General features: G+C 69.8%; 41 protein-coding genes and 2 pseudogenes (1 of these 43 running past the window's edge). 16 read left to right on the forward strand and 27 right to left on the reverse strand.

All coding sequences use genetic code 11. From position 1 onward, the window contains the following. On the reverse strand, positions 1-8,814 hold an 8,814-nt coding region (locus tag PV679_RS24020; RefSeq protein WP_416069785.1), incomplete at its 3' end, for a type I polyketide synthase. Positions 8,815-9,108: 294 nt separating this feature from the next. Between PV679_RS24020 and PV679_RS24025 the strand changes: the two genes are divergently transcribed. From PV679_RS24025 to PV679_RS24040, 4 genes are all read left to right on the forward strand, one after another. Next, positions 9,109-9,441 carry a YybH family protein gene (locus PV679_RS24025; protein WP_416069786.1) on the forward strand — a complete coding sequence of 111 codons (333 nt, stop codon included), beginning with the start codon at positions 9,109-9,111 and terminating at the stop codon, positions 9,439-9,441. 297 nt (positions 9,442-9,738) lie between these two features. Further along, entirely contained in the window at positions 9,739-10,158 is a 420-nt protein-coding gene (locus tag PV679_RS24030) for a nuclear transport factor 2 family protein (RefSeq protein ID WP_319682453.1), read from the forward strand. 384 nt (positions 10,159-10,542) lie between these two features. After that, positions 10,543-11,970: a rifampin monooxygenase gene (gene rox / locus PV679_RS24035; protein WP_319682454.1), complete on the forward strand. Its 1,428-nt coding sequence runs from the start codon at positions 10,543-10,545 to the stop codon at positions 11,968-11,970. Positions 11,971-12,099: 129 nt separating this feature from the next. Continuing rightward, positions 12,100-12,447: a DUF1330 domain-containing protein gene (locus PV679_RS24040; protein WP_319682455.1), complete on the forward strand. Its 348-nt coding sequence runs from the start codon at positions 12,100-12,102 to the stop codon at positions 12,445-12,447. A gap of 239 nt (positions 12,448-12,686) precedes the next feature. Here the strand turns inward: PV679_RS24040 and PV679_RS24045 are convergent, their stop codons facing one another. Further along, positions 12,687-13,235 (reverse strand): flavin reductase family protein, encoded by a 549-nt coding sequence (locus PV679_RS24045; RefSeq protein ID WP_416069789.1) that lies wholly within the window; start codon positions 13,233-13,235, stop codon positions 12,687-12,689. A 192-nt stretch (positions 13,236-13,427) separates the two neighbouring features. Between PV679_RS24045 and PV679_RS24050 the strand changes: the two genes are divergently transcribed. Beyond that, the gene (locus PV679_RS24050; RefSeq protein WP_319682457.1) at positions 13,428-15,035 is read left to right on the forward strand and encodes an aspartate aminotransferase family protein; all 1,608 of its coding nucleotides are present in this window, start codon (positions 13,428-13,430) and stop codon (positions 15,033-15,035) included. A gap of 147 nt (positions 15,036-15,182) precedes the next feature. Then, positions 15,183-17,390: a BTAD domain-containing putative transcriptional regulator gene (locus tag PV679_RS24055; protein WP_319682458.1), complete on the forward strand. Its 2,208-nt coding sequence runs from the start codon at positions 15,183-15,185 to the stop codon at positions 17,388-17,390. Positions 17,391-17,472: 82 nt separating this feature from the next. Here the strand turns inward: PV679_RS24055 and PV679_RS24060 are convergent, their stop codons facing one another. The 4 genes from PV679_RS24060 to PV679_RS24075 form a co-directional block, all read right to left on the reverse strand. Beyond that, entirely contained in the window at positions 17,473-18,087 is a 615-nt protein-coding gene (locus tag PV679_RS24060; protein ID WP_319682459.1) for a hypothetical protein, read from the reverse strand. Positions 18,088-18,132: 45 nt separating this feature from the next. Next, the gene (locus PV679_RS24065; RefSeq protein WP_319682460.1) at positions 18,133-20,550 is read right to left on the reverse strand and encodes a BTAD domain-containing putative transcriptional regulator; all 2,418 of its coding nucleotides are present in this window, start codon (positions 20,548-20,550) and stop codon (positions 18,133-18,135) included. Positions 20,551-20,886: 336 nt separating this feature from the next. Continuing rightward, positions 20,887-21,654 (reverse strand): thioesterase II family protein, encoded by a 768-nt coding sequence (locus PV679_RS24070; protein WP_319682461.1) that lies wholly within the window; start codon positions 21,652-21,654, stop codon positions 20,887-20,889. A gap of 28 nt (positions 21,655-21,682) precedes the next feature. Further along, positions 21,683-22,294 carry an NAD(P)H-dependent oxidoreductase gene (locus tag PV679_RS24075; RefSeq protein WP_319682462.1) on the reverse strand — a complete coding sequence of 204 codons (612 nt, stop codon included), beginning with the start codon at positions 22,292-22,294 and terminating at the stop codon, positions 21,683-21,685. Positions 22,295-22,465: 171 nt separating this feature from the next. Here PV679_RS24075 and PV679_RS24080 point away from each other — a divergent pair, with 171 nt between their 5' ends. Beyond that, positions 22,466-25,732, forward strand: coding sequence for a BTAD domain-containing putative transcriptional regulator (locus PV679_RS24080; RefSeq protein ID WP_319682463.1), 3,267 nt, complete (start codon positions 22,466-22,468; stop codon positions 25,730-25,732). A 126-nt stretch (positions 25,733-25,858) separates the two neighbouring features. Further along, positions 25,859-26,704 (forward strand): NAD(P)H-binding protein, encoded by an 846-nt coding sequence (locus tag PV679_RS24085; protein WP_319682464.1) that lies wholly within the window; start codon positions 25,859-25,861, stop codon positions 26,702-26,704. Positions 26,705-26,718: 14 nt separating this feature from the next. Here the strand turns inward: PV679_RS24085 and PV679_RS24090 are convergent, their stop codons facing one another. The 5 genes and pseudogenes from PV679_RS24090 to PV679_RS24110 all read right to left on the reverse strand — a co-directional run bounded on the left by PV679_RS24090 (position 26,719) and on the right by PV679_RS24110 (position 31,026). Further along, positions 26,719-27,558, reverse strand: a complete 840-nt coding sequence (locus PV679_RS24090; RefSeq protein WP_319682465.1) for an alpha/beta hydrolase — start codon at positions 27,556-27,558, stop codon at positions 26,719-26,721. Between the two features lie 58 nt (positions 27,559-27,616). After that, a complete protein-coding gene (locus PV679_RS24095; protein ID WP_319682466.1) occupies positions 27,617-28,939 on the reverse strand; it encodes an FAD-binding monooxygenase in 1,323 nt (440 codons plus the stop codon). A gap of 179 nt (positions 28,940-29,118) precedes the next feature. Beyond that, a complete protein-coding gene (panD, locus tag PV679_RS24100; protein ID WP_319682467.1) occupies positions 29,119-29,559 on the reverse strand; it encodes an aspartate 1-decarboxylase in 441 nt (146 codons plus the stop codon). 226 nt (positions 29,560-29,785) lie between these two features. Next, positions 29,786-30,176, reverse strand: a pseudogene (locus PV679_RS24105) (site-specific integrase); the annotation flags it as partial. A gap of 64 nt (positions 30,177-30,240) precedes the next feature. Then, the gene (locus PV679_RS24110; RefSeq protein ID WP_319682468.1) at positions 30,241-31,026 is read right to left on the reverse strand and encodes an SDR family oxidoreductase; all 786 of its coding nucleotides are present in this window, start codon (positions 31,024-31,026) and stop codon (positions 30,241-30,243) included. 169 nt (positions 31,027-31,195) lie between these two features. On the opposite strand from PV679_RS24110, the gene PV679_RS24115 reads away from it, so the two are divergent. Beyond that, complete coding sequence (locus PV679_RS24115) at positions 31,196-32,182, forward strand: helix-turn-helix domain-containing protein (protein WP_319682469.1); 987 nt, start codon at positions 31,196-31,198, stop codon at positions 32,180-32,182. A 116-nt stretch (positions 32,183-32,298) separates the two neighbouring features. On the opposite strand, the gene PV679_RS24120 is transcribed toward PV679_RS24115, so the two are convergent. Next, on the reverse strand, positions 32,299-32,670 hold the full coding sequence (locus tag PV679_RS24120) for a helix-turn-helix domain-containing protein (protein ID WP_319682470.1): 372 nt from the start codon (positions 32,668-32,670) through the stop codon (positions 32,299-32,301). A gap of 94 nt (positions 32,671-32,764) precedes the next feature. On the opposite strand from PV679_RS24120, the gene PV679_RS24125 reads away from it, so the two are divergent. After that, entirely contained in the window at positions 32,765-33,604 is an 840-nt protein-coding gene (locus tag PV679_RS24125; protein WP_319682471.1) for an SDR family oxidoreductase, read from the forward strand. A gap of 303 nt (positions 33,605-33,907) precedes the next feature. Here the strand turns inward: PV679_RS24125 and PV679_RS24130 are convergent, their stop codons facing one another. Then, positions 33,908-34,855: a hypothetical protein gene (locus PV679_RS24130; RefSeq protein WP_319682472.1), complete on the reverse strand. Its 948-nt coding sequence runs from the start codon at positions 34,853-34,855 to the stop codon at positions 33,908-33,910. Between the two features lie 69 nt (positions 34,856-34,924). Between PV679_RS24130 and PV679_RS24135 the strand changes: the two are divergent. Both PV679_RS24135 and zwf read left to right on the forward strand, forming a co-directional pair. Continuing rightward, positions 34,925-35,173 (forward strand): annotated as a pseudogene (locus tag PV679_RS24135) (cytosine deaminase); the annotation flags it as partial. A 377-nt stretch (positions 35,174-35,550) separates the two neighbouring features. Beyond that, positions 35,551-36,990 (forward strand): glucose-6-phosphate dehydrogenase, encoded by a 1,440-nt coding sequence (gene zwf, locus PV679_RS24140; protein ID WP_319682473.1) that lies wholly within the window; start codon positions 35,551-35,553, stop codon positions 36,988-36,990. Between the two features lie 99 nt (positions 36,991-37,089). Here zwf and PV679_RS24145 read toward each other — a convergent pair whose 3' ends face one another. Both PV679_RS24145 and PV679_RS24150 read right to left on the reverse strand, forming a co-directional pair. Beyond that, positions 37,090-37,749 (reverse strand): response regulator transcription factor, encoded by a 660-nt coding sequence (locus tag PV679_RS24145; protein ID WP_319682474.1) that lies wholly within the window; start codon positions 37,747-37,749, stop codon positions 37,090-37,092. Between the two features lie 2 nt (positions 37,750-37,751). Beyond that, entirely contained in the window at positions 37,752-38,699 is a 948-nt protein-coding gene (locus tag PV679_RS24150) for a HAMP domain-containing sensor histidine kinase (protein ID WP_319682475.1), read from the reverse strand. A 263-nt stretch (positions 38,700-38,962) separates the two neighbouring features. Here PV679_RS24150 and PV679_RS24155 point away from each other — a divergent pair, with 263 nt between their 5' ends. After that, entirely contained in the window at positions 38,963-39,244 is a 282-nt protein-coding gene (locus PV679_RS24155) for a DUF3040 domain-containing protein (protein WP_319682476.1), read from the forward strand. A gap of 43 nt (positions 39,245-39,287) precedes the next feature. Here the strand turns inward: PV679_RS24155 and PV679_RS24160 are convergent, their stop codons facing one another. Further along, on the reverse strand, positions 39,288-40,472 hold the full coding sequence (locus PV679_RS24160; RefSeq protein ID WP_319682477.1) for a PP2C family protein-serine/threonine phosphatase: 1,185 nt from the start codon (positions 40,470-40,472) through the stop codon (positions 39,288-39,290). A 203-nt stretch (positions 40,473-40,675) separates the two neighbouring features. Between PV679_RS24160 and PV679_RS24165 the strand changes: the two genes are divergently transcribed. Beyond that, on the forward strand, positions 40,676-41,260 hold the full coding sequence (locus tag PV679_RS24165; protein WP_319682478.1) for a TetR family transcriptional regulator: 585 nt from the start codon (positions 40,676-40,678) through the stop codon (positions 41,258-41,260). Here PV679_RS24165 and PV679_RS24170 read toward each other — a convergent pair. The 11 genes from PV679_RS24170 to PV679_RS24220 form a co-directional block, all read right to left on the reverse strand. After that, positions 41,254-41,391 carry a hypothetical protein gene (locus PV679_RS24170; RefSeq protein WP_319682479.1) on the reverse strand — a complete coding sequence of 46 codons (138 nt, stop codon included), beginning with the start codon at positions 41,389-41,391 and terminating at the stop codon, positions 41,254-41,256. The genes PV679_RS24165 and PV679_RS24170 overlap by 7 nt on opposite strands. Before the next feature lie 10 nt (positions 41,392-41,401). Further along, entirely contained in the window at positions 41,402-42,094 is a 693-nt protein-coding gene (locus tag PV679_RS24175; protein ID WP_319682480.1) for a TetR family transcriptional regulator, read from the reverse strand. Positions 42,095-42,322: 228 nt separating this feature from the next. Next, complete coding sequence (locus PV679_RS24180; RefSeq protein ID WP_319682481.1) at positions 42,323-43,507, reverse strand: multicopper oxidase domain-containing protein; 1,185 nt, start codon at positions 43,505-43,507, stop codon at positions 42,323-42,325. A 148-nt stretch (positions 43,508-43,655) separates the two neighbouring features. Further along, complete coding sequence (locus PV679_RS24185; RefSeq protein ID WP_319682482.1) at positions 43,656-44,621, reverse strand: hypothetical protein; 966 nt, start codon at positions 44,619-44,621, stop codon at positions 43,656-43,658. 181 nt (positions 44,622-44,802) lie between these two features. Further along, positions 44,803-48,117 (reverse strand): S8 family peptidase, encoded by a 3,315-nt coding sequence (locus PV679_RS24190; protein ID WP_319682483.1) that lies wholly within the window; start codon positions 48,115-48,117, stop codon positions 44,803-44,805. A 530-nt stretch (positions 48,118-48,647) separates the two neighbouring features. Then, on the reverse strand, positions 48,648-49,019 hold the full coding sequence (locus PV679_RS24195) for an SH3 domain-containing protein (protein ID WP_319682484.1): 372 nt from the start codon (positions 49,017-49,019) through the stop codon (positions 48,648-48,650). A 248-nt stretch (positions 49,020-49,267) separates the two neighbouring features. Further along, positions 49,268-49,816, reverse strand: a complete 549-nt coding sequence (locus tag PV679_RS24200) for a DoxX family protein (protein WP_319682485.1) — start codon at positions 49,814-49,816, stop codon at positions 49,268-49,270. A 156-nt stretch (positions 49,817-49,972) separates the two neighbouring features. Continuing rightward, positions 49,973-51,979, reverse strand: a complete 2,007-nt coding sequence (locus PV679_RS24205; protein ID WP_319682486.1) for an ABC transporter ATP-binding protein — start codon at positions 51,977-51,979, stop codon at positions 49,973-49,975. 49 nt (positions 51,980-52,028) lie between these two features. After that, a complete protein-coding gene (locus tag PV679_RS24210; protein WP_319682487.1) occupies positions 52,029-52,931 on the reverse strand; it encodes an ABC transporter permease in 903 nt (300 codons plus the stop codon). Continuing rightward, positions 52,928-53,878 carry an ABC transporter permease gene (locus PV679_RS24215; RefSeq protein ID WP_319682488.1) on the reverse strand — a complete coding sequence of 317 codons (951 nt, stop codon included), beginning with the start codon at positions 53,876-53,878 and terminating at the stop codon, positions 52,928-52,930. Before PV679_RS24215 ends, PV679_RS24210 begins: the two co-directional genes overlap by 4 nt. After that, positions 53,875-55,725: a peptide ABC transporter substrate-binding protein gene (locus PV679_RS24220; RefSeq protein WP_319682489.1), complete on the reverse strand. Its 1,851-nt coding sequence runs from the start codon at positions 55,723-55,725 to the stop codon at positions 53,875-53,877. Before PV679_RS24220 ends, PV679_RS24215 begins: the two co-directional genes overlap by 4 nt. 270 nt (positions 55,726-55,995) lie before the next feature. On the opposite strand from PV679_RS24220, the gene PV679_RS24225 reads away from it, so the two are divergent. Together PV679_RS24225 and PV679_RS24230 are read left to right on the forward strand one after the other, a co-directional pair. Beyond that, positions 55,996-57,141, forward strand: coding sequence for an ROK family transcriptional regulator (locus PV679_RS24225; RefSeq protein ID WP_319682490.1), 1,146 nt, complete (start codon positions 55,996-55,998; stop codon positions 57,139-57,141). A gap of 48 nt (positions 57,142-57,189) precedes the next feature. Beyond that, positions 57,190-57,671: the start of a M81 family metallopeptidase gene (locus tag PV679_RS24230; protein WP_319682491.1), read on the forward strand. The gene runs 1,096 nt beyond the window's last position; only the first 482 of its 1,578 coding nucleotides appear in the window; its start codon is at positions 57,190-57,192; the stop codon falls past the right edge of the window.

Below are 57,671 nucleotides of genomic sequence, written 5' to 3' on the forward strand. Positions count from 1 at the left end.
GTTCGCCGCCAGATGCAACGCGACCAGCGACGACGAACACGCCGTGTCCACCGTCACCGCCGGCCCCTCGAACCCGTACGTGTAGGACAACCGGCCGGACACAACGCTGGAGAGATTGCCTGCCAGCAGGAAGCCCTCGTACTCCTCGGGGCTCGCGGACAGCCGGGACGCGTAGTCGTCGTACATGGCGCCGGTGAACACACCGGTCCGCGAGCCGCGCAGCGCCGCCGGGTCGAGACCGGCACTCTCCAGTGTCTCCCACGCGGTCTCCAGCAGCAGGCGCTGCTGCGGATCGATCGCGGTGGCCTCACGGGGCGGGATACCGAAGAACTCGCGGTCGAACAGGTCGGCTTCATGGAGGAATCCGCCGTGCCGTACATAGGACGTACCGGTCCGGTCGGGATCCGGGTCGTACAGCGCGTCCAGGTCCCAGCCCCGGTTCACCGGGAACTCACTGACGGCGTCCGTACCTTCCAGCACCAGCCGCCACAGATCCTCCGGCGACGCCACTCCGCCCGGATAACGGCACGCCATCCCGACGATCGCGATCGGCTCGTCGGCGGCGACGGCGGTGCGCGTGGTGGGCACGGCAGCGGCGGGCCGGACGTCCGAGACCCGGGAGAAGATGTAGTCGGCCAGTGCCTGCGCCGACGGATGGTCGAAGACGACCGTGGCGGGCAGCCGCAGTGCGGTGGTGGTGTTCAGGCGGTTGCGCAGTTCCACTCCGGCGAGCGAGTCGAACCCGATGTCCTTGAAGGCACGTCGTGGGTCGAGCGCCGAGGCGTCGGCGTGGCCGAGGACGGCCGCCACGGTGCCACGGACCAGTTCCAGTACGGCCTCGCGGCGACGGTCTTCGGAGAGCGCGGCGATCCGCTGGGTCCAGCCGGGGCCGCCGTCCGCCGCGGTGCGCGCGGCGGCACGGCGCGGCTGGGGTCTGCCGAGCCCTCGCAGCAGAGCCGGCGGCTCGTCGGTGAGAGCGCGCAGGGCGGCCGTGTCGAGCTCCAGCGGGACGCGCAGCGCGGCCCCTTCGGTGAGCGCCAGGTCGAAGAGCGCGAGTCCTCGCTCCGGCGTGAGGGGCCTGATGCCCGTACGGCTCCAGCGGCTGAGGTCGGCCTCGCCGAGTGTGCCGCCCATGCCGTGGCTGCCGTCCCACAGTCCCCAGGCGAGCGAGACGGCGGCGAGTCCCAGTGCCTGGCGATGGGCGGCCAGGGCGTCGAGATAGGCGTTGCCCGCGGCGTAGTTGGCCTGTCCGGCCGTGCCGAGCAGACCCGAGACGGAGGAGAACAGCACAAAGGCGGTGAGGTCCATGTCGCGGGTCAGCTCATGCAGATGCCAGGCCGCGTCCACCTTGGGCCGCAGTACGGCGTCCAGCCGCTCAGGCGTCAGCGTCTCGACCGTGGCATCGTCGAGCACACCGGCCGTATGCACCACGGCCGTCAGCGGATCCTCCGGCGAGAAACGGCCCAACAGCTCCGCCAGCGCCGCACGATCCGTCACATCACACGCCACCACCGAGACCTCGGCACCCAACGCCGCCAACTCCGCCGACAGTTCCTCCGCACCCGGCGCGTCCGGACCGCGACGGCTCACCAGCAACAACCGCCGGACGCCGCTCGACACCACGAGATGCCGGGCGAGCAGAGCGCCGAGTCCACCCGTACCACCGGTGATCAGTACGGTGCCCGCCGGATCGAAGGCGGGCGCGGTGTCCGCGTCGCTCCGGTTCGCGCGCGCCAGCCGTGGCGCGCTCATCTGATCGCCGCGCACGGCGAGTTGCGGCTCGCCGGTGGCCAGGGCGACGGGCAGCAGTGTCTCCGCCTCCGTACGGTCCACGTCCACCAGGACCAGGCGGCCCGGGTGCTCCGACTGTGCCGCGCGGACCAGGCCCCAGACGGGAGCGCTCGCCGGCGTGGTGACGCTCTCTCCGGGCGCCACCGCGACGGCGCCACGCGTGACCAGCAGCAGTTGTGTGTCGTCGTACCGTTCGTCGGCGAGGAACCACTGGATCAGCCGCAGCGCGCCCGCCGCCGTCTCACGGGCGGCGGCAGGCTCGTCCGTTCCGGGCCTGGAGGTGTGGAACTGGTCGACCCGTACGAGGACGGCATCGGGACGGGCCGCCTCGTCCGCCTCGTCCACGCCCGGCAGTTCACCGTGGAGCGCCTCCGCGATCCGGAGTGCGCGCGGCGCCGCGGCGGGTGCGGTGACGGGCGTCCACTCCACGCCGTAGAGGCCCTCGGCACGGTTCGCGGCGGGAGCGAGCTGATCGCGTGCGACGGGTCGCAGGACCAGGGACTCGACGGCGACCACCGGACGGCCCGCGGCGTCGGCGGCGGTCAGCGAGAAGGTGTCGGGACCGGTCGGAGAGATACGCACCCGCAGCGTGGTGGCTCCGGTGGCGTGCAGGACGGTGTCGGTCCAGGAGAACGGCAGCCGGATCGAGCCGGCGGCCGCGCCGCCCGCCACGTCGGCGGCATGCAGCACCAGCGGATGGAGGACCGCGTCGAGCAGCGCCGGGTGGATGCCGAAGTGCGCGGCGTCCGACCGGTGTTCCTCAGGAAGGGACACCTCGGCGCACAGGTCGTCTCCGACGCGCCAGACGGCGGTGAGCCCCTGGAAGGCCGGGCCGTACTGGTAGCCGAGCTCCGCGAGCCGGCCGTAGACCCCGTCGAGCGGTCGCGCCACGGCGCCCTCGGGCGGCCAGGCGCGCGGGTCCTCGGCGACCGGCGCTCCCGCGCGGCCCAGGACACCTGAGGCGTGGCGGGTCCAGGGCCGGCGGTCGTCGGCGGCGCCGTCGCCGCGGGAGTGGATGCCGAAGGTCCGCGCGCCGGAGGCGTCAGGCGCGTCCACGGCGACCTGGACACGGACCGCGCCGTGCTCGGGCAGCGTCAGCGGTGTCTCCAGCGTGAGCTCCTCCACCCGCTCCGCGCCGAGGTGTCCGCCCGCGGTCAGCGCGAGTTCGAGGAAGGCGGTGCCGGGCACCAGGACCGTGCCGTCGATGGCGTGGTCGGCCAGCCAGGGATGGCTGCCGATGCCGAGCCGGCCCGTGAGGACGAGATCCTCCCGGCCCGCCAGCTCCACCGCGGTGGACAGCAGCGGATGGCCGGCGGGGTCGAGGCCGAGACCACGGGCGTCGGTGACGGTGTCGTTCGCGAGCCAGTAGTGCTCGCGCTGGAAGGCGTAGGTCGGCAGGTCGACGCGGTGCGCACCCGGGAAGAACGAGGCCGCGTCGAGTGGCGCGCCGTACGCGAGGGCCCTCGCGAGTCCCGCGGTCAGTGTCTCCGTCTCGGGCCGGCCGGCCCGCAGGAGTGGCACGGCGGCCGGGTCTCCGGCGAGAGAGTCGCGCACCATCGGTGTCAGTACGGCGTCGGGGCCCACTTCCACGAACACACTGACGCCCTGACGCTCCAGCGCGCGGGCCGCGTCCAGGAAGCGGACGGTGCCGCGTATCTGTCCGGCCCAGTAGTCGGGCGAGGTGAGGTCGGCGGTCTCACTGAGCGCGCCGGTGACGGTGGAGACGATCGGAATGGCGGGAGCGTGGAAGGTGAGGCCGCGCGCGAGCGCACGGAACTCGTCCAGGACATCGTCCATGTGCGGTGAGTGGAAGGCGTGGCTGACCTGGAGCCGGCGGGTCCTGCGGCCGCGCGAGCGCCAGCGCTCCGCGACCCGCTCGGCGGCGTCCTCGTCGCCTGAGATCACCAGCGAGGTCGGGCCGTTGACGGCGGCGACGGAGAGCAGGCCGGAGTGTTCCATGAGATCGGCGGCGAGCTCGGACTCCTCGGCCTCGATCGCGATCATGGCGCCACCGGCGCGTGCCGACTCCATCAGCCGTCCCCGGGCCGCGACAAGGAGCGCGGCGTCGTCGAGCGAGAGCACACCCGACACATGGGCGGCGGTCAGCTCACCGATCGAGTGTCCGGCGAGCAGTGCGGGAACGAGTCCGTGGTGTGCCAGCAGCCGGAACAGCGCCGTTTCCACGGCGAACAGCGCCGGCTGAGTGTAGGCGGTCCGGTGCAGCAGCGCTCCGGCCGCGCTGTCCGCCGGAGCGAACATCACGTCCCGCAACGGCCGTTCGAGGTGTGCGTCCAGCGCCGAGCAGACCTCGTCCAGTGCGGCGGCGAACACCGGCGACGACTCGTGGAGTTCCCGGCCCATTCCGGCGCGCTGTGCGCCCTGCCCGGTGAACAGGAACGCGGTACGGCCGGCGCCCGAGGCGCTTCCGGTCACGAGCTGCGGTACGTCCGTGCCCGTCGCCAGGGCGTCGAGTCCGGCCAGGAATGTCTCGGCCGTGGTGCCGAGGATCACGGCCCGCTGATCGAGGACGGTGCGGGTGGTGGCGAGGGACAGACCGATGTCCGCCGGGTGGGCGCCGGTGTCGGTGAGGTGTTTCCGCAGCCGGACGGCCTGGGCGCGCAGTGCGGTGTCGTCCTGCGCGGTGATCAGCCAGGGTGCCGGGACCGTCGGGCCGGGACGCTCCGGGGCCGCCGGCCGGTGTTCCTCGTCCAGTGGCTGGTGTTCGATGATGACATGGGCGTTGGTGCCGCTGATCCCGAAGGAGGAGACGGCGGCGCGGCGCGGCCGGTCCACCTCGGGCCAGTCGGTCCGCTCGGTGAGCAGCTCCACCGCGCCCGACTCCCAGTCCACATGCGGCGACGGCTCATCCACATGCAGTGTCCTGGGCAGCACGCCATGCCGCATCGCCTGCACCATCTTGATCACACCACCCACGCCGGCGGCGGCCTGCGCATGACCGATATTCGACTTCAACGAGCCCAGCAGCAGCGGACGTTCACGCTCCTGGCCGTAGGTGGCGATGAGCGACTCGGCCTCGATGGGATCGCCGAGACGGGTGCCGGTGCCGTGTGCCTCGACCGCGTCGACCTCGGCCGGGCCGAGGCCCGCGTCGGCCAGGGCCTGGCGGATGACACGCTGCTGGGAGGGGCCGCTGGGCGCGGTGAGTCCATTGCTCGCCCCGTCCTGGTTGACGGCGGATCCCCGGATCACCGCGAGCACCGGATGGCCGTTCTTCCGGGCGTCCGAAAGCCGCTCCACCAGCAGCAGGCCGACGCCCTCCGCCCATGAGGTGCCGTCCGCTCCCGCCGCGAAGGACTTCGAGCGTCCGTCGGCCGCGAGGCCGCGCTGCCGGGAGAACTCCACGAACATGCCGGGCGCCGACATCACGGTGGCGCCGCCGGCGAGGGCCAGTGTGGTCTCTCCGGAGCGCAGCGACCGTACCGCGAGATGCAGTGCCGTCAACGACGACGAGCAGGCCGTGTCCACGGTCACCGCGGGCCCGACGAGTCCGAGCTGATAGGCGATGCGGCCGGACATCACACTCGGCGTGGTGCCGGTCAGCACATAGCCCTCGACGCTGTCGGGTGCGTCGTGCATACGCGGTCCGTAGTCGAGCGCCGTGGCTCCGACGAACACACCGGTGCGGCTGCCCCGGAGTGTGTCGGCGTCCAGCCCGGCCCGCTCCACGGCCTCCCACGCGGTCTCCAGCAGCAGTCTCTGCTGCGGATCCATGGCCAGCGCCTCGCGCGGAGAGATACCGAAGAGGCTGTTGTCGAATTGGGCGGCTTCGTGCAGGAACCCGCCCTCACGGACGGAACTCCTGCCGCTGCTCGAAGGATCGCGGTCGAACAGCTCCTCGTCCCAGCCCCGGTCGGTGGGAAAGCCCGAGATCGCGTCGGTGCCGTCGGCGACCAGCTTCCACAGATCCTCGGGCGAGGCGACTCCGCCCGGGTAGCGGCAGGCCATGCCCACAATGGCGATGGGTTCACCGGTGGCTTCGGCGCGGCGCTGATCGTCGTCCGCCGTCTCGTCCGGCCCGGCCGCCAGTGTGCGCAGATGGTCGATGAGCGCGGTGGGCGTGGGCCGGTCGAAGAGGAGTCCGCTCGGCAGCCGCAGACCGGTGGCGGTGGACAGCGCGTTGCGCAGCTCCACCGACATCAGCGAGTCGAAGCCCAAGTCCTTGAAGCTGGTGTGGAGTTCGACACGGCGTTCGTCGGCGTACTCCAGTACGGAGGCGATGTGCGCGGTGACGAGTCCGGCGAGATCGGCCGTGGTCCCGGCCGGGGCCACAGGCGCGGCGGCCCGGGTCTTCACCGCGGTCGTGCTCGCGGAGAGCGTCGCGGCGCGGGCCGTGCCGGCGATCCAGTACGGCTCACGCTGGAAGGCATAGGTGGGCAGCGGGACCCGGCGGGCCTCCTGGCCCGCGTACACGGCGGCCCAGTCCACCCGGGCGCCGCGGACGAAGACCGCGGCGAGGGCCGTGAGCAGGCTTCGGGGCTCGGGACGGCCGGAGCGCAGTGTGGCCACCGATGCCGTGGCGTCCGCGTCGCGCACACACTCGGCGGCCATCGCCGAGCAGACGGCGTCGGAGCCGAGCTCCAGGAAGGTCGTGACGCCGGCGGCCTCCAGCGCGCGTACGGCGTCCAGGAAGCGCACCGGGCGGCGCACCTGCTCCACCCAGTACTCGGGCGAGGACCACTGTCCGGCACCGACCGGCTCCCCGGTGACGGTGGAGATGGCCGGCAGGCTCGGCTCGTGGAAGGTGAGTCCCTCGACGACCTGGCGGAAGTCGTCCAGCATGGGATCCATCAGCGGTGAGTGAAAGGCGTGCGAGACGGTCAGTCCGCGGATGCTTCTGCCTTGCGCGCACAGGAGCCTGGTGATCCGGTCGACGGCGTCCTCGTCTCCCGAGACGACCGTCGACAGAGGTCCGTTGACCGCGGCGATCGCGGCCCCGGGCTCGTCCGCGAGGAGCGGCAGCACCTCGTCCTCGCTGGCTCGCACGGCGGCCATGACACCACCGGCCGGAAGTGCCTGCATCAGCCGGCCCCGGGCCGCGACCAGGCGCGAGGCGTCCGCGAGCGAGAGCACTCCGGCGACATGGGCGGCGGCGATCTCTCCGATGGAGTGGCCGACCACATACGCGGGCTCAACGCCCCAGGAGGCGACGAGGCGGTACAGGGCCACCTCCACCGCGAAGAGCGCGGGCTGCGTGAAGCCCGTCTCGTCGAGGCCGTCGCCGGACGCGATGACCTCGGTCAGCGGGCGGCCGAGCAGCGGGTCGAGATGAGCGCACACCTCGTCGAAGGCCTGGGCGAACACCGGGAAGGTACGGTGCAGTTCCTGGCCCATGCCGATGCGCTGCGCGCCCTGGCCCGTGAAGAGCAGGGCCGGTCCTCCGGGCCGCGCCGTACCGGTGACGGCGCCGGGAGCCGGTGTGCCCTGGGCCACCGCGGCGAGCCCGTCCAGAAGCGCGGCACGACTGTCCGCGAGGACGACCGCGCGGTCGTCGAAGACGGTGCGGTGCGCCGCGAGGGACAGGCCCACATCCGCCGGGTCGAGCGTGCCGTCGGCGGCGACGGCGGTGCGCAGCCGCTCGGCCTGGCCGCGCAGCGCGGCGGTGCCGCGGCCGGAGACCACCCACGGGGTGAGTACGGGCGTGTTGGCGGGCCTCGGACGGGCAGCCGGCTCATGGACCGGGTAACCGGCCAGCACGACATGCGCGTTGGTACCGCCCATACCGAAGGAGGACACACCGGCCAGCAGCGGCCCGTCGGGCTCCGGCCACTCGGACAGCTCGCTCTGCACCGCGAGGCCGAGCCGGGCCAGCGGGATGTCCGGACTGGCCGTCTCGAAGTTGAGGCTCGCCGGGAGCCGGCGGTGGCTCAGCGCCAGCAGCGCCTTGAGCAGGCCGACCAGGCCGGCGGCGCCTTCGAGATGACCGACGTTGGTCTTCGCCGAGCCGACTCGCAGTGGCCGGTCGGAGGTACGGCCGGCGCCGAGGACCGCGCCGAGCGCCGCGGCCTCGATCGGGTCGCCGACCGGCGTGCCCGTGCCGTGCAGCTCCACGTACTGGACCGCCGTGGGGTCGACACCGGCCTTCTCGTACGCCTCGCGCAGCACTCTCTCCTGGGACGCGCGGCCCGGGACGGTCAGACCGGGAGTATCGCCGTCGTTGTTGACCGCACTGCCACGGATCACACCATAGATGTGGTCGCCGTCCTCGACCGCGCGGGCGAGCGGCTTGAGGATGACGGCGCCGCCGCCCTCACCGCGGACGAATCCATTGGCACGGGCGTCGAAGGTGTAGGCCGTGCCGTCCGGCGACAGGCCGCCGAACCGCTCCTCGGTGACCGCGGCCTCGGCCAGGATATTGAGATTGACGCCGGCGACGACGGCCGCCTCGGACTCACCGGAGCGCAGTGACTCGCAGGCGAGATGCACGGCGACGAGTGAGGAGGACTGGGCCGAGTCGACGGTCAGGCTGGGGCCTCGCAGACCCAGGTGGTACGACACGCGGTTCGCGATGACACCGCGATTGACACCGGCCATGGTGTGCTGGGTGATCGCCTGGACACCGTGCTGGTAGAGCAGCGCGGCGTAGTCGTCGCGCAGTGTGCCGACGAAGACGGCGGTACGGCTGCCGCGCAGTGTGGCCGGCACGATACCGGCGTCCTCCAGGGCCTCCCAGGCCAGTTCCAGTACAAGCCTCTGCTGTGGGTCCATGGTGACGGCCTCGCGTGGCGAGATGCCGAAGAAGGCGGCGTCGAAGGTGTCCACGCGGTCCAGGAATCCGGCCCGGCGCATCCCGGGTCCGCTCTCCTCGGCGGCGGTGTCCCCGGTCGCGGTCTCCCAGCGGCCCTCGGGCACGGCCGTAATGGCGCTCGTTCCGGTACGGAGCAGTTCCCAGAAGTCGGCAGGGCTCTCCGCGCCGGGAAGACGACAGGAGAGTCCGACGACCGCGACGGCCTCGTTGTCTCCCCCATGTGCCACGGGTGTCTCAAGGTGGTGCTGATTCGTCATCGCGCTCGACTACCCTTCCGGCTGAATTAACCGACAACCCAAAGCATTGAGGCAAACCTGAGACATGATCGTAGGCATTCGCTCTCTCCGGAAACTCAACGCACGGCCTTGATCGGGTAATTCGGAGCCGCAGCGGCGGGAGAGCACCGCATTACCCGGCGATGCCCGGGATGTTGCGCGGGATGGAATAGCGTCCCGGTACGTGGAACTCAGCCACCTCACCTCCTGAAGGGCAGGCCGACTCTCGCCATGTCTCAACTCACGGATAACTTGGAAAAGCGCACGGAGCTTTACGTGGAGGCGTTCAACGCCGGCGACTTCGACGCCGTCGACAGCTTCTACACCGAAGAGGCCGTCGCGGTCTGGGAGCCGGGCACGCCGCTGACGGGTCAGGCCCGCAAGGACTACCAGCGGGAGTTTCTGGCCCGGAAGCCGAGGATGACCGCCGTGCCACGGCAGTCCTTCGTCACCGGCGACACCGCGCTGCTGATCGTCGACTGGGTCATCGAGACCGTCGACGAGGACGGCTCGCCCGAGCGCCTGGAAGGCGTCGGCGTCGATGTGCTGCGCCTGGGCGAGGACACCGTCTGGCGCTACGCCGTCGACGACCCGTACGGCCAGGGCTAAAGGACTGTCCCGTAGGCCCTGTCTGACACATCCCGCCTGGCCTGCGACGCCTGGCACGCACGCTCACCGCGTTGTCGGAGTCATCCGAGTACGTCCAGTGCACGGATGATCCTCCGCCTCGGGACCGCACGCACCAGACGCCGCGGGCCCCGCCCTCCGGGCGGACGGCGCCATGTGTCAGACACGTCCTAGCCGCGCCGCGGCGGCTCCGCGCGGCGGCGCTCGGCCACCACAAGCACCAGTCGGTACGGCACAGCAAACCTATTCGGCCATCACAGAGAGGCGGGCCGGTTCATCATGGCCTTCACCGTCGATTTCGACCCCGAGAACCCTGATCTCACCAACGACACCGACACCCAGAACGAGATCTTCATCCAGGTCTTCAACTCGGGTGACGGCGAGCTGTTCAACCGTCTGTACCTCGACGACTCCATCTCGAACTTCTCCGGCGAGCCGCTCACCGGCGCGGCGCGCCTGGCCTTCTTCAAGGACTTCCTGGCCTCGAAGCCAAGCCTGAAGGCCAAGGTGACCCACTCGTACATCGCGGGTGATGTGGCGCTGATCGGCGTCGACTACAGCATAGAGACCACCGGCCCGGACGGTGCGCCCCTCCTTCTGGAAGGCAATTGCACGGACGTGCTGCGGCGTATCGAGGACGGCCGCTGGCTGATGGCGATCGACCGTCCGGTGGCTGCCACAGGTCTGGTGGCCGAGTAACGGAACGCACCGCACCACGCGGCGAGAGAACCCTCCGGATTCATTCCGGAGGGTTCTCTGTCATGGTCGGGTAATTCTTCGGTCAGCGGCGCCGCGCCACGGTGAGAGCGGCTCGCTTACCGCCGTGTGACTTTCCGCCGTGGTGCGGATTTCCGCCGTCGGCCACACGAATCATCGCCGCTCACCTAAGGGCTGTCCGCTCGGCCCCCAGTCGCCTGTAAGGGCTGTCCGTCCACGGCGGACGACAAAAGCAAAGGCAAGGAGGTCATCCGCTCCTTGCCACTCTCAACGTATAGCGCACCGGGAGGCTTGTGGCAAGCCCCGGGTCCTGCCGCAGAATCACCAGCCGAAGCCGGAATCTGTGGAAATCGATGGGGGTTTGTGATGATCGATGTGATCGTTGTCGGCGGTGGACCGACCGGGTTGATGCTGGCCGGCGAGTTGCGGCTGCACGGCGTGCACGTGGTCGTGCTGGAGAAGTTGACCGAGCCGACCGGGCAGTCCCGTGGGCGCGGTCTGCACGTGCGCAGCGTCGAGATGATGGACCAGCGTGGCCTGCTGGACCGGTTCCTCGCGGTCAGCGAGAAGTTCCAGGCCGCCGGTCTCTTCGGCGTCATCGCCAAGCCGTGGCCGAACCGGCTGGACACCGCGCACCCGTTCGGCCTCGCGACTGCGCAGTCGGTCACCGAGCGGCTGCTGACCGAGCGCGCCGTCGAACTCGGTGCCGAGATCCGGCGCGGCCGCGAAGTGGTCGGGCTGAGCCAGGACGAGGACGGCGTGAGTGTCGAGTTGGCCGACGGCACGCGGCTGCGCTCGCGTTATCTCGTCGGCTGCGACGGTGGCCGCGGTGTGGTGCGCAAGCTGCTCGGCGTCGCTTTCCCCGGTGAGCCCGCGAAGATCGAGACGCTGCTGGGTGATGTGGAGGTGACCGAGCGACCGGCGACGCTGGCCGCAGTGACGGCCGAAATCCGCAAGACCCACGTACGGTTCGGCGCCGACGCCCTGGGTGACGGGGTGTACCGCATTATCGTGCCCGCCGAAGGTGTTGCCGAGGACCGTGCGACTGGGCCGACCCTTGAGGAGTTCAAGCAGCGGCTGCGAGCGTTCGCCGGCACCGACTTCGGTGCCCACTCACCGCGCTGGCTGTCCCGGGTCGGCGACGCCGGCCGACAGGCCGAGCGCTACCGCGTCGGCCGGGTGCTGCTGGCCGGTGACGCGGCGCACATCCACCCGCCGGCCGGCGGGCAGGGGCTCAACCTCGGCGTGCAGGACGCGTTCAACCTCGGCTGGAAACTGGCCGCCGAGGTCAACGGCTGGGCGCCGGAGGGCCTGCTGGACAGCTACCACACCGAACGGCACCCGGTGGGCGCGAGCGTGTTGGCCAACGCCCGCGCGCTGGTCGCGCTGCTGAAGGCCGATCCGGGTGCGGAGGCGTTGCGGGAGCTGTTCTCGAAGCTGTTGGACTTCGAGGAGGTGAACCGGTACGTGACCGAGATGATCACCGCGGTCGGGGTCCGCTACGACTTCGGCGAGGGCCACGAGCTGCTCGGCCGGCGGATGCGGGACATGGAGCTGAAGCAGGGTCGCCTCTACGCGCTGATGCACAGCGGCCGCGGCCTGCTGCTCGACCAGACCGGCCGGCTCTCGGTGGCGGGCTGGGCGGATCGGATCGACCACGTCGTCGACGTCAGCGAGGAACTGGACGCGCCCGCGGCGCTGCTGCGGCCGGACGGCCACGTGGCGTGGATCGGCGAAGATCAGCAGGAACTGCTCAGCCGGCTTCCCACGTGGTTCGGCGCTGCCGTCGTCTGACGTTGTGGACAGCCCTGAGGAGGCAGGTCCGCGCCGCGAGCCGGGACGCTTACCTGTCAGGTCATCGACCCCGGCGCGGCCGCCTGCCACGATCGCCGGTGACGGAGCCCGACCGACCGGAAGGACACCATGCCCGCCTACGCCATAGCGAACCTGCGAAACGCCGCGCCGCACCCGGAGATCGCCGAGTACATCGAGCGCATCACCGCCACCTTCGAGCCGTACGGCGGCCGCTTCCTCGTGCACGCCACACGGCACGAGGTGAAGGAGGGCACCTGGCCCGGGAATGTCGTGATCATCGGCTTCCCCGGGATCGCCGAGGCGCGGGGCTGGTGGGACTCTCCCGCGTACCAGGAGATCGCACCGCTACGCTCGCGGCACATCGACGGCGACATCATCCTGCTCGAAGGCGTTCCCGAGGGCTACGACGCGACCTCCACCGCGAAGGCGATGCGCGAGGCCCTGTCTGCCGAGTAGTCCTCAGGCTCGGGCCGTACTCAGCAGCACCAGGTCCTTGGCCAACTCGCCGCCGCACTCGCCCGTGTGCGGCCTTCACGGCCGCGGCGAGCTCGTCGTCCGCGACTCACACCCGATGGCGGTCCCGCCCGTAGCCCGGCCTCCGGGCCCAGCGGCGCACGGGCGGGTACGCATGGGCGCGGAGGCCAGGCGCCTCCTCCGCCGCTCCTCCTGCCCCATATCGGAGCGGCGCCGGTCGTTCAGTGGACCGACAGTTCCGGACGGCCGAACGCGCCGTTGACGAAAAGCAGACTGCGGCCGTCACCGCCTCGGCCGGCCTCCAGCACCGTCCCGATGAAGATGGTGTGGTCGCCGAACGAGTGCGCCGCGGTCAGCTCGCATTCCAGCCAGGCCAGTGAGCCTGCCAGCAGCGGCGCCCCGGTGTGCTCACCCGGCCGCCATTCGACGTCGTCGAATTGCGCGGCCCCCAAGGTCCGGTTCTTGTCGGCGAAATGCCGTGCGAGAGGCTCCTGTTCGACGCCGAGAATATTCACGGCGAACCGGCCGGCGGAGGTGAGCGCCTGATGCATCACCGCGCCGTGCCCCACACTGCACAGCACCGAGGGCGGTTCGAGCGACAGAGAGCTGAAGGCATTCGCCGTCATGGCGTGCAGATGCTCCCGGCCCACGGTGATCACCGTGACGCCGGTCGCGAAACGGGACATCACTTCCCTCAGCCGGCCGGGGCCCACCCGGCGCGGCGCGGAGTGGGAAGCTGTGGGGTCGAGTTCAGCGGACGCGGAATTCATGCCACCTTCTCCGAATTCGTTGGGGCACGCTCGGCCCGTTCCGGTTCGAAACACGGGCCGGCGTTCATCAACGTACCGGCGGCCCACCGACGGGCCTCCACCGTCGGGTAACCGTGACCACTTCCCGCTCCACCGCCGGCGGCGTGACTCCGCAGTGACTGAGGGTTTACCTCACGGGCGCACTCTGTGGCCATGGACCACACAGACTCCGTATCCCTTGAGCCAGAGTCCGCCGAGCCGGAACTCGCCGAGCCGTATCTCCGCGAGGTGCTGGGCACCGCGGGGCTCGCCGTCGAATATGTCCGTGCGGAGAACAACACACTCTTCCGACTCGGCGAGGACGGCGCCGAGATACCGGTGGTGGATTACGCCGGCGGTTACGGCTCCGTCCTGCTCGGTCACAACCATCCCGCGATCATCGGCCGTGCGACCGAACTGCTGGCCGCCGGGACTCCCGTACACGCGCAGTTCTCCCGGCATCCCTATGCCAACCGTCTCGCGGCGGAACTCAATCGGATCATTCACCGGGAACTGCGCACCGACGAGGCGTACTTCGCCATCTTCGCCAATACCGGAGCGGAAGCCGTGGAAGCCGCCGTCAAACACGCCGAACTGGACCGGGTCATGCGACTGGCCGCGCTCCGGGAGGAACTCGCCACGCGTCTGGAGCGGGCCCGGGAAGCGGTGGCGGACGGTACGGCGGTTGTCGCGGCCGGAGCGTACACCCGCCTGGGCATCACGTCCGGCGGCGGTTTCGATCCGCTCGCGGCGGAGCTGACGCGCCGTAACACCGAACAGCTCTCGCGGCCACCGTTGTTCCTCTCGCTGGAGGGCGGCTTCCACGGAAAGCTGGCGGCGAGCGTGCAGTTGACGCACAACGAGGCATACCGCGCACCGTTCAAGTCACTCGCGGCGCAGGCCAGATTCGTACCCCGGGAGCGTCCCGAGGCGCTCAAGGAGATCTACGCCGAGGAACGGCGCGTGGTATGGGACGTGTCCGTCTCCGACGGCCGGGTGGAGGTGGCGGAACGCGAGTTCCCGGCGTTCTGCGCCTTCCTGGTGGAGCCGATCCAGGGCGAGGGCGGGATCCATGTCCTGTCGGCCGAATTCGCGGCGGAGATCCAGCGGTTCTGCGAGACGATCGACTGCCCGCTGGTCATCGACGAGATCCAGAGCGGCATGGGCCGGACCGGGACTCTCCTGGCGAGCTCGCGACTCGGGCTGCGTGGCGACTACTACACGCTGGCCAAGACGCTCGGCGGAGGGATCGCCAAGACATCGGTGATGCTGGTGCGCCGGGCGCGGTACCGCAAGGAGTTCGAGATCGTCCACAGCTCGACCTTCGCCAAGGACAGCTTCTCCTGCCACATCGCGCTCAAGGTCCTTGAACTGCTGGAGGCGGACGGCGGCGCGGCCTATCGGCGGGCCGTGGAGCGCGGAGAGGCCCTGCGTGCCGCGCTGACCTCGGTGCGCGAGGACTTTCCCGAGGTGGTCAAGGAGATCCGGGGCAAGGGCCTGATGCTCGGCATGGAGTTCCACGATCAGTCGGGATCCTCCTCACCGATCCTGCGGGACGCGGCGGGCGGCGGCCTCTTCGGCTATGTCCTCGCCGGGCATCTGCTGCGCCGGCACAACATCCGTACGTTTCCGACCGCGAGTGCCCTGAACACTCTTCGGTTCGAACCGTCCCTCCAGGTCTCCGACGCGCAGATCGCGCAACTCGTGGACGGGCTCCGGGACATCTGCGGGATCTTGAGGGACCATGCCGGTGAACGTCTCACGGGCGCACCCGTCCGCTGAGCGGGCGCCGCGTGCCTCGCCCCCGCACGCCGACGCCCACATGTCCGATCTGACCGGTCCAACCGGTCTTTGACACAGGTGATCAAGGGTTTGTAGCGTGCGGGGCTTCAAGCGGGGAGATCCATGCAATTTCGGCTCTTAGGTCCATTGGAAGTCGAGACCGACTCCGGGCTGGTGGCACTCGGCGGGACCAGGCAGCGGGCGGCACTCGCCTTTCTGCTGCTGCACGCCAACCGGGTCGTGCCCACCAGCCAGTTGCTCGACGCGCTGTGGCCCACGGACCGCGCGCCCATGACCGCGCGGAAGATCCTGCAGAACGCGGTCTGGCGGCTGCGCCGCGCACTCGCTCACGCCGCGGATCCCGAGGATGCTCCGGAGCTGGTGACGCGTGCTCCCGGCTATATGGTCCGGGTCCGGCCCGACCAGGTCGATCTGCTCGTCTTCCAGCAGCGGGTCGTCGAGGGGCGCGCGGCGCTGGTGGCCGACGATCCGCTCACGGCGAGCCGGGTGCTGCGTGACGCTCTGTCCCTGTGGCAGGGCGTGGCTCTCGCCGACCTGGTGGAGGACGGCACGGCCTGGCCGCAGCTCACCGCGGTGCAGGAGAAGCGCCTCGATGTCATGGAGGACCGTTTCGAGGCGGAGCTGGCCTGTGGCGGGCACCATGCCGTACTGCGGGAGCTGGAGGCGTTCGTCGAGGCCGAGCCGCTGCGTGAGCGGGCCTCCCAGCAGTTGATGATCGCGTTGTACCGGTGCGGCCGGCAGGCGGAGGCGCTGGATGTCTACAGCCGCGTGCGGGCGGCGCTCGTCGGAGGGCTCGGCCTGGAACCGGGCCGCCAGATGCAGCTCCTCCAGCAGTCGGTCCTCACCCAGGATCCGGCGCTCGACCTGCCCGTGGAGGTGACGGCGCGGCGGGAACACGGCCTCGCGGCCTCGGGGCCGGCCAGGACCGCCTCGGCCGGCCTGGCCCCGGAAGGGAGCGGCGCGCGCGAGGCGGAGGAGGTCACCGCGCCGGAGCCCGCTCCGGCGGCGCGGACGCGCGAGGCGGTGGAAGTCCCGCTGAACCCTCGTCAGCCGGCCACCATCCTGATGCTCCGCTTCCAGCTCGGTGCGGAGTTCGACCATCTTCCGCCGAAGGACGTCGACCGGGTCCTCGACGCCGTCTCCCAGCTCGCCCGCGAGAAGATCGAGGAATTCGGCGGTCTGGCCGCGGCGTCGATCGGCTCCGTCCAGCTCGGCTACTTCGCACACTCGCCGGGGCCGGCGCACGGCGCGGACCGGGCGGTGCGCGCCGGCACCGCGGTCAGGGACTGCCTCAGCATTCCGGCGGGCCCGCTCACTCCACTCGCTCCCGTGGTGCGCGGCCTCGACGTGCACGCGGCGGTCACCACGGGTGAGGCCGTGGTCTGTAGCTGGACCGTGGCGGGCGCCGTCAGACCATGGATCGGTGGTGATCTGGTCGATTCGTGCCAGGACATGCTGGACCAGACACCCGGCGGCGAGGTCCAGGTGTGCGACACGACCCGCCGGCTCACCGAGCCGGTCATCACGTACCACCACGTGTGCGCGTCTCCCTCGACGTGGCAGGTCCGTACGGTCGGCGGCCGCACGGACGGCGCCGTGGAGCCGTGCGCGGCGCAAGCCGGCGAACGGGAATGCGAACTGGACCTGATGCGCGGCCTGTTGCGGCGTACGCAGCAGCGTTCGACACCGCATCTGATCACCGTGCTGGGCGAGTCCGGACTCGGCAAGACGCGGCTGCTGATGGAGTTCCGCCGCAGGCTGACCGCCGAGCGGGACACCGTACGGGTGCTGACCGGAGCCGTACCGCGTCCGGGCAGCGGCAGCCCGCTGTCCGTGCCGGCGGAGATGTTCGCCGCATACTGCGGGATAACCGGCCGGGACACGGAGGCAGCGGCGCTCCGCAAGGCCGACGCCACACTGACGCGGCTCACCGGCAGCGAGAAGGGCGCACGGGCGATGCTGTCCCCGCTGCGCCCGCTGATCGCCGTGGTTCCCCGCTCGCACCGCGCGCTTCCCGTCCATGAAGTACTCGCTGCCTGGCGGGATTTCCTCGCCAAGGCGGCGCTCGAACAACCACTGGTTCTCATCTGGGACGACCTGCACCAGGCCGACGGCATCGTGCTGGAGACGGTCGAGCAGCTCACCCACGCCTGTGCCAATGTCCCTCTGCTGAATGTCGTCGGCGCCCGCGCCCAACTGCTCGAACGCCGTCCCGACTGGGCTGGCGGCCGTCAGCACACCATGACCATCAGCCTCGCTCCCGTCGACGGCGATGCGCTGGACCGGCTGCTGAAGTCGCTGCTCGTCCCGGACGGCAGCGCGGACGTCGCCTGAGCCCCGGACGGAATCCGGCGCGCACCGGCCCACCGCGCGGACGGCGACCGCCCGCGCGCGGATGTCCGCCTTCCCTCGACCCTCACGGCCGCCGGACGGAGACCGGCGAGACGGCGGACCGGGCCGCCACCACCGGATCGGTTCGCCGTGTACGGATCGCCCGGGCCAGCGCGCCGATCGCCTCCGCGCCCGCCGGATGCCCGGCCGGCAGCGTCGTGGCCGCGCATTCCAGCAGCAGGGCCGCCGCGATCACCTGCTGCTCCGCGGCCGGCGGCGCCGTCCTGGTCGTGGCCGGCTCGTCGAGGCGCATCGCGGTACGCAGGACACTCCGGGCCCAGACGGTGAGCGAGAGCCGCGACACGCGACGCGACACACCTCCCGGAATCATGACCATCGGCAGCGCGGTCTCGAAACGCCGGAGGATCGCCGCGGCGTGCCGGCTCAGCAGCGCCACGGCCAGGTCCGCCCGGCGTACCGGATCCGGCTGCCGGTCCCTGACGGGAGGCTCGGGCGCGCTCTCGGGCGCGGCCGGGGACGGCGCCTCGGGCCGCGCCCGGCGCCGGCCCGCGGCTCCCGCCCGGCGCAGCCCGGCATCGAGAGCTTCGACGAATTCCCTGCCCACGAATGAGGCCAGGGCCATGTCCGCACCGCGCGTCGGCCACTGGGTCGGGTGTGCTGGGGGGTTGTTGTCATCCATGCTTTCAGGGAAGCAAGTCGTGTGCTCAGCCGCTCCATTCGGCGGTCATCGCTCCGCATGCCTGGCCAGGAACGCTTCATGACCGCCAAGTGCCCGGCCCCAGCGCGCGCCGTTGCGCGCGGAGCCGGCCGGATACGCCGGTCCCTCGGCCGGTCCCGTCCTGCCGGCGAACCGCGAAAGGAGGTCCACTCCTGGTTCCGGCAGCCGGTCGAGTGTCAAGGTGCCGGTGTGTCGCTGCCCGCTGCCCCAGAACGGACGGCGCTCCAGCAGCTCCGGGCGTGCGGAGGCGACCACGAACAGCGGCGCGGACCGGGCCGTGGAGACGAGTCTCTCCACGCAGTCCAGCACCGAGTCCTCGGACCGGTGGATGTCGTCGAAGCAGAGGACCAGGGGCCGCTCGCGCGCCGCGAGCGTCACCAGCTCTATCCAGCTTTCGTGGATCTCGTCGTGGCTCGGGGGTTTCGAGGCCGGTCCCATCAGCGGATGGAGGCTGTACACCAGACGTTCGGCGGTCGGCCCGTGTCCCGCGAGCCTGCGAACGGCTTCGGCGAAGCGATGGTCCGCGCCGGCCCCGGCCGGCAGTCCGCAGCAGGCGGCCAGGATGTCACGGGCAAGCTGCGGACCGTTGTCGAAGTCGCCTTCCGCCGCCACGCGGACCACGCGGACCTGCGCGGACCGCAGAGAGACCCGGCGTTCGAACTCCTCCAGGAAGCGCGTCTTGCCGACGCCCTGTTCACCCAGGATCGTCACCAGGTGCGGCGACTCATGGCTCCGGGAGCGGTCCAGCAGATTGGTGAGGATGGCCAGTTCATGTTCACGGTCGGCCGGGTCGTGGTGCGCACCGGCCGGCGCGTCGTACGTCTCTCCCGGCGTGCGCTGCCGCGGCACCTCGTGATCCGCCTCCAGGTGCACCACCGGCCAGTGCCGCGATCTGACCTCGCTGACCCGTGCCGCGTCCCCGCTGACGTACACCTCACCGGGCGGCACGGCGGTGAGCAGGGTCTGGGCGTCGTCGAGCAGCCGGCCGACCACGGTGACAGGCGCGGCTGGGTCGCCGGGGTCATGGCGGACCAGGGCCGAACCCGCGACCACCACGGCGTGGAAGGTGGGTCCGGGCATCCTGTTGAGCCGGTCGCGTACGGCGAGCGCCGCCGCCACCGCGTCCAGTGACGCCGTCGGCCGGTCCTCCCGCAGCCCGAACAGGCCGACGGACACATACCCGAGCGAGCCGACGACCGTGCCGCCGAACTCCTCAACGCCCTCCGAGAAGGCGCTGACGGCGTCGTGCAGCGACAGCGCGATGTGGTCGGCCGCGAGCGCGTCGGCCTCACCGGTGAATCCGGTACGCACCAGCACCACGCTGACCTGGCGCCGCTCGACCAGCGGTCCCGCCATGGATCCGCCCGCGTCGGCGCGGCCGGTGGCGGCCTGTGGCGCGGTGGGCCGGGGCTCCCGTCTCGCCTGTTCCTCCTGTCTCACCCGTCTCTCCTGTGACTGATGAGGGCATGCGCCGTCCCGTCGGTGTTCCGGCCCGGACACATGGCGTTGTTCCTCCGGCCGGTGGTCTTCACCCACCCGGGCGTCCCGCCGCGGCGGCTCTTCGGCCCTGGGCGGCGGACCGCCGCGCAGCGGCCGTACGGTCGCGAGCACCAGTTCCTCGGGCCCGGCCTCCACGGGCGCGACCAGGGACGGATCATGGGTGAGGATGCTCTGCTGGAGGAGTTGGAGGTCCCGCGAGGGCTCCAGGCCGTACTCCTCGACCAGCGCGCGCCGCACCCGGGTGAACACACTGAGGGCCTCGGCCTGCCGGCCGCAGCGGTACAGGGCGAGCATCAGCTGTCCGCACAGCCGCTCCCGCAGTGGTTCCGCGGCGACCAGCGAGACAAGCTCACCCAGCACACCCTGGTGGCGGCCGCAGGACAGTTCGGCCTCGAAGCGGTCCTCCATGACATCGAGCCGGAGCTGACGCAGCGCGGTCAGCTCCGGCCAGGCGACGCCGTGTTCGGCGAGATCGGCCAAGGCGGGTCCGCGCCACTCGGCGAGGGCCTCGCGGAGCAGCCTCGCCGCCCGCTCCGTGTCCCCGGCGACCAGCCGGGCCCGGCCCTCGGCGACCTGCCGGTCGAAACGATTCACGTCGAGCCGGTCGGGATCGACACGCAGAATGTAGCCGGGCGCCTGAGTCAGCAGCTCGGGACGCTCGACCGGCACCGCGCCCCGGTCCCGGTCATCGGGTGGTTCCGAGAGTATGGCCCGGAGCCCCCATACGGCGTTCTGCACGATCTTCCGGGCGGTCGCCGGCAAGTCCTCCTCCGGCCACAGTGCGCCCAGCATCTCGCTGGTGGCCACCACACGGTTCGCCCGCAGCAGCAACAGCCCCAGTGCCGCTCGTTGTTTGAAGCCCCCCAGGGGCACCGCCTGGTCGCGGAACGACACCTCCAGCGGACCCAGAATCCTGAACTCCACGCTTGTCCCCCCATGGGTAAAGTGTCTTGATTCGACGAGTTCGGAGGGCCGTACCGCCATGGCCCGGTCCCTGTGGTCGGCATGTGGTGTCTGTGGTGTCAACGGCGGTCCCGCCCTTCCGGACGAGCGGGACCGTGGACGGCGAATCCTGGTCGGCCGGCGCGGACCCGGACCGGGCTAGGCCCTGTCTGACACATCCCGCCTGGCCTGCGACGCCTGGCACGCACGCTCACCGCGTTGTCGGAGTCATCCGAGTACGTCCAGTACACGGATGATCCTCCGCCTCGGGATCGCACGCACCAGACGCCGCGGGCCCCGCCCTCCGGGCGGACGGCGCTATGTGTCAGACACGTCCCAGGCCCGGACTCCGAGGCGGTCCACGATCGCCTCGGCGACCTTGTCGAGTTGTCCGCCCAGATAGAAGTGACCGCCGGGAAACACCAGCGTCTCGCTCTCCAGCGCGGTCCGCTCACGCCACGCGTCCGCCGCCGCGACCGGAACCACCGGGTCGTCAGCTCCGACGAAGACACTGACCGGCGTGTTCAGCACGGGATCCGGAGTCCAGCGGTACGAGGCGAGCGCACCGTAGTCGGCCCGCAGCGCGGGAAGCGCCATGGCGACCAGTTCCGGATCGTCCAGCACGGCGGCGTCGGTGCCGCCAAGACGCCGGACGGCGGCCAGGACCGCGCGGTCGCTGTCGAGTTGGTCGTGCGGATTCGGCGCCGCGCTCGGCACGCCACGGCCGGAGAGCAGGAGCCGGACCGGGCCCGGCGCGTCCCACCGCTGGAGCGCGCGAGCGGTCTCGTAGGCGACGAGCGCGCCCATGCTGTGTCCGAAGAACGCGTACGGCCCGGCGGTCTCTTCGCGCAGCCGCTCGGCGATGCTCCCGGCCAGCGCGGTGATTCCCGCCGCCGGTGTCTCGCGCCTGCGGTCCTGGCGGCCGGGATACTGCACGGCCACCACATCGAGGTGCGGCGGCAGCAGACGCGCCAGCCCGGCATAGGCACTGGCCGCGCCGCCCGCGTGCGGGAAACAGATCAGCCTGGGACGGGCGGAGTCACCGGGGTCGGTCCGGCCGTACCGTCTGAACCATTTACTGTCCATGGTTGCCTCTCCCTCCTTCCCGCACGAGTCACTCTCCTGGGCACAGGTTCGTCACGCGTTCGTACGGCTCCAGCGCACGCGCCTGGCGCAGCGCGCGGGCCCACCAGCCGAGCCGGTCGAGCATGGCGCGGGCGGCCTCGTGACCGGCCTCGATGTCGAAGGGCCGGCCGTGCGCGTCGAAGCGCTCCTGGTACTGGTGGAAGCTGACGGTTTCGCTGACTGTCACGGCGTGGGCCTCGGCGAAGACCTGCCGTAACTGCGCGACGGCGCACAGCCCGCTCGACGCTCCGCCGTACGAGAGAAATCCGACCGGCTTGGCGTGCCATTCCTCGTCATACCAGTCGATGGCGCTCTTCAACGACGCCGGGAAGCTCTGCTTGTACTCGGGCGTCACCACCACGAACGCGTCCGCCGCGGCCAGCCACGGCGCCAGGTCCTGCACCGCCTGCGGTTTGCGGGCCGAGAGCTCGGTGGACATCACATCCGGCAGCCAGGCGGTGGCGAGATCGATGACATCGATGTCGAAATCATCACGCAGGCGCGCCCGCGAAGCGAGCCACTCCGCGGCGACGGGCCCGAACCGGCCCTTCCTGACGCTGCCGATGATGATCACCAGCCGTAGTCGGTCGGTGTCGCCCATCCAAGTCCCCATCCCCTTGGCCCTGCTTGCGTCCCTGCCGGAATCACTGTGCGGCATATGACTTCGGGTTTCCTTCCGGTCTGCTTCGGGGCACCTCGGGCAAAGGCTCCGGAACCGCCGTGACCTGCGATATCACCTATCTCTGTGGAGCGCCTGCGTTACGCTGGGCCCATGCAATTCGGGGTGCTGGGACCGCTGGAGGTGTGGGCCACCAAAGAGAGGTTGGTGCGTGTGCCGGAGGTGAAAGTCCGGGCCCTGCTCGCCGATCTGCTCGCTCACAACGGACAGGTGGTGCCTGCCGACAGGCTCGTCGAGGATCTGTGGGGCGGCTCGACGCTTCCCGCCAATCCCGTTGGCTCCCTCCAGGCGAAGGTCTCGCAGTTACGGCGCGCGCTGGACGAGGCCGAGCCCGGCAGCCGGGAGCTGATCGTGCACCGGGCTCCCGGGTACGCGCTCAAGGCGCCGGGCAAGTCGGTGGACGCGGACCGGTTCCGGACACTGGTGGCGCAGGCCCGCACCGTCGAGGACCCGCGCGCGAAGGCCACCGTGCTGACGGACGCTCTGGCGCTGTGGCGCGGACCGGCCTTCGCGGATTTCGCGGACGAACCGTTCGTCCAGGCCGCGGTCGCCGGTCTGGAGGAGGAGCGGCTCACCGCCGTGGAGGAGCACGCCGAGGCCCGTCTCGAACTCGGTGAGCACAGCATGCTGATCGGTGAACTCACCACTCTGGTGGCCGCTCATCCGCTGCGGGAACGGCTCAGAGTGGTGCAGATGCGGTCGCTGTACCGGGTCGGGCGTTCCTCGGAGGCGCTCGACAGCTACGCGGAGTTGCGGCGGCTGCTCGACCAGGAGCTTGGCCTGACTCCCGGCCCCGCCATCGAAACGCTCCAGCAGGCCATTCTCCGCCAGGACCCCGGGCTGCAGGGCACGGCAGGCACGCCGCACTCCATCCCCGGCACCCGGCCCCGCACCAATCTGCCCGCCGGAGTGAACTCCCTGCTCGGACGGGACGAGGCGCTCGTCGCGGTGCAGCAGTTGGTACGAGACCGCCGGCTGGTCACGCTCACCGGTCCCGGCGGGGTCGGCAAGACACGGCTCGCCACCGCCACCGCCAGGGAGCTGGACGGCGAATTCCCGGACGGTGTCTGGCTGGTGGAGCTGGCGGGACTCGGCGGTGCGGAGCGGCCCGCCGGTCCGGGACCGCTGGCCGAACATGTGATGGCGGTGATCGGCATCCGCGAGGACTCCGGCGCCGGGGCCTTCGCGGCGCAGTCGCCGGGCGGCTCCGTGCGACGGCTGGTCGGAGCGCTTGCCTCCCGCAGGCTTCTGCTGGTCCTGGACAACTGTGAGCATGTGGTCGACGCGGTGGCCGAGCTGGTCAGCTCGCTGCTGGAAGCCGCGCCGTACATCAAGCTGATGACGACCAGTCAGGAAGGACTCCGCATACCGGGCGAGACGGTGTGGCCGGTGCTGCCGCTCAGCCTGCCGCTGCCCGGCAGTGACACGGCCGCGCTGCGACGTTCCAGCGCTGTCCAGTTGTTCGCCGCACGTGCCAAGGCCGTCGACCCGAGTTTCGCTCTCGACGCCGTGACCGCGGCCAAGGTGACGGACATCTGCCGTCGGCTGGACGGGCTGCCGCTGGCATTGGAGCTGGCGGCCACCCGGGTACGGACACTCGGCGTCCAGGAGCTGCTGGACCGGCTCGACGACCGGTTCCGGATACTGAACAGCGGATACCGTGGCGCTCCGCAGCGCCAGCAGACGCTCCAGGCGACAATCGACTGGAGCTGGAGCTTACTCAGCGCGCGAGAACAGTCGCTGCTGCGCGGACTCGCCGTACACGCCGAGGGCTGCACGCTGGAGGCGGTCGAGGATCTGTGCGCCGACACCGGAGTCTCCGGCGACGAGGTACTGGACATCCTGGCCCGGCTGGTGGACCGCTCTCTGGTGATCAGGGTGGACGGCCCGCCGGTGCCGCGCTACCGGCTGCTGGAATCCGTCGCGGCCTACGCTCAGCGGAAGACACTGGGCATGGGCGAGACCGCGGAACTGGCCCGTCGCCATCTGCGTTACTACGCCGAACTGGCCGAACGCGCCCGGCCGCATCTGCACGGCCGCGACCAGCGCCGCTGGCTGCAACTCCTGGACGCGGAATCCGCCAACTTCCAGCGGGCGCTGGACGAGGCGCGGCGTACCGGCTCCGCGCAGTGGGCGCTGCGGCTGGCCAATGCCCTCACCTGGTACTGGTTTCTGCGCGGCAGGCTCGGTGAGGGCTGCCGGGCGCTGGCGACCGCGCTCGGTACGGAGGGCGAGGCGCCGGCGGCCGAGCGGGCCGAGGCGAGGACCTGGCACACGGGGCTCTGCATGCTCCTGGGCGACAGCGGCTCGGAGGTCGAAGCGCCGAGCGTGGACCGGCCGGAGCGGACGGTGGGCCGGGCCAGGGCGGAGTGGTTCCTCGGGTTCGCCGAGTGGAGCCTGGGCGCGCTGACGGCCGGCGAGCAGCGGATGAACAGCGCGCTGACCGATTTCCGGGCACTGCGCGACGCCTGGGGCGTGGCGGCCGCACTGAGCACCCGGGCGGCCCTCGCCATGGCCAGAGGCAATCTGGAGGCGATGCGCGGCAACGCTCTGGAGGCGCGCGGTCACTTCATCAACCTGGGTGACGCCTGGGGCCAGTTGAAGGCAACGGAGGTGCTGAGCGTCCTCGCGGAGATCAACGCCGACTACGAACAGGCGGCCGGGCTGCACCGTGAGGGGCTGCGGATCGCCGAATCTCTGGAGCTGTGGTCCGAGGTGTCCCGCAAGCTGTCGGGGCTGGGCCGGATCGCGCTGCTGGCGGAGCGGCTGACGGAGGCGGACGAACTCCATGAGCGGGCGCTGCGGCTGGCGGTCGACCAGGGCAACCGGCCTGTGGAGCAGTTCGCGGAGCTGGGGCTCGCCCTGGGCGCCCGTCGCCAGGGCCGGCTGGACGCCGCCGAGGAGCATCTGCGGCCGTGGCGCGAGTGGAACCGCAGCCGCGGCGCGTTTACCGGACTCGCGCTGGTGCTGGCCGAGTTGGGCTTTGTCGCCGAGCAGCGGGGCGACGCCGACGCCGCGCTGTCCCTGCACATGGACTGTCTGGCCACCGCGCGGGTGACGGGTGATTCACGCGCCGTCGCCCTCGCGTTGGAGGGCCTCGCCGGTGCGCACTCGCTCGCCGGCCGGCACACTCGCGCGGCGCGACTGCTGGGGACCGCGGCACAGACCAGGGCGCGCTCGGGCGCGCCGCTGCCGCCGGCCGAGCGCGGAGATGTGGAGCGGATCTCCGCACGGATCCGCGAGAGGCTCGGCGAGGAGGCGTTCCGCGCCGGGCTGGAGGCCGGGGCGGCGATGGACCACGAGAGCGCGGCGGACGAGGAGGAGAGGTTCGCGCCGGACCCACCGCGCGCCTCTCGTTGAAGCGAGCCCGGCCCGGTGGCGCGGCGGACGCCCGGGCGCCGGGCCGCGGCGCCGACGCCGTACAGGCGCGCCTGCTTTCGGCCAACTCCTCTGTGACACTGGGTTGTTCATGGTCTACTCGGTGGCATGGAACGCGCTAGCGAACACGGTCTCGTCCTGGTCATCGGCGGTACCGGCAAGACCGGCCGGCATGTGGTGACCGAGCTGCGGCGGCTCGGTGCGGACGTCAGGGTCGCGGCCCGCTCCACACCGGCCAGGTTCGACTGGTTCGACGAGTCCACCTGGGAGGCCGCGGTGTCCGGCGCGCGCCGCGCGTATCTGGTGGACGCGCAGAACGAACACGCCGCCGAACGGATGCGGGCCTTCGCACCGTTCGCCGTCGAGCGAGGTGTGGAGCGGCTGGTCCTGCTCTCCGCGCGCGGCTGGGCGAGCTCCGGTGATCCGGAGCTGCTGGCCACGGAGAACGCGCTGAAAGACTCCGGCGGCGCCTGGACGATCCTCCGGCCGACCTGGTTCATGCAGGGCTTCACCGAGGACGACACACTGCGCGCGCCGGTACGCTCCGGGGAGCTGCGGCTGCCGAGCGGCGACGGACTGGAGCCGTTCATCGACGCCGAGGACATCGCCGCGGTCGCGGCCGCGGTCCTCACCCGTGAGGGACACGAGGGCAGCGTCTACGAGCTGTCCGGGCCACGCGCGCTGAGTATGGGTGAGGCCGTGGACACGATCGCCGAGGCGACCGGCCGCGCGATCCGTTACGTACCGGTCTCCGAGGAGGAGTACGTGGCGGGATTGACCGCGGACGGCGTGCCGCCGGGTCAGGCCCGCTTCATCGCGGAGCTGTTCGGCTGGATACGGGACGGCGAGGACGCTCATCTCTCCGACGGCGTCCAGCGGATACTCGGCCGGGCCCCGAGGGACTTCGCCGAGTTCGCCAAGAGGGCCGCGGCCGCCGGGGCATGGGACGACTGACGGCCGGGAATCGCTCAGCCGCGGCCGGCCCGGTGCAGGATCTCCGCCGCGATCGTCTCCGGGACCTGCTGCGGCTGCCAGTGCGAGACACCGCGCAGGCGCACGAAGCGGTATTCGCCCGTCACATGGTCCGCGGTGTGCTCCGCGGCGAAACGGCTGACCGACGGGTCGTCTTCACTCCAGATGTGTGTGGTGGGCACGGCGACGGGCCCGATCGGACCGTTGTCGTCCCGCAGTGTGCCCACCCGGTACCACTGGAGCGCGGCCCGCAGTGTGCCGGGGCTGGTGTGGGTGCGGACGTAACGCTGTATCTGCTCTTCGCTCAGCACGCCCTCGCCGCCCTGCCGGAACCAACCGTCGAGTCCCGCCGCGCCGTTGGCGAGGAAGGACTCGGCCGCGTCCTCGGCGCTGAGCGTCTCGATGTACCCGGAGTTGTCCCGCTGCTCCGGGTCCACCCGTAGCGCGTGCTGGTAGGCGTCGAGGTGCGGGAAGGCCGCCGCTGTCAGGCTCCGCACCCGTTCCGGAGTGCGGGCCGCCAGATACCAGCCGACGACCGCGCCCCAGTCATGGCCGGCGACATGGGCGGAGGTGATGCCGAGCGCGTCCAGGATGCCCAGGGCGTCGCCCGCCAGCTCCGGCAGCGCGTAGGCCGCCGTCGGTTCCGGACGGGCACCGGGCGAGTAGCCGCGCTGGTCGGGAGCGATGGTGCGCAGCCCGGCCCGGTGCAGGACCGGTGCGATGTCGCTCCAGGACTGGCGGTTGTGCGGGAAGCCGTGGAGCAGAAGTATCGGATCACCGTCCTCCGGTCCCGCCACATCGACGTCGAAGGTCAGCTCGCTCAAGGTGATCCGCATCAGGGCTGCCTGTCCGTGGGAGGTGGGGTGCCGGCCGTGGGGAGCCAAGTCCGCCGGGTCAGGCGGGACCCAGCGCCGCACGCACTCTCGGAGCGCGCAACGCCTCGGGCGGGTCGACGAGACCGATGACACGCGCGTAGGCCGCCGCGACCGCGCCGTCCCGCTGCGCCGCCTCCAGGACCCGTCCGATGTATTCCTGGTCCGCGAGGATCTCCGGTGTCCTGAGCCCTTCGACGCCGGGAAAGCCCAGATCGTTGCTGAGCGCCTGGCGCCAGGCCTCGTCCACCGCCTCGCGGGCCAGGTCGCCGAAGTAGGCGGCCGGATCGGGCGCGCCGTCGCCCGCCGCGTGTCTGCGCAGCACGAGCGAGCCGAGCGCGGCGACCGTCATCCCCTGTCCGTACGTCGGGTTGAAGCTGCACACCGCGTCTCCCATCGCGAGCAGCCCGGACGGGAAGCGTTCCATCCGCTCGTAGCGGCGGCGCAGACTGGCGGGAAACCGGTAGGACACCGGAGCGTCCAGCGGCTCTCCGTCGACCATCGCCTCGTAGATCTCCGGCGAGGAGAGCGACTTGAGGAAGTCGAGGAAGCCCTCCGGGTCGGTGGGCGGTACGTCGCCGAGGATTCCGTACGCGGTCACGACCTGACGCCCGCCGTCGATGCGCGCGCATATCGCTCCGCGAGGGTTGTCCGGGGTGGCGACGACATCGACGGACAGGTCTCCGGGCGACGGCTCGGGCCCGGCCCGGTAATGGCGAGTCGTATAGGTGAGACCGACCCGGGTCCGGTCCTCCTGGACGCCCGGCCAGCCGTGGTCCGTCAGCCACCGGGGCACGTGCGAGCCGCGTCCCATGGTGTCGACCACCAGATCGGCGTCGACGTCGGACGCGCCGCCACGCTTGTCGCGGTCCACCGTCCGTACGCCTGTCACCTGGTGTGTGCCGGGCGCGAATCGCAGTCCGACGACCTCGCTGCGGTCGAGGAATGAGACGTTCACCAGCGCGCGCACACGGTGCCGGATGCGCGCCTCCAGCGTGGGCCGGGAGACGGACACCGCGAGCAGGCCGGAGTGGCCCTTGCTCATCGGCACGCCGTCCATGATCCAGCGGACATCGCCGGCCACGTCACCAGTGACGGCGCCGGCCGCTTCCAACTCTTCGGTGATACCGGGAAAGTACTCCTCGATGATCTGCTGGCCCCGGGCCAGTATTCCGTGCACATGGCGTCCCTGCGGTACTCCCCGCCGGTTCTCGGAGAGATCGGTCAGCTCGTCGCGGTCCACCACGACGACCTCGTCGTAGGTCTCCGACAGCGCCCGGGACGCCAGCAGACCCGCGACACTTCCGCCCAACACCACGGCCCGTCGCCACTTCTTACCCGTCATGGCGGGGTGCCTCCTCAATGTCCGTCACCGCTCGTATCCGACCCCCGCCGTCCGCCACTGGTGGACGCGTGTGTCCCTCAGGACTCAGGGACGCTAACTCCGGCCGGTAACGGCTGACCCACTGATCGGTAATCGCGCTGCCGCGACCGTTGACAGCGAAGGCACACGGAGGTCAGCCGTCAGACACTCCCGCGCGGCTCACCGCTCGCGACGATGTGCGGGCCGCGTACGGTACGGCTTCCCGGCACGGGCGCGGACGTGTCGGTGCCGAGCGCGACGATGCGGTTGTCCGCGCCGACATGCACGATCTTCGGGACGAGGGCCCGCGCCTCGGCGTCGTCCACCTGGGCATAGCTGATGAGGATCACCAGATCGCCGGGATGCACGAGATGCGCGGCGGCGCCGTTGATGCCGATGACGCCGGAGCCGCGTTCGCCCTCGATGACATACGTCTCCAGGCGGGCGCCGTTGTCGATGTCGACGATGTGCACCAGCTCACCGGGGAGCAGGTCGGCGGCTTCCATCAGCGCGGCGTCCACGGTGACGGAGCCGACGTAATGAAGGTCCGCCTCGGTCACGGTGGCGCGGTGGATCTTGGACTTGAACATGGTGCGCAACATCGGGGCACTCCCACAGGTAGGCTCCCTGCCTGCGTTTTTGCAGGTCAAGGGCTGTTTCCACACCCTACAACGAGTCCCACGTCGGGTAGCTTCCCCCAGGTTGGCCCACAGGCCATCAGCCACAAGATCATCCGACACCCGCACAACTCTGCCGCCGTCGGCCGAGCAGGCGGCGCGACCTGGGCCGGGCCGGAGGCGGGCCGCGCCGCCTCGGCCCGTATGGGTCGCGCACATCGCCTGGGGCGAGCAGGCTGGTCAGCTCCGCGATTGCCTCGGAGGACGGCTGGAAGCAGCGGCGGAGGTTCTCCGGCTTCTTGCGCCTTGGCTTCGCCATCAGCATCAGCAGCAAGGTGCCTTGCTCACCGAGGTGGGTCAGGGCGGAATGGCAGTACTCATGCAGGTCCCAGCCGGTTCCGGGCAGGCCCGCGCACGGCAGTGTGCTCGTCCAGCAGCGCGCGGGCCTGCCCGTAGGAGAGGCGGGCCCGCCCGGTGCCTGGACACACATCGCGCGGGCTGACGACCTTCACCGGGCCGGGGCGGCGGTGGGTGACCAACACCGGCCTGCGGGTACGGCCGCGCAGCAGGCGGGGCAGAAGCCGGGCGGTGCCGGCGTCCCAGTCCGGCGGCCGGCCCTCGCGATGGGCGAAGTGGTTCTCTCACTCGCCGCGACCTGACATGACGTCAGTTATCACTTCTGTACAGGTTGATCTGGCCGTTTGACGCGGTCAGGCCTCCGTCGACGGGTATGTGCACGCCATTGAGATAGCTGGCGTCGGGACCGGCAAGGAACGCGATGACGGCTGCTACCTCCTCCGGCTCAGCGGGTCGGCCCATCGGTACGCGATCGACGAAACGCTTACGCAGTGGAGTCCCCTCAGCCAGTGCGTCGCGGTAGTACTGCTTCGTGAGCGTCACGCCGGGATGGACGGCATTGACTCTGATCTCATGGCCGTGATCGAGCGCCATCACATCGGTGAGATTCTTCACCGCCCCCTTGGTCATGTTGTAGGCGGCCTGCCCCCAGTCCCCTCCGAGCGCACTGACCGCACCGACATTAACGATGCATCCATGCACCACCCGCAGGTGGGGCAGCGCCGCCCTGGAGGCGAAGAAGACACCGTCGACATTGGTACGCATCATGGCCTGGTAGCTCTCCGGGTCCACTTGGTCGACCGCGCCCGGTATCGCGAAGCCCGCGTTGTTGACCAGTACATCCACGCTTCCGAACCGCTCGGCCACGTCGTCGATGACCGCGGTGATGGCGGCCATGTCCGAGACATCGGCAGCCCATGCATACACGTCGGCGTCTTCAGGGCACTCCTTTATGGTGTTCTGGAGCGCCTCCGGAGTACGCCCCACCAGCGCCACGATGTACCCATCGGCAGCGAATCGTTGTGCGGTGGCCGCCCCGATGCCACTTCCGGCACCCGTGATGACTGCCACGCGGCGGGATTCGAATTGGTCCACGGTTTTCTTCCTGTACGTCGGGTTCAAAGGCCCAGATACATCTGGACTCTGCGAAGCCTAGGCAGGGCACGGCTACGCGGACGTGGACCACAGCGACACGGGAATGGAAGAAAAACGTCACGCGATAGCATGAGGCCGAAGGCAAGGACACTGAGCAGATCGACTGACCATGGACAACGACGGACGCCGGACCGATGAGTCCCGTGGAGGATTCTCCCTCAACACCATGCCACCGGACGCCCCGCCTGAAGCATTCGACATCTTCAGACGGGAATGGGAGACGCAGATCGGCGACGGGTTCCGGCTACCGGCCTTCACCACGACCACAAAGGGCGACTTCCGGGTCAAAACGCGCGCTACCAGGGTTCACGATGCGGCGATCACCGACGTGCTCAGTGTGTCCCCGATCGGAACTTCGGGCGCCGTAACAGAAGTTGAGGACCAGATAAGAATCTGGGTGATGGCACGTGGTGGGTGGACCCTGGACGACACCCGGGAGCACGGCCGGCACACGGTGGCGGCTGGGAGCTTCCTGCTCCGGCATGTCGGGCGGCCGTCGGACTTCAGGACGGCACCACACACTGAAGGAAAGATCGTCGTTCTGCCCGCCGACTTGCTCAGGCCCTTGATCGGTGCCCGGAGTGTCGCGGGCCCCGCGGACTCGGCCGAGGTACGACTGCTGGTCGCCCACGCGAACATGGTCCACTCGACGATGAGCGAACTCGGCCCGGCCGGCGTGCGCGCCGCCCACGCCACGCTGATCGAACTGACCAAGGCAGTGGCGAGAAACCGCCTCGACGACGTGGAACCCCGGATCGCACCGGCCCTCGCCGGGGCCGCGAAAAGCCTCGCGGACAACCGTCTCGCAGATCCCGAGCTGTCCCCCGCGATGCTGGCCCGCGAACTGCACGTCTCGGTGCGCACCCTGCAGCGGGCCTTCGCCACGGCAGGCGAGTCGGTCATGTCCTACGTGCGCCGCCGTCGACTGGAAGAGGCTCGGCTCGCACTCACCCCGCCGTCCGGCCGACTGAGCATCTCGGAACTCGCTGCTTACTGGCAGTTCTCCGACAGCAGCCATTTCATCCGGGCCTTCAAGAAGCAATACGGCCAAACTCCCACAGAGTACGGACGCTCGAACGAGCAGAGTGGCGACTGAGGGTTCGAAAGCCGGACCGGGGCCCGGCAGCCAGGATCACGGGGCCGACCGGACCGTGAAGATCTGGCTCAGCGGGTCGTCCATCGCGTCGCGGATGTGCACCAGCCAGTACCGCGCTATTCCGCGTTGCGCGGCGACAGCCGCAGTGTGATCCGGTCGAACAGCTCCGTCAGCGGCTCGCCGACGTCCCGGCCGAACTCGGTCAGCCCGTAGGTGACCTGGGGCGGCGCCGTCGGCTCGACCTCCCGCCAGACCAGACCGTCCTGGACCAGCGCGCGCAGGGTCTGGGCGAGCATCTTCTCGCTGATGCCCTGGATGCTCTCGCGCAGCTCGTAGAACCGGAGGCTACCGCTCCGCAACGAGATCAATACCCAGATGCCCCACCTGCTGGTCACATGGTCGACCACATCGCGCGCGGGGCAGTCGGTGTGAAACACGTCATACCGCTTCCCGTCCTCACCCTCTCTGTGCTGCACGCTTCCCATCATGTAATGAGCTTACCTCAAGGTATATCCTTACCAAAAGTTAGCCCCGCTCTTAGCGTGAAGGCCACAACAGAGGACATCCGACAAGGAGCTGATCATGATCGTGGTGACCGGGGCTACCGGGAATATCGGCCGGCCGTTGACGCAGGCACTGGCCGAGGCGGGCCAGCAGGTGACGGCCGTGTCACGGCACACGGCGGCGGTACCGAACGGCGTCCGCCATGTGACGGCCGACCTGGCCAAGCCGGCCGGCCTCAGGCCTGCGCTGGCCGGGGCGAAGGCGTTGTTCCTGCTGCTGTCCGGCGACCTGCACGCCGCTGGAGCCAGCCCTGCCGACATCATCAGCGAAGCTGCGGTCAGCGGGGTCCGCCGGGTCGTCCTGCTCTCCACGCTGGGCGTGGTGACCAGGCCCTTCGGCCCGACGCGGATCGCGATGCGCGCGCTGGAGGACATCCTGCGGGAGTCCGGCCTGGAGTGGGCCATCCTGCGGCCGGGCGGTTTTGCCTCCAACGCTCTGTGGTGGGCCGAGTCCGTCCGCACACAACAGGTCGTCGCCGCGCCCTTCGGCGACGTCGGTGTGCCGATCATCGACCCGGCGGACATCGCCGCGGTCGCGGCAGCCTGCCTGCTGGATGACCGGCACACCGGCGGCGTCTACGAACTGACCGGCCCGGAGGTGATCACTCCGCGCCAGCAGGCGGAGGCCATCGCCGCCGCGCTGGGCTCGCCGGTGAGGTTCCACGAGCTCACCCGCGACGAGGCCAAGGCCGCCATGGCCCAGAGCATGCCGGCGGAGCTCGCCGACGACACTCTGGAAATCCTTGGTTCCCCGAGCCCGGCCGAGCTGCGCGTCAGCCCGGACGTCCAGCGGGTCCTCGGCCACGCCCCGCGCCCCTTCGCCGACTGGGCCGCCCGCAATGTCGCCGCGTTCCGCTGAGACTGGTCAGCGCCGCTGGAACTGCTCTTCGTGCCCGGCGATTCACTGCTGAAGTCGAGGAACCCAACCCGAAGTTGACGCCGACATGGCCCCTTGTCGGGCCGGAACCGGCGCTTCGGCCGCAGTGAATCGCCGTGCAGCCAACGCCGTTGGCCCTGCGGGCCTGAGGGCTGTCCCGTAGTCCCTGGTGGACCACCACGCGGCGTCAGATGCGGTGCGTCGCACGGCGGAGGAGCGTTCGCACACTGGACGTATTCGAGCGTTCCGACAACGCCGCGAGGCGCCGTATCTGCCGTCGCGTGGTCAGCCGGTCCAGGGCTGCCACCGGTCTTCCTGTGCCGGGTCGATACTGCTGAGCCACACCAGCGCCCCACCGATCAGCCCGGGCTTGTCCCCCGTGGCCAGGGCCGGGGCTTCGAGCATGTCGGCAACCTCTTCCAGATAGGTGACCAGGGTGTCGAGTACTTCACCGGGGCCTTCGTTGTAGCGGGACCACCGGCCCAGGTAACCGGTCTCGGCGTCCAGGTACAGGCCCGAGGTGCTGTCAGCCGGGCCCAAAGCGACAACCGGAATCCGGGTTGCCTTCCACAAGGTGATCCGCTCGTGCTCGGGGCGGTCGGTGTTGAAGGTGTCCTCGTGGGCCTGGGAGTCCATCTTCAGCCGGTAGGTGGCGGCCACGGCGTCCAGGGTCATCAGAGCCCTATTGCCTGGAAGACATCCCCAGCCATTGCCGCCGTCGTCGCCCGCGGTCAGCAGCCACAGGGCGTGCAGCTCGACGGGTATCCGGATGCCAAGGTCACCTTCCAGGGCAGCGATGGCGGTGGGGCCCGCGCCGGGGCGGAGTACGGCGTAGGAGTCGGGGGCGTTGTGCTTCAGCCAGCCGGTGATGCGCCGCCAGGCATCGGCGACCTCCCGTACGGTGATCGCGGCGATGACAGGGTCGGCCGGCTGGTCCTGGTCTCGGCCCTGCTGCTGGTCGTGCGCGTCCGTGGAGGGCTCGGTGGAGGGAGCCGCTCTCAGAAACCGAATCTCGATCCGGTCCGACTCGCGGATGTAGCCGACGGACAGGTCGGGGCAATCCTCGAACATGGCGCCGTCAACCATCACGGTCAGAATGCTGGGCAGCCCCGAGGGCCGGCCCATGTCAGGGTCGTCGGCCAGTCGGCCGGCCAGGACCTTCAGCGCGTAGGGAGCGCCTGCCCCCAACTGAGCGGCGATGTCACGTACGTCCGGCTGGATTTCTACCTTCACAGCCTGCTGCTCCTTGCTCGTCGGACGGACGACGGTGCCGCTCACACAGTAGAGACGTCCGAGGTCTTCATGCCCGGACTGGGCCAGCCCGCCACCAACCGCCTCCTCGCCGCCGGTGTACGCCCGAGCCTCGGTGTGGACACGGAGACGATCGTCAGCGGGGACATGTTCGGCGTCATGCGCGCCGCCCTCGCCTGTCAGCAGCTCGTCCTGGCCGGAGCGGCGGGCCCCATGGACCGGGCGCCCGGCCTGCCGGCCTTCGACGCGGCCGGCCTCCTCGCCTTCGCCACCATCGAGGGTGCCCGTGCCTGCGGTATCGACGACCGCACCGGCAGCCTGACCCCGGGCAAGGAGGCCGACATCATCATGATCCGCATGGACCGCGCGAACCTGCTGCCCGCGACGCGACGGACGTCGCCGCGTGGATCGTCGCGGCGGGTCACGCCGGAAACGTCGAACTGGTCGTCGTCGCGGGCCAGGTCCTCAAGGAGAACGGCGTGCTCAAGCGTGGAGAAGCCGTCTTCACCGACGCGGCGGCCTCACGGGACCGGCTGTTCGCACGCACCGGGCTCGCGCTGCCGGCCTGAGGCCCCGGTCCAGAAAGCACGGGTGCCCATCGGTGCGTCCTCTTGGTATTGCCCGCCTTCGTGCACACGCTGGACCTCGGCCACCTCCCGAGAGTGAGTAGATGCACCATGACCTCTGCCGACCGGACTCCGGCAGCGCCATCGGCACCGCGGATCCTCGTCCTGTTCGGCGCGACCGGTGACCTGTCCCGCCGCAAGCTCTTTCCCGGCCTCTACCGTCTTTTCCGTGCGGGAATGCTGCCCGCGCACTTCACGATCATCGGCTCGGGCCGGCACTCTCCGGGTACGGACGAGGAATTCCGCGGTCGATTGGCCGAGGCCGTACGCAAGTACGCCGCGGAGGCGTTCGACGAGGAGTCCTGGGCCGAATTCGCCGGCCACATCAGCTTCCAGACGTCGTCCGCCGAGAACGGTGAGAAGCTGGCGGCGGCCGTGCGGCGGGCCCAGCGGGAGGCCGGGAAATCAGCGCAGACTCTGATCTATCTGTCCGTCCCGCCCAGCACCATGAAGCCCATGATCCAGATGCTCGGCGCCACAGGCATCGCCGAAGACGCCTCCCTCATCATGGAGAAGCCTTTCGGCACGGACGAGGCGAGTGCGTGCGCTCTGAACGCCGCCATCCACGAGGTGGTACCGGAGGAGCGCGTCTTCCGCATCGACCACTTCCTCGGCAAAGAGCCGGCGCAGAACATCCTGGTGCTTCGCTTCGCCAACGGCCTGTTCGAGCCGGCATGGAACCGCAACCACATCGCGTATGTGCAGATCGATGTGCCGGAGCGCATCGGTATCGAGGGCCGCGCCGCGTTCATGGAGGGCACAGGAACCCTCCGTGACATGGTGTCCACCCATCTGTGCCAGATCCTCGGTTTCATCGCGCTGGAGCCGCCGGTGCGTATCGGCGCGCAGGAACTGCGGGCCGAGAAGTACAAGCTCTATCAGTCCCTGCGCCCTTTCGACCCGGACGAGGTCGTCTTCGGGCAGTACGAGGGTTATCGCGAAGAGGAGGGCGTCGACCCGCACTCGACGGTGGAGACCTTCGTCGCCGTCCGCGCCTGGGTGGACAACTGGCGCTGGCAGGGCGTGCCGTTCCTGCTGCGTACGGGCAAGTCGATGGCGGAGAACCGCCGGGTGGTGACCATCGGGTTCCGCGATCCGCCGCTGGCGTTGTTCGACTCGACCGCGTGCCGGCATCAGGGGCCCAATGAGCTCATCCTGGAACTCACCGACGAGCCCGAGGTGTCCGTGGCGCTGCGGGCCAAGAGGCCCGGACCCGATCTGGTCGTCTGCGACGCGCGAATGGATCTCCGGTTCGACCAGGCGTTCCCGGGCGTGCAGCCGCTGGAGGCGTACGAGAAGCTGCTGCTGGACGCCATGCACGGAGACCAGACGCTCTTCACCGGAGCGAATGAGATCGAACGCCTCTGGCAGGTGTGCGATCCCGTACTGCGCGACCGTCCCGAACCACTTCCCTACGCGCCGGGATCCTGGGGGCCGGAAGCGGCGTCGCGTCTGGCCGGTGCGCGCGGCTGGCGGCTTTCCGGGAGCTGACGCGCCGCTCGCGTCGGCGTCGGCGGCCCGGGTCTGCCACTGGCGGGCCCGGGCCCGCCGCTGCCTGCGTGCCCGCTCCCGCCGTGGACGGGACAGGCCTCAGGCTTCGATCAGGCCGACGCGGATGGCGTAGCGGGTGAGTTCCAACCGGTCCTTGAGATCGAGCTTCTGGAGCAGGTTGGCGCGATGGCGTTCGACGGTTTTGACGCTGATGACGAGGATGTCGGCGATCTCCTGTGAGCTGTGGCCTTCGGCGACGAGTTTGAGGATCTCTTCCTCGCGGTCGGTGATGGCCTTGGCGGGGACGGCGCCGCCCTGCCGGGTGCGGTCGAGGTATTTGCGGATGAGGGCGTTGACAGCGCCGGGATAGAGGAAGGGTTCGCCCCGCATGGTCGCGCGGCAGGCTTCGATGAGGTCGCGGTCGGCGACGGATTTGAGGACGTAGCCGGAGGCTCCGACGCTGAGAGCTTCGAAGAAGAACTGCTCGTTGTCGTACATGGTCAGCATGAGGATGCGCAGGCCTGGCTGGACGCGGGAGAGCTCGCGGGCCGCCTGGAGGCCGGTCAGGCGGGGCATGGCGATATCAAGGATGGCCAGATCGGGATGGTGGGCGCGGGCCTGGTCGATCGCTTCGGCCCCGTCGCCGGCTTCGGCGACGACGGTCAGGTCGGGTTCGTTGTCGAGGATGAGACGGACACCACGGCGGACCAGGGCGTGGTCGTCGGCGAGCAGGATGCGGGTGGGTGTCGCCCGGGACATGGTCAGGTTCTCCCTTCACCGATGGGTACGGTCAGGCGCACTTCCGTGCCGCCGTGAGCGCCGGGGCCGAGGGTCAGATCGGCGCCGATGAGCAGGGCGCGTTCGCGCATGCCGCGAATCCCGGAGCCTTCGGCGGCGCGGCCGAGGCCATGGCCGTCGTCGCGGACGCGCAGTTCCACTCCGGTCGCGGTGCGGTGGAGTGTGAGGTCGGCGCGGCGGGCGCCGGAGTGGCGCGCTGTGTTGGTGAGGCTCTCCTGGGCCACGCGATAGACAACGAGTTCGGTGTCCTGACCCATCGGCGGCAGGTCTCCGGCGATGTGCCGGTGCACGGTGAGTCCGGGGGCGGAGATCTCGGTGGTGAGCGCTTTGAGGGCGCTGGCCAGGCCGAGTTCTTCCAGGACGCCGGGACGCAGCCGGCGCGCGATGCGGCGGATCTCGTCCAGGCTGGCACGCGTGGTCTCCTGGGCCTGCCGGAGTTCGTCGCCGACAGGGGGCAAAGCGTGGTCGGCGACGCGTTTGAGTTCGAGCAGTACGGCGGTGAGGGTCTGGCCGATCTCGTCGTGGAGTTCCTGGGCGATACGACGGCGTTCGGCTTCCTGGGCGGCCAGAGCACGGGCGGCACTGGTGGCGCGCTCGGCTTCCAGGCGGTCGAGCATGGTGTTGAAGGTGGTGATCAGTTCGGCGATCTCGCGCTGGCCGCCGGCCTCGGGGCGTGGCCCGGGACGCAGCAGATCGGTGGTAGTCATGGCGCGGGTGAGCCGTTGCAGCGGGGCGAGTGCGATCCGGAGCAGGACGGCGTCCGCGACCAGCATGGCGGCCAGTCCGGCGACGAGGACGGCGACCTCGGTGAGCAGGACAGGGGTGGAGACGGTGACAGGGCCCAGCAGCAGCGCGGTGGCCACGATCAGCACGAGTGCGTTCAGCAGGAAGAGCCGCCAGAACAAGGACACCGCGCCGCCTCCCTTCAGTGCGCCTCACCACCCACTATGGCCGGTGTGGCCGGAAGAACGGCGCAGGTGCCCCGTCGGGGTGCCGGTGGACCGGCGTCGGTCCGGCTCGGCGGTGCGCCGAGACCCATCGGTGCCCACACCCATGCCCGGCGGTCGCCCACGGGTGCGCCACCGCGAGAAATGGGTGTCAGTGCCGATACCGGGCGCACCGGGACCGGGAGAGGGTGGAGACGTCACGATCCAGCCTGATCCTGGGAGGGAAGATGACCGACGGCAACGACAAGTCCTTGGCCGGACTCGAAGAGCGGATGAAGCCGGACGACGCGCGATACGCCCGTGCTTCGGATTCCCGGCGCCCGCCTCGGCCGCGCGGAAACCGGCACGGGCCGGCCTGGATCGTCATGTCCATGGCGGTCGCGCTTCTGGTCACGGGCATGATGCTGCCGAATGGTCTGCTCATCGCGGCGGCTCTGGTCCTGGCGGGCGTGGGTGGCCATCTTTTCGAACACCGTGGCGCGGTCAGGCACCGGCCGTATCGCGGATGACGTCCGCCACTGATCCGTACGTACGGCGCCGGACGTCGGTCGGTCAGAGTCCGCTGCCGTTGACCCGCTGGTTTTCCTTCTGGTGGTGTACCGGGATGTGCGGACCGTGGAGGTGCAGCCGGGACGGAGCACGTTCGATGACCAGCAGAGCGGCGTCGTCGGCGAGGTGCTTGCCGGTGTGAGCGAGCAGATCCTCGTGGATATGGCGCAACAGGGCTTCGGGGCCGCACATCGGGAAGGAGGCGAGCCGTTCCGCGAGCGGATAGAAGACTCCGGCCGGAGAACGGGCCTCGACGACCCCGTCGGTGTAGAGCAGCAGGGCGTCGCCGGCCTCAAAGGTGAACGCGTCGGTGCGGTGAGTCGTTTCAAACGGTTCGCACACGCCCAGCGGCGGCGCCGGCGAGTGGGAATGCAGAACCTGGACATCGTGTCCATGCAACAGCAGTGGCGGTGGATGACCGCAGTTGACCATCTCGGCCCGTGAGTCGTGGTCCGGGATGTCGAGCGTGAGTGCGGTGATGAAGTGCTCGCCGTGATCGTGCTCGATCTCGGCGACCTCCTCGATGCTCCGGCTGACACTCTCTTCGAGGGCCGTCACCAGCGCGGGCAGGGTGGCGCACCGGTGAGCGCCCTCGCGAAAGGCGCCCAGCACCACCGACGCCTCGCCGATGGCGTCCAGGCCCTTGCCCCGTACATCGCCGATGATCGCCCGGCTGCCGTGCGCGATGCGGGCGACCCCGAACAGATCACCACCGATCTGGGCCTCGTCCTCGGCAGCCAGATAGAGCCAGGCCACGCACAGCGGCCCCACCCGCCGGGGCGGCGGGCGCAGCAGCACCCGCTGCGCCGTCTCAGCGACCGAACGCACCCGGCTCAGCTCCTGGCCACGTTGTTCCCGCACCAGACAGACCAAGGTCACCACAGTGGAGAGAATGGTCAGCGCGATGATCTGCGCGATGTGATTGGTCGTGTTCAGACCGCCGTGGAGCCCGGCGATCAGTATCTCGGCCGACACCGCCAGTGCCCCGATCAGAGAGGTGAGGCGCGGGCCCGCGAAGGAGACGGTGAGTGCGGGCGCGACCACCAGCAGCGGCCCGAGATGGATGTCCACCGGCATGTGTATGTCCACAATGGTGATCACCACGATGAGCGTGATCGGAATCGCCACCAGCCCACGCCCGAGTGGGTGCTCCAGGAGGCGCTCCGCGCACAAACGTTGAATATTCATTTGCCCGACTTACCCACTTATAGGCGTTCCATGCAGTCGACTGGATCCTGTAGCTGAATCCTGTCGACTGGATCCAGTCGACACGGCCCGACCAGCCATGCGCGACAGCGGACCGAAACCCGACCTCACCGCGACCCTCCCGGACCCGCACTCCGGTCGTCGGCCGCGTCTCATCTATCTAGTTAGTCGGCTATGCTTGCGAAATGATTCGAGACGCGCAAGCCACGAAGCGGCGACTTGTCGAAGCAGCGGCCGAAGAGTTCTCGGCGTATGGCATCGCCGGGGCGCGTGTCGACAGGATTGCCGCGGCTTCACGCAGCAACAAGGCGCAGATCTATCATTATTTCGGCAGCAAGGAACGTCTCTTCGACGCCGTTATGACCTCGGTTGTGTCCGAGACCGCGGGCAAGATCCCCATCGACGTCGATGATCTGCCGGGATACGCCGGCCGGCTCTTCGACTGCTACGAGGACAGTCCGCGCATCGCCAGGCTCGCCACGTGGTACCGCCTGGAACGGACCCTTGGCCCCAACCAGATCGACGTGCTGTCGGACACCATTCGGGACGAGCTCGATCAGATCCGCCGAGCTCAGGAGGCAGGTACGCTCCCGTCGAGCTACCGGCCCGCTGATCTGCTGAACCTGGTGCTTCATCTCTCGTTTCTCTGGGCCTTCGTGTTTCCTGAGCTTCAGGGGCAGTTCGCGCGGACCTCTCGCAGTCATCGCCGCCGCGTACTCACCGACGCGGTGAAGGCTCTGTTGACGCAGGACGGCACCGAGGATCACTGACCGCGTTCGCTGCCGGAAGCCGGGATACCGAAACTCAGATCCCGGCGGGAAAAGCCGATGTCATTGACACCGGCGAGAGTGAAGGCGACACGGACCCGGACGATCTCCTGGAACGAACGGCCGGGTCTCACTCGCCCGCGATCACGCGTCCGAAGCCGTACGGCCCACTGTCGTACCGCCCTCCGGTACGGGCCGGGACCATCCGATGCCGACCGCCTCGCCGGACGGCCGGTCGAGGCCGCGGCCTTCGGAGGATCGCGGGCCCGGCGGCGCGGCGAGAAGTGCGGCGACGGAGTCGGTGACGAGCTTGCGGCGTTGGTCTCTGCTGCCCTTCCCGGCCACGTAGTGATATTCGGGCGTCTGCGCCGTCCAGGTCGCGGCGAGGGTGAGCACCAACGTGAGCAGCTCCGTCGCGGTGAAGCGGTCGGGGACAAGACCGCTCTTCTGTGCCCTCTCGATGGCGTCGATCTTGTCGAGGCTTGAGCTGATGATGGACTGGATGGGCTGATGCCGCTCGGCGCGCTCCAGCCGGTACCAGGCCGCCAGCCGGGAGACTTCCGGCAGTTCCTCGTAGCCGTCGAAGAGCCGGCCCGCGTATCCGGGCAGGTCGCCGGGGTCCATGAGGATCTCCTGGGTGGCTTTGACGACAAGCGCCTCGAAGACGGCGTCGAAGAGCGCCTCCTTGCTTCCGAAATAGTGGTAGATCTGGGCCTTGTTGGACCGGGCCGCATTGGCGATGCGCTCCACCCGCCCACCGGCGATGCCATGGGCCGCGAACTCCTGCGTCGCGGCCTTGATGAGTCTCTCCCGTGTTGCCTGCGCGTTCCCTGCCATGACACCACACTACCTAGCTAACCGGGTAGTTGACAATTGACGCAGGGCTCTCCCTTTTCGGACTAACCAGATAGTCACTGAGCCCCACCTGGCCAGATGCTCCGACCAACCGTGTAGTTGAAAAGCCCGTACGGCGTTGACAGCGGCGCCGACCCGTGGTTTCCAGAACGCACGCTCCCGGGACCACCGGCGGCCCGCGGCAAGCGCGCTCCTCGGGGGCGTGCCGGGTCAGCGGACCTGATAGCGCGTGATCATGCCTTCGTCCATATGGTCGTCGACATGGCAGTGGTACAGCCAGATGCCACGGTTGTCGGGCCGCATGTCCGCGGTGACCATGGTCGCGGGCAGCAGATTGATGACATCGGTGCGCTGTTTGGCGACCTGCACGGTGTTGCCGTGCCAGTGCGGAGTGTGCTGGTCCTGTTCGCTGCCCATGGCGAACGCGTACCAGCGCACCCGGTCGCCCTTGGCCATGGTCATGGCGGTGTGGGTGTTGTCCGTCCCGGCGGGCCCGTTGCCCCAAAGGAAGCCGTTGACAGAGGACTTGACGTTGCTGTCCTGGAAGACCGCGTCGTTCGGGTCGGGGTGCTGGCCGGGAGCGAAGCGTGCGACATTGCGGCGGAAATAGGGACTGTCGTTCTCGTTGAACAGGGTGAAGAAGGTGAAGAACTCGTGGTCCACATCGGCCGGGCCGCCGTCCGCTCTGGCGGCGCCTCGCCGGGTGATCACGAGCGGGCCGACCAGACCGGCCTGGGTGCCGGGGACGCCCATGTCCACGGCGTGGTCGTGGTAGAGCCACACCAGCGAGGAGGGATCGTCGGGTCCCGGCCCCGACCGCTCGGGCACCTGCCACGTATACGTGTAGGTCTTGCCCGGGGCGATGGCGTCGTCGGCCTTGTCGGCGCCGGAGGTACCGTCGTCGCCCGGAGTGCCTTCGTTGGCCTTGGTGTAGAACACACCGTGCGGGTGCACCGACACCGGAAAGATGGCGTTGTTCCGGAACACCACGCGGATCGTGTCACCAACCTCGGCCCGGATCACCGGCCCGAGAATACCCAGGTGCGCCTCCCGCACCGGCCGCTTGACCAGCGTCGTGAAGGAGCCGTCGGTGTACTGCCGGTACTGCGCCTTCTCATACCGAGGACCCAGCCGGCCGGGTCCGGCGACGGTCCACCGGTGCTCCTTGCTGGTGAACGCCGCCCCTGAGATCAGGTTCCGCCCCTGCGGGACATAGTTCCAGGTCACTGTGTCCGCCGCGATGTAATACGTACGCACCCGATTCCGCGCGACGGGTCCCGGTGCGCCATCCGGGCTCCCGCAACCGGCCACGGCGGGCGCCGCCGCCAGCGCCGCGCCCCACATCAGCACGCGACGCCGGGACGCCTCGCCGCCTGCCGGACCAGTTACCGCCATCTGACGACCTCCCGTGCGGGACCGCTGCTTCTCCGGGCGACGGCCCGTGCCTCAAGCGCCTTTCTGGCTGCTTATGGGCGACACATTAAGTCGACGGTGGTCAGCGCGCCCGCGCTTGCACCGCCCATGGTGCGGCCGGCGGATGCGCTCAGTGCCGGTGCCCGTCGGCCTCTTCGGTGTCCGACGGCTTGCCGGCCTCGGATTCACCAGGCTGCGCGGTCGCTCCGGCTCGTACGGTGAAGGCCGCGGTACGCACCGTCCCGTTGTGTTTGAAGTCGAGGAAGAGACGGTACGTGCCGGCGCTGGGAGCCGTGGCGGTGAAGGAGACATCCGGGCCCGGCTTCGTCCTGCCGTCGTCCGGTCCGCCGTTGGGGTGGACGTGCAGATAGGCCAGGTCTCCCGAGCGCAGTGCCACGAGATGGCCGTACGCGCCGAGGTAGGGCTCCAGATCGTCGACCGGACGGCCGGCCCTGGTGACCGTCAGGGTCAAGGTGCCCGCTTCTCCCGGGCGCAGTGGGCCTTTGAGGCTCACGGTGTAGTCGTCGACGCCGGCGGTCGCGGCGGCTGCCGGAAGCGGGGCCGGCTGATAGGCGCCGGAGACGGCGAGGTCCGCTCCCAGAGTGAGGTTCTTCGCTCCTTCGGCGGCGGGCGTGAAGTCGGCGAAGAGCCGGTAGCCGCCGGCCGCCGGCAGGTTGGCCGGTGTGCTCCAGGTGCCGTCGGCGGCCCGCGTGGGATGCAGATGGCGGTAGGTGGCCAGGTCCTTGGAGGCGAGGATCAGATGCAGCTCCTCGCCGTGCTCGCGCCGGTAGGCGGTGACCTGACGGCCCGCGCTGTCGCGGACGGTGAAGCGCAGTTCGGTGGTTCGGGCCGCTGGGACGACGGGGGTCCTGAGGTCGAGTGTGTAGCCGTGCTCCGAGATCTGGAGCCCGCCCGCGGAGGCGTCGTGACCACCGCCCTGAGTCTGTCCGCCTCGCTCGGACGCGCCGCGGTGTTCGGAGTGGGCCGCCGGTGCCGGATCCGCGACAGGGCCGACGACATCTCCGACGCCGTACGCGGCTCCGAAGGACGCCGCGAGCACGGCGGCGAACGCGGTGATCCTCAATGTGCTCTCCATGCTGGTTCCCTCAGATCTTCCGTACGGCAGGCTTCGCTCACCTTCAACCTACATACCCTAAGGGGGTATGCGCAACGCGCACTGGGCCGAGTCCGGCCGCTCGGTGTCGGCACCGGCGGACGGCACGGCGCGGCGGCCAGGTGAGCCGCCGCGCCGCGCCGTCCGCCGCGCCCGCCGGTCGCTACCGCGTCCGGTAGGCGTCGAGAATCGTCTGCGAGAAGACGGCCCGCCGGCGGTCCACGACCTCGGCCTTGAAGGAGACCGTGCCTCCGGCGGCCGGATTCACCACCGTCACACTGCCGTCCCGCACCACCAGGCGCGACCAGGTCGTCCCTCGGTCATAGGACGCGTACACCGTCAGCGACTTCAGATCCCGGCCGGCGGCCGAGCCCCGCACGGTGACCGGCACACTCTGCCGGGCGCCTGCCACCGCTGTGGAGTCGGAGGCCAGTCGCGGTGTGTAGCGCACCACGCTCGCCGGGACGGCGGTGGCCTTCGTGGTGCGGCCCGAGGTGAACTCCGCCGACCAGGTCACCTCCGTACTGACCGCCGCCACACCGGATTCGGCCCGGCTGACAGTGGTGACGAGCCGGTAGCGCGCCCTGGCGCCGGGCAGGTCGAAGGCGGCGGAGTCCAGTCCGCCCTCCACCGTGGCGAATTCCTCGCCGTCGCGGTACAGCGTGGTGGAGGCGGAAGCCGTGTCGTACAGGCTTTCGCCGCCATGTCCCGCGCCGTCCGCGAAGGGGCTGATCGAGCCGGTCAGCCGGTCACCGTCTCTGCTGAGTCCCGCGCCCGCGTCCGCGCCCAGGGCCGGTCCGAAGACGCCGCTGTTGAAGTCCTCGGTGTACTCCCGTCCGCCGTGGTACGTCCGGACCGGCAGCCGGTACTCCGCCTCGACGGTCCTGCCTCTCATCTGCTGGAAGGTCCGCTGCCAACTCTGGCCGCCCTGGACATAGGTGGTGACCGTCCCCGGCAGAGCGGTGAAGGAGTAGGCGGAGACCGCGGCGCCGGGAGTACTGACGATCTGGCCGGAGCGTCCGCCGACCGAGGCACCCTGGTGCGAGGTGATCCGCGCGAACTCTCCGCGCCGCGGACGGAGAGTGCGGCCGGTGTAGAAGCCGTCCTTGACGGTGTCGGCGAGCAGATACTGCGCGCTGGCCGACTCGAAGGTGGCGACGATGTGCGAGGACACCGTGCCACGCGCCGGCGGCGGGCCCACCTGCTGGGTGCGGAAGCCCTCCGTCAGTGTGCCGATGTACAGAGCGATCGGGCCGGGTGCGCCGTCGGGTGTGATGGTCACGAATCCGGACGAGTACGAGGCGTCCGGGTCCGGTGCCGCCAGGTCGATCAGTTTGGTCTTCCGTGCGTCGACCGGGAGTGTTGTGTCCTTGTCGAGCAGGAGCCGGGGTGCGGCGACGAAGTCGTCACCGATGTAGTAGAGCTCCGGGCTCAGCAGCGGCACTTCGCCGAGGACGGTGTAGTGGGCGCGCGGCAGCCGGAGTTGAGCCGTCCCGTGGTCACCGGAGACGGCGACCATGGTGTCCGCGTCCAGGTTGTAGATGAATCCGGACCAGTCGCCGTCGGCCGGTGCGGAGCCGTCACGTGCGGTCGCGCGGAGTGTGAGGTCGTACATCTCACCCTCCAGGTTGAGCGCGCCCGCGGTACGGACGCTCTGCTTGCCGGCGCTCGCGGTGACGGCCAGGCTGTAGACGCCGAGTGCCGTACCGCCCAGTCTGGCGTCCGCCGTCACATCGACGGACGCGGTGCCGCCCGCCGGCACTGTCACACGGGACGCGCCGAGTGTGAAGAAGCCGTCCGGCGCGGGCGTTCCCGACGGTCCGGTGGCGGTGGCGGACAGGTCCAGTGTGATCGCCGCGCCACCGCTGTTGCGGTAGCTGAGGGTCTTGGTGATCGGCTGGTCGTCGTCGTGCGGCCACGCCGGTGCTCCGAAGCTCAGCGAGGCCGGCTCCGCGACGACGTTCTGGGCGACGGCCCGGGTCAGATCGACCCGGCCGCTCCCTTGCTCGACGGCGCTGTAAGGACCGGGCCTCGCGGACCCGACGAGCGCCTCCTTGAGCCGCGTACCGCTCCAGTCCGGATGCTGTTGCGAGAGAAGCGCCGCGGCGCCCGCCACATGCGGAGTGGCCATCGAGGTGCCGGAGATCGTGAGGTAGCCGGGCGCCGGATGCGGTGTCGCCGGGCTGGTGTCGATACGGCTCCCGGCCGCCGCCGCCGCGGTGATGTCCACGCCGGGCGCGGTCAGATCGGGCTTGAGACCACTGTCGCCCGCACGTGGTCCACGGGAGGAGAAGCTCGCGAGCGCGTCCTGCTTGTCGACGGCCCCGACGGTGAGCGCGCTCTGCGCGGTGCCCGGAGAGCCCAGCGTGCCCGCGCCCGGTCCGTCGTTGCCCGCGGCGATCACGAACAGGGCCCGGTCCGAGAGCTTGTTGACGGTCTCCTCCAGCGGATCGTCACCAGGAGTGTCGCCGCCGCCGAGAGAGAGATTGACGATCGTGGCGCCCTGCTCGACCGCCCACTCCATGCCCGCCATGATCGAGGACTCGGTACCGGCGCCGCCGTCGTTGAGCACCTTGCCACTGATCAGTTCGACGCCGGGCGCGACCCCTTTGTACTTCCCTCCGGAAGCGGCACCGGTGCCGGCGATGGTGGACGCGACATGGGTTCCATGGCCGAAGTGGTCGGTCGCATCAGGGCTGTTGGTGAAGTTCTCCTCGGCGACCACCTGGGACGCCAGATCGGCGTGGCGAGTGTCCACGCCGGTGTCCAGCACGGCGACCCGCACACCCTCGCCGTCATATCCGGCGTGCCAGGCGTCCGGTGCCCCTATCTGCGCCACACTGACATCGAGGGACGCCTTGACCAGGCCGTCGAGGCGGATGGAGCGCACTCCGGAGGCGAGCCGATGGCCCTGCGCGGAGCCGGTCGTGAGGGAGGTCCACACCGCGGCGGCGCTCGCTCCGCGTACGGTCAGTGCCTCGCCGCCGACCGAGCCGATCTCGGCGCGTACAGTCGTGCCGGGCTGGGCACGCAAGGTGTCACGCGTGGCGGAGCGCGATCCCGAGCCGGTGTAGGTGACGATCAACGGGATCCCGTCACCGGTGAGTTCGCGGTATTCGGGGCGGCTCAGCTCGGTCACATCGAACAGCCGTATGTCGAGCTTGCCGGTGGCGATCATCCCGGCGGCGTCCGAGGGCAGCACGTAAGTGTGCCCCTTGACCTCCCGGATCTGGACCGGGACGGACTGGCGGCCCTTGGCGGGCCGTAGTTGTAAGACCTTGTCCCGGCCGTCCAGGAGGACCTGGTCACCGGTGATCAGGGTAACTGTCCTGGCCGGACCGGCGGTTGTCTTCACCGCGGGACCGGCGCCGCGCTCCTGCGCGGCGGACGGCAGCGCCGTCATCCCGGTGGTCGCCAGTATCAGCGCCGCGGCGCCGGCCATGACGGCGGCCGTCGTCGTTCTCTTCGATCCGCGCAAGATGCCCCCCATGCCTGTCCGGGAGGCCTGCCGCCCGCCCGTGACGTGGACACGCTAAGAGGACCTTGATCGCTGCGTCAATCGGATGATTCCACGCATACACACCATGGGGGCACGACTGTCTCCGACCTTCCCCATGGTGTTCGGCGCATCGCTCGGGCCGAGCCCGGAACGCCGGCAACCGGCCGCGCGTGGTTGCCGGACGTCCCACTGGCGGACATCCCACCTGGCCGTCTCATCCGGCCGGATGTCTCATCTGGTTGAAGCCCTCGTCACCGGCCCGGTGCCGGGATGATCGTCAGGGCGGAGGAGCGCGCTGCTCGTTGTCCATGTGCACCGGCGGGGCGCGCGGCCCGGTACACCCGCCGAATGCGTCCCGTCCCGGGAGGCATCATCGGATGCTCTCCGGCGGAGGCGCCGGCCGGAACGCCGACTGAGATCTCCAGCGGTCGGCTGGAGCAACTCCGCTACGTGGACGGGCGGTTGTCAGGATGAACGTCGCCGGTCGGATCTCTCGCGGCCCGGATCCGTCAGTCGTCGCAGTACGGCACGTACGACAGGTTCTGGACGTAACGGGCCGCGACATAGCCGGGCGCTCCGTCCGCGAGCAGGTACCAGAGGTTGTTGCCGTTCACATTCTGTCCCCTGACCTTGCAGTCCAGGGCAACGATCGCGCCCGGCCGGAGTCCGCCCAGGGACGGGGAGTTCGTGGTCGGGTCCTCACGGATGTTCAGTGTGATCCTTGAGACCACCTTTCCCTTGGGAAGAGCCGGCCAGGAGGCTGAGGCGGTGGCTTCGGGAGTGGTGGCATTGGCCGGAGTGGCGGCCAGGACTCCGGAACCAGCGACCACGAGTACGGCGAAGGTTGTGGTGACTCGACGCTTGATGCCCAGCTTGTGCATGATTTCCTCCCTTGTCGGGGTCACTTTTATGACATGCCGGGCGGCATGGTGACCAGACGCAGGAAGAACCGTCACTCGGACGAGATGCCAAACGTGAACAGGAGTGCGCGTCTTCGTACGAAAAGCAGACACGATGTCGTACGCGCCGTCACTCACCTCCATCCTGGCCGGAATCAATTCCCGTGCGACGAGCTTCCGTTCGAGCCGGCGCTGTGCGCGGTCCCACCGGACCGCGTGGACGGCGGCTGTCAGCCCTCCGCACCCGGACTGTCGTCCTTCGCGTCCTGGGCGGCCGCCGTCGCCCGGGTCCGCCTACAGATGACCAGGGCCGCCCCGACCGCGCTCCCCGCGAGCGCCACGGGAACCATCCAGGGCCGGTCGAGGCGGTAGCAGGTGACATGGTCGAGCGAGTAGCGGCCCGCGCCCATGACCGCGAGGGAAGCAGCGGTCCAGCCGAGCAGGGCCGGATACTCGACGCCGCCCGACTGGTTGAAGAAACCGTTGGGAACGTGCACCGAGGCAGCCGTCGCCATCTCGCCCACCACCGCCGCTCCCGCCGCCGGGGTGGCCAGGCCCAGGGCCAGCAGCGTCCCGCCGCCGGCCTCGGCGAGCCCGGCGGCGACCGCGCTGGCTCTGCCGGGACGGAAGCCCATGGCCTCCATGCCCTGGGCGGTCCCTTCGATGCCCGCGCCGCCGAACCACCCGAACAGTTTCTGGGTGCCGTGCGCGGCGAGTACCGCTCCGGTGCCGAGCCGCAGGGCGAGCAGGCCGAGGTCGCGTCGGTTCTGACAGATCATCGCGGGCTCCGGATGTCGGGGACGAGGGCGTACCCCTCCACTCTCGGCGGCCCGGAGGCCGAGAGGGCAGCGATGCTGGGCCGTACGGGTGATCCGCCGGTGACGGCCCGGACACCGCGCGGGACACCGGCGTGCGCCCCGACGTGACGTACCGGATCAGACCAGCGGAAAGTGGCAGGCGACCTGGTGCCCCGCGCCCGCCGGGACGCTCGCCGGCGGTTCGGTCTCGGCGCAGATGTCCTGTGCGAGCGGACAGCGCGTACGGAACCGGCAGCCGGACGGCGGGTGCGCCGCGGACGGCGTCTCGCCGCCGAGCGGCGCGCGGACGGGGCCGGCCCGGTCCGGTTCCGGGACATTGACGGTGTCGAGGAGACCACGGGTGTACGGGTGCAGTGGACCGGCGTAGATCCGCTCGGCCGGGCCGGCCTCGACGAGCTTGCCGAGGTACATCACACCGACCGTGTCGGCGAGATGGCGGACGACGGCCAGATCGTGCGAGATGAGGAGATATGTCAGACCGAGGTCCCGCTGGAGATCCCGCATGAGGTTGAGGATCTGTGCCTGGACGGAGACATCGAGCGCGGAGACCGGCTCGTCGGCGACGATCAGCTCCGGCGAGAGCGTCAACGCGCGCGCCAGGCCGAGCCGCTGTCGCTGGCCTCCCGAAAACTCGTGCGGATAGCGTTCGACCGCGCCGCGCGGCAGACCGACCGCGTCGAGCAGCTCTCCGACGGTACGGTCCTGCTCCGCGCGGTCGCCCACTCCCTGGATGACCAGTGGCTCGCGCAGAATGGTTCCGACGCGCATACGCGGGTCCATGGCGGCGGTGGAGTCCTGGAACATCAGCTGTATCTTCCGGCGGTGGGCACGGCGCCGGCCACGGTCCATTCCCGCCAGGTCCCGGCCTTCGAACGCGATCGAGCCGGAGGTGGGAGTTTCGAGTCCCGCGACAAGCCGCCCGAGGGTGGTCTTGCCACAGCCGGACTCGCCGACCATGCCGAAGGTCTCGCCCTTCCTGACCGTCAAGGTGACCCCGCCGACGGCGCTGACCGTGCCGCGACCGCGGGAGAACGGACCGCCGGTCAGCGGAAAATCCTTACGGAGATCGGTGATCTCCAGCAGCGCCGCGCCGGACGGTACGACGACCGCCGGCCGGACGGCGGCGGACGGCGCGTCCTCGCGCTCCGCGCCGCTGTCCTCGGGCACGGGATGGAAGCAGGCAAACCGGTGGTCTCCGTCGCTCAGCGCGGGCTCTTGCGAGCGGCACATCTCGGTGGCGTACGAGCAGCGCGCGGCGAAGCGGCAGCCGTGCTGAGGAACGGCGAGGTTGGGCGGCAGCCCGGGGATGGTGCGCAGTTCGGTGGCGCCGGCGAGGGCCTTCTCCGGAAGTGCGGCGAACAGTGCCTCGGTGTAGCGGTGCCGGGGTCGTGCGAAGAGATCCCGTACGCCGGACGTCTCGGCGACCTTGCCCGCGTACATCACGGCGACCCGGTCGACGCGGTTGGCGATGACGCCGAGGTCATGGGTGACAAGGATCATCGCCATGCCGAGGCGGGAGCGCAGATCGCCGATGAGTTCGAGTATCTGGTGCTGTGTCGTCACATCGAGGGCGGTGGTGGGTTCGTCGGCGATCAGGAGCTTCGGCTCGCAGACCAGCGCCATGGCGATGGCCACTCGCTGGCGCATACCGCCGGAGAGCTGGTGCGGATAGTTCCTCATCCGCTCCGCCGGTCGCGGCATCCCGACGAGTCCGAGCATCTCCTCCGCTCTGGCCCATGCCTCCCGTTTGGTCACGTCGCGGTGGAGCAGCAGAGGCTCGGCGACCTGGGCGCCGATGGTCATGGTCGGATTGAGCGAGGTCAGCGGATCCTGGAAGACCATGCCGATGGTGTCGCCGCGGACATCACGCAGAAGGCGTTCGCCTCCGGCGGCGAGATCCCGCCCGTCGAAGAGGATCCGGCCCGCCGTGACGACGCCACCGGCCGGAAGCAGGCCGAGGACGCTGAGTGCGGTCATCGTCTTTCCGCAGCCGGACTCGCCGACCACACCGAGGGCTTCGCCCGGGGCCAGATCGAGGCTGATTCCGTCGAGTGCGTGGACGGTGCGGTCGCGGGTCGCTATGTCGACGTGGAGATCGTCGATCCGGAGCAGCGGATCGGTCATGGATGGTTCCTCCGGACGGTGCGGCGGTTAAAGGGCGGGCAGGCGGGAGCTACTTCTTCTGGAGCCGCACTTCGAAGGCGTCCCGGAGGCCGTCACCGATGAAGTTGAAGGCGCCGACGACCAGCACGATGGCGATGCCCGGCGGGAAGATCAGCCACCAGTAGCCGTTCTGGGTGTAGGTGATGCCGGCGGAGAGCATCGAGCCCCAGTCGGTGGCGGGCGGCGGGACGCTGAGGCCGAGGAACGCCAGATAGCTGACGTAGAGGATGGCGTCGGCTATCTGGAAGGTGCAGTTGACGATGACCGTGCCGATGGCGTTGGGCACGATGTGCCGGAACACGGCGCGGACGCCGCCGCCGCCCATCATCCGCATCGCCTGGACGTACTCGCGGTCGCGCAGGGCGAGCGCCTCGCCGCGGACCAGCCGGGCCGGTGACAGCCAGGCCACCGCCGCGATGATCATGACAAGGACGCCCTCGCTGGGCGTGATGATCGCCGCGACGACCACCAGCAGGAACATCGCGGGAATGGCGAGCACGGCATCGGTGACACGCATCATCACCGCGTCGGTCCAGCCGCCGAAGTAGCCGGAGACGGCGCCCCAGACCGTACCGAAGAGCGTGGCCAGCAGCCCGGCGGCGAGGCCGACTTCCAGCGAGGACCGGCCGGCCGTCATCAGTCGGCCGAGCAGGTCGTAGCCGAGGTCGGTGGTGCCGAGGAGATGCCCCGGGCTGCCGGGCGGCAGGTTGGCCCGGGACAGGTCGGTGTGGACCTGGTCGGTGGGATGGATCAGCGGGCCGAGGTAGCAGAAGGCCAGCAGCAGTACGAGCACGATCACACCGGTGAGGGCCAGTTTGTTGCCGGTGAAGACCCGGAGAGTGCGGCGGGCGAGGGAGGGAGTGGCGAGGTCGGCGTCCTCGTGGCCGGGCGCCACGACAGCGGCGGTGCTCATGAGACGCTCCGGATCCGTGGGTCGAGAACGGCGTAGACGATGTCGGTCAGAAGCGATCCGACGACGGTGGCGACGCCGACGACCAGCGTCACACCGAGCAGGACGGGAAAGTCGGAGCCCTGCGCGGCGTTCCAGAACAGCAGGCCCATTCCCGGGTAGTTGAACATCGCCTCGACGACCAGCGCGCCGCTGAACAGCGTCGGCAGATACAGGCCGAGGAGTGTGACGAGCGGGATGAGCGCGTTGCGCAGGACATGCTTCACGAGGATCCGCCGGCGGGACTGGCCCTTGGCCGTCGCGGTGCGTACGTACTCCTCGGTGAGGTTGTCGAGAGTGGCGGAGCGCATGTAGCGGCTGAACATCGCGATGATGCCGAGTGCCATGGTGACGATGGGCAGCACCATGCCGGAGAACCCACTGAAGAGGGATGAGACGGACTCTCCTTGCGGTGCCTCGGCGGGGAACAGCGGCAGTGTCTGGCTGAAGACGATGATGAGGATCAGTCCGAGGAAGAAAACCGGGGTGGCGTAGGCGAGAAAGGCCGCGCCGGTGAGCAGATAGTCGGTCGTCTTCCCACGGCGCACGGCCTGCACCAGGCCGAGCGGGATCGCGATGATCACGGCGAGCAGGGTGGCGAGCGCGGTGAGTACCAGCGTCTTGGGCAGCCGCTGGACCAGCAGATCGGCCACCGGCTGGTTGAGCTTGTAGGACTCTCCCAGGTCGCCGGTGAGCAGGCGTTTGAGATAGGCGAGATATTGCAGGGGCAGGGACTGGTTGTAGCCCTGTACGTCATTGAAGTGCGCGATCTGCTGCGGAGTGCCCTTGGGCCCGAGGATGGCGCGGGCGGGTCCGCCGGGCAGCAGATGGAGCAGGACGAAGACGATGACCGACACCAGGAAGAGGACGACCACCGCCTGGAGCAGGCGTTTGACGAGAAAGCCGGTCACTGATCGGCTCCCTTCTTGACGTAGTACCAGTCCTGAGGAGCGATGGTGACGGTCGGGTTCTGGTCGACGCCGCGCAGGTCGTTGCGGATGACGGAGACCTGGTAGGCGGGGTTGGGCATCCACATGACGGGCAGTTGCCGGGCGAGATATTCGCCGTACGCGTGTGTGGCGTTGGGGTCCGCCGAGTACTGCACGGCGCGGATGAGCCGGTCCGCCTTCGGGTCGGAGTAGTTGCCGAAGTTGGCCGAGGCTCCGGTGGAGAAGAGCTGTTCACCGCTCGGGTTGAGCGGGTAGTACCAGCTTCCGGCCGTTCCGAAGAACGACATGTCCCATGCGCAGCCGGGCTCTCCCGCCTTGCAGGGCACGGAGTTGCCGAGGACGGAATTGAGCGGCTGCTGACGTATCGTCAGGTCGATACCGGCCTTGCTGAGGGAGGATTTCAGCTCCTGCATCATGTTTGTCGTCTCGGTGGAGCCCGACTGCGAGAGCAGTGTGAGTTGGAGCGGCGCGTTCTTCCGGATGCCGGCTCCGCACTCACCGGCGCCGGTACCGGGACGTACACAACGGGCCTCACCGTCGCGGATGCTCCAGCCGTGTCCGGTCAGCAGTGTCCGGGCCCTGCTCACGGAGTACGGATACTGGTTCCGTTCCATGGCCTCGGAGAGGTACTGCGTCTTCGGCGTGGCGGGCACGGGGCCGAGCGTCGGATCGGCGCTGCCCTGCCAGACGACATCGCTCATGGCCCGCTGGTCGACGAGGTGCTGCATGGCCTGGCGTATGTAGAGCTGCCTCATCTCCGGGCCCGCGTGCGAGGAGTTGAAGTTGTAGACGATATAAGTGACCGCCCAGCCCTCCCACGGGTCGACGCGGTAGCCGCGGCTCTCGAACTTCGCCTTCTGCGCCAGCACGGAGGGCGGGATGTAGCCGTAGTCGACCCCGCCGGAACGCAGCACATTGAATTCGGAGTCGGCGGTGGTGAAGGGCTTGAGGACGACCTGGTCGAGATACGGCCGGTCGTCGCCGGTGTACTTGGGGTTCGGTACGAGGGAGACCTGGCCGGAGTCCCGCCATTCGGCTATCTTCCAGGGGCCGTTGACGGTTTTCCAGAGCGGGTCCGTGGCATAGGAGCCAAGGCTCTTGGAGTGCCGGGTCAGCCGGGCGAACACGGCCTTGGCTCCGGCGGTGGTGCGGTCCCAGTCACCGGTCTTCCCGCCGTCGCTCTTCGCGTCCCAGGCGGCCTGCGGCAGCGCGCGCATCAGTGTGAGCTGGTTGGCGGTGAACCAGTCGGGGTTGTACGCGCGGTCCAGCCGCAGCCGTACGGTGTGCGCGTCGACGGTCTCGAAGCGCTTGACGTTGTCGGGCATGGTGCCGACCGAGTAGTTGCCCCAGTCCGCCTTGTTGGCCTTCACCAGGTTGAACCAGAACTCGATGTCCCGTGACGTCACCGGCCGTCCGTCGGACCAGGTGATGTCCTCGCGCAGCGGGACGGTGACGGTCTTGTTGCCGTCGCTGTAGACGGGCTTGCCGCCAAGGGTGTTGGGGCCGGTGGTGGTGAGCGCGCCGTCCCGCTTCACCGCGTCGTACACCGGCAGGTAGAGCAGCGACTGGATCGCGTAGTTGTAGGCGGCGCCGTAGCCGGGCGCGCCGATGGGGAAGATCCAGTTGGGGGTCGCGGCCGGCGGCAGGGCCATGGTCGCGGTGCCGCCGCGCACGGGGACACCGCCGGTGGGAGCCATGTCGATCCGGCCGCCGTCCTGCGTACAGCCGGCCAGCACCGCGACGAGCACTGCCCCGGTGACCGCCGCGGCGAGTGCGCGAAGCCGCGCGGGTGAGCGCCCTGGGCGCATGGGTGGGCCTCCATCGGTCCGGCGGAGAGCCGACACGGCGATCGGCCCGAGACGCCTGAAAGTTAGGACCGACAAGAAAAGTAAGTCAAGGGCCACAGCCGGGAGTCCGACCCTCCCGGACAGGGAAAATGCCAGTATCAAAGACAATTGTCCGATCGCTTTGACAAAGACTTTCCCTGCACCTCTGGCGGAAGTCGCGACGAGATCGCTAACTTACATCGAGGAAACGCGAACTTAATTCGACAGTTCGAAGCAAGGCAAGGGATTGAGATGACGGACAGCGCCTCGGCCAAGGACATCCTGCGCCTGGTGTCCTCCGGCGTGGCGGCCTCCCGGGCCGATCTTGTACGGGAACTGGGTCTGGCCGCGTCGACGGTCTCGCTGCGCGTACAGGAACTCGTCGCGGCCGGACTGCTCACGGAGTCGGGCGAGGGCGTCTCCCGTGGCGGCCGCCGGCCTCGGCTGCTGCGGGTCACTCGGCACGACGGCGTGGCCCTCGCCGCCGATCTCGGCTCCCACCACGGCCGGATGGCCGCCGTCGGACTCGACGGCACGGTCATGGACGCCGCCGAACACAGCCACGACCTCACCGCCGGTCCCGAACCGGCCGTCGACTGGCTCGTCGACAGGCTCACCGCGCTCGCCGAGCGCCAGCGCGAGGCGGGCCGCACCGTCACAGGCGTCGGTGTCGCCTTTCCCGGCCCTGTCGATGTGGCCTCCGGTCGTGTGCTGGCTCCTTCCCGGATGCCCGGCTGGCACCGGTTCCCGCTCCGCGAGGTCCTCACGGAGCGCCTCGGGCTGCCCGTCACCGTCGACAACGACGCCACTCTGATGGCCGTCGGCGAACACTTGACGGTGCGTCAGAATCTGGACCATCTGGTGGTCGTGAAGATCGGCCGGGGCATCGGCTGCGGTGTCATCTCGGCGGGCCGCGCACACCGTGGCGCCAACGGCTGCGCCGGTGACATCAGTCATGTACGCGTGGACGCCGCTCAGGAACGTCCGTGCAGTTGCGGCAATATCGGCTGTCTGGAGACGGTCGCCAGCGGCGCGGCGCTGCAACGCGAACTCGCCCTGCACGGACCGACGGTGGACGGCACGGCCGATCTGCTGCGCCTGGTGTCCGACGGCGATCCGTACGCGACCACACTGGTCCGGGCCGCCGGCCGGCACATCGGCACGGTGCTGAGCGTCGTCGTCAACTTCTTCAATCCGCAGGCGGTCGTCCTCGGCGGCGCCCTGGCCGCCGCTGAACCACTCGTCGCCTCGGTGCGAGGCGTCCTCTACGAACGCTGTCTGCCGATGGCCACAGCGGGTCTTGAGATCACCACCACCGTCACGGGACCCGACGCGGGGCTGCTGGGCGCGGGACTGACCGTGCTGCGCGAGACACTCCCGCACCCGGAAGCCTCCTGAGCCTTCGGCCGTACACCCACAACCCGTCCTCGACCGGAGAGCACTCCCATGACCAGCGCCGCTCCCTCCCGCCGTCTGCGTATCGCCATCGGCGGCATCGGCATCGAGTCGTCCACCTTCTGTCCGCACCGCTCCACCGCGGACGACTTCCGGCAGACCCGTGGCACGGAACTCCTCGGCCGCTACACCTGGACCCGGCCCGGCGCGGACCTCGCCGCGCACGTGGAGTGGGTCCCGCTGCTGCACGCCACCGCCCTGCCCGGCGGCCCGGTGGAGGCGGAGTCGTATCTGCTGCTCAAGGACGAACTCGTCACGCGCGTCCGGGCCGCGGGCCCACTCGACGGCCTGGTGTACGACATCCACGGCGCGATGAGCGTCGTCGGCCTCACCGACGCCGAAGGTGATCTCACCGAAGCCGTACGGGCCGCCCTCGACGCGGTCGGTACTCCCGAGGATCCTGTGCGCGGCCGGCCCATGATCTCGGCCGCCATGGATCTCCACGGCAATGTCTCACGCCGGTTCGCCGAGCG

The sequence above is a fragment of the Streptomyces sp. AK02-01A genome, from assembly GCF_033795305.1.
Classification (GTDB): domain Bacteria; phylum Actinomycetota; class Actinomycetes; order Streptomycetales; family Streptomycetaceae; genus Streptomyces.

Excerpts from the sequence above, each read along its gene's own strand:
- PV679_RS24030 (WP_319682453.1), top strand. The coding sequence starts at position 9,739 with ATGGCCTTCACCGTCGATTTCGACCCCGAGAACCCTGATCTCACCAAC.
- rox (WP_319682454.1), top strand. The coding sequence starts at position 10,543 with ATGATCGATGTGATCGTTGTCGGCGGTGGACCGACCGGGTTGATGCTG.
- PV679_RS24040 (WP_319682455.1), top strand. The coding sequence starts at position 12,100 with ATGCCCGCCTACGCCATAGCGAACCTGCGAAACGCCGCGCCGCACCCG.
- PV679_RS24045 (WP_416069789.1), bottom strand. The coding sequence starts at position 13,235 with ATGAATTCCGCGTCCGCTGAACTCGACCCCACAGCTTCCCACTCCGCG.
- PV679_RS24050 (WP_319682457.1), top strand. The coding sequence starts at position 13,428 with ATGGACCACACAGACTCCGTATCCCTTGAGCCAGAGTCCGCCGAGCCG.
- PV679_RS24060 (WP_319682459.1), bottom strand. The coding sequence starts at position 18,087 with ATGGATGACAACAACCCCCCAGCACACCCGACCCAGTGGCCGACGCGC.
- PV679_RS24070 (WP_319682461.1), bottom strand. The coding sequence starts at position 21,654 with ATGGACAGTAAATGGTTCAGACGGTACGGCCGGACCGACCCCGGTGAC.
- PV679_RS24075 (WP_319682462.1), bottom strand. The coding sequence starts at position 22,294 with ATGGGCGACACCGACCGACTACGGCTGGTGATCATCATCGGCAGCGTC.
- PV679_RS24080 (WP_319682463.1), top strand. The coding sequence starts at position 22,466 with ATGCAATTCGGGGTGCTGGGACCGCTGGAGGTGTGGGCCACCAAAGAG.
- PV679_RS24085 (WP_319682464.1), top strand. The coding sequence starts at position 25,859 with ATGGAACGCGCTAGCGAACACGGTCTCGTCCTGGTCATCGGCGGTACC.
- PV679_RS24090 (WP_319682465.1), bottom strand. The coding sequence starts at position 27,558 with ATGCGGATCACCTTGAGCGAGCTGACCTTCGACGTCGATGTGGCGGGA.
- PV679_RS24095 (WP_319682466.1), bottom strand. The coding sequence starts at position 28,939 with ATGACGGGTAAGAAGTGGCGACGGGCCGTGGTGTTGGGCGGAAGTGTC.
- panD (WP_319682467.1), bottom strand. The coding sequence starts at position 29,559 with ATGTTGCGCACCATGTTCAAGTCCAAGATCCACCGCGCCACCGTGACC.
- PV679_RS24115 (WP_319682469.1), top strand. The coding sequence starts at position 31,196 with ATGGACAACGACGGACGCCGGACCGATGAGTCCCGTGGAGGATTCTCC.
- PV679_RS24120 (WP_319682470.1), bottom strand. The coding sequence starts at position 32,670 with ATGATGGGAAGCGTGCAGCACAGAGAGGGTGAGGACGGGAAGCGGTAT.
- PV679_RS24125 (WP_319682471.1), top strand. The coding sequence starts at position 32,765 with ATGATCGTGGTGACCGGGGCTACCGGGAATATCGGCCGGCCGTTGACG.
- zwf (WP_319682473.1), top strand. The coding sequence starts at position 35,551 with ATGACCTCTGCCGACCGGACTCCGGCAGCGCCATCGGCACCGCGGATC.
- PV679_RS24145 (WP_319682474.1), bottom strand. The coding sequence starts at position 37,749 with ATGTCCCGGGCGACACCCACCCGCATCCTGCTCGCCGACGACCACGCC.
- PV679_RS24155 (WP_319682476.1), top strand. The coding sequence starts at position 38,963 with ATGACCGACGGCAACGACAAGTCCTTGGCCGGACTCGAAGAGCGGATG.
- PV679_RS24160 (WP_319682477.1), bottom strand. The coding sequence starts at position 40,472 with ATGAATATTCAACGTTTGTGCGCGGAGCGCCTCCTGGAGCACCCACTC.
- PV679_RS24165 (WP_319682478.1), top strand. The coding sequence starts at position 40,676 with ATGATTCGAGACGCGCAAGCCACGAAGCGGCGACTTGTCGAAGCAGCG.
- PV679_RS24175 (WP_319682480.1), bottom strand. The coding sequence starts at position 42,094 with ATGGCAGGGAACGCGCAGGCAACACGGGAGAGACTCATCAAGGCCGCG.
- PV679_RS24180 (WP_319682481.1), bottom strand. The coding sequence starts at position 43,507 with ATGGCGGTAACTGGTCCGGCAGGCGGCGAGGCGTCCCGGCGTCGCGTG.
- PV679_RS24185 (WP_319682482.1), bottom strand. The coding sequence starts at position 44,621 with ATGGAGAGCACATTGAGGATCACCGCGTTCGCCGCCGTGCTCGCGGCG.
- PV679_RS24195 (WP_319682484.1), bottom strand. The coding sequence starts at position 49,019 with ATGCACAAGCTGGGCATCAAGCGTCGAGTCACCACAACCTTCGCCGTA.
- PV679_RS24200 (WP_319682485.1), bottom strand. The coding sequence starts at position 49,816 with ATGATCTGTCAGAACCGACGCGACCTCGGCCTGCTCGCCCTGCGGCTC.
- PV679_RS24205 (WP_319682486.1), bottom strand. The coding sequence starts at position 51,979 with ATGACCGATCCGCTGCTCCGGATCGACGATCTCCACGTCGACATAGCG.
- PV679_RS24210 (WP_319682487.1), bottom strand. The coding sequence starts at position 52,931 with ATGAGCACCGCCGCTGTCGTGGCGCCCGGCCACGAGGACGCCGACCTC.
- PV679_RS24220 (WP_319682489.1), bottom strand. The coding sequence starts at position 55,725 with ATGCGCCCAGGGCGCTCACCCGCGCGGCTTCGCGCACTCGCCGCGGCG.
- PV679_RS24225 (WP_319682490.1), top strand. The coding sequence starts at position 55,996 with ATGACGGACAGCGCCTCGGCCAAGGACATCCTGCGCCTGGTGTCCTCC.